The sequence below is a fragment of the Nonomuraea sp. NPDC003754 genome (assembly GCF_053605785.1).
Genome location: NZ_JBSGJX010000012.1, coordinates 111122 through 168072, shown reverse-complemented (window position 1 = coordinate 168072; position 56951 = coordinate 111122). Strand labels below are relative to the sequence as shown.

The following is a 56951-nucleotide window of genomic DNA, read 5'->3' as shown; positions in this document are numbered from 1 at the left end:
CGGGCGTCGACCCACGCCTTGGCAGCTTCCGCCCCGTCCAGGCCCACGTCGAACGCCTCGACGTGGGCGGGGCTGTTGAGCAGGGCGAGCGCGGCTGCGGGGTCATCGCTGCCGCGCCAGGCGACCGACACATAGGAGGCGCCGTCGGTGGCGTCCACGTAGAACAAGGGCGTGCCGAGGGTGGTGTTCACCTCGCTGCCCATGTCGACATACACGGCGCTGCTGAGCGCCGCATCGGTCACCTGGTGGCGGTCGTCGACGGTGGCGCGCAGGTGCCCGACCACGCGGGCGACCGGCGCGATGTAGATCGGGGTTGAGATGATCCCGCCTGGGCGTACCTGCTTGAGCCACGCGCCGGGAAGGTGCGTCGGCGTGCACCAGCCGATGATCACGTCGAAGGGCGCCAGGTCGGGCGCTGCCGCGTGTCCGTCGCCGCACAGCACCTGAACGGGGCAGCCGCGCTCGGCGTGCAGGAGGCGGGCGCGTTCGACGAGGGCCGAGTCGATGTCGATCGACACGACATGCCCGGCCGGGCCGACGAGGGCGGCCAGCAGCGCGCCGGTGTAGCCGGTGCCGGTGCCCACCTCGAGGATCCGTTTGCCTGCGAGGTCGGTGCCGATGCGGAGGATGTCACGCTCGATCGCGGCCTGTGCGGTGGTCTGCGGCGGCCGGCCGTGCACGGGGTGGTCGGTGTAGAAGTCGCGCGGAACCGTGGCGACGGCGGCGGATAGAACGTCAGCGTTCATCGGTCTCCCAGGTTTTCGCAGTTCAACAGGTGTCCGACGGCCACGGTAGTGTGCAGTGGCCTGTCAGGCTGGATGGGTTCGCCAAGCAGACCCAAGCAGGTCTGGGTCCATGCGTGGCAGGCGGCCGGCGCGAACCGGCAGCCGATCCGCCAGCTGGCGTGGTAGCCGAGCACAGCGGCGGCCAGGTAGCTGGCGAGGCTGTTTTCCAGGCAGGCGGCACGCCCCGGCCACCGGGCCGTGGCCCAGTCACGGCCGGCGGCCAGCTGGGCGGCCGCTCCGGCGGCCGGGTGGCGGCGCATCAGCCTGGCCGCCGCGCGGGCGCAGGCCAGCACGGCGCGCAGCGGCAGAAGGCGTAGCAGCATGACGGCAGCGACCAGGCAGGCGGCCGCCAGCGCGAGATGGGCCGCTGCGCGGAAGGTGCGGGCGGTCTGCCGGTCGCCGACCGGCTGGATCATGCGGACGGTCGTCACCGCCACCACCACCTCCACCCGTGGCGGCGAGGCCGGACCAGGAGCCGGGCCGCGTCCAGCTGGCGGACGAGGCCGCCTACGTCGGCGTAAGCCTGCTTGGCCGGGATGCCCCAGCGGTGCATCAGCTCCTGGGTTGCTGCGTCGATGTCGCCGCGGGCCAGGTGGGGCCAGCAGGCCACGGCGGCCGGGGTGAGCACGTGCCAGCGACCTCGACGGCGCACGTCGAGCAGCATGCCGCCCTCCTCGGTGATGGTGGCGTGAACGTGGCTGGAAACGTGGAGGAGGCGTGTCATCGGGCCCCCTGGAGTACGGCGCTGCCGGGCGGCTGCAGCTGGTGGCGGGCGAGCCACAGCTCTGCCGACAGGAGCAGTTCGAGCGCCGCCATCCGGCCGGGCACGCCGGCGGCCAGCAGCGCCACGTCGGCGGCGGCTCGCCGGTGGTCGATCAGGCCGGCGTCGACGAGCCGGGAGGAGGCGAGCACGTCGCGGATGTTGTCGTGGTTGGTGGCCACCCCCGCGTAGGCGTTCTGGGCGAGGCTGCCTTTCGTGGCCCGGCTGAGGATCTCGGCCGGCACCATGCCGGTGAGGGCGGCGGCCAGCAGCGGCTTCGGGCTGGTGCGCGATAGCCGCTCCCAGGCGGGCCGTGCCAGCGCGGCGCGCACGACCTGGTTGTCCAGCATGGGCGCGTGCAGGTGGACGCCCGCCTGCCGTACCGCTTGAGCGTACTGGGCGTGGTAGCCGCCGTATTCGACGACGTCGCAGCGCAGCCGGTAGGCGGCCTGCGCGGCGCCGGACAGGCGCGGCGCGGCGTCGGCGGCCTGCATCAGCGCCTGGCCGACGTCGAGGGCGGCATCACGGGTGAACCAGGCAGCGATGCCAGGTGACAGCAGCCAGCCCGAATGGTGGCCCCGACGGCCGGACATCGCGTAGGAGCATTGAGCCGCGGAGACGATCGAGTGGCTGAGACGGCGCAGCGCGCCCGGGTAGCCGCAGGACGCGTCGGCCAGACCCGCCCGCACGGCAGCGGCGACGGGCCGGTGGCGGAGGCGGGCGCGGGCAGTGGTCTCGGCCAGCCACCACCGCCACTGCCCGGCTCGGGCGAGGTCGGCCAGCGCGTAGGCCGGCGGGGCGAACAGAGTGTCGCCGCCGCCGCCCGTCAGATGCGCGTCGGAGCCGTCGGCGGCGATCACCTGTAGGTATTCGGCGTGCACCGCCCAGCGGGCCGCGTCCGCGTACGGCAGGTCGGTGGCCGGCACCCGGTCCAGGTGGTCGAACCAGCGTGCGCTGCCGGGCACGACCCGGTGGAGGACGCCGGGCAGCGCGTCGACGGCGCGCTGTGCGTACATCAGGTCGTCGTTGTCGGCCAGGTACGGGTGATGGGTGAACGCGGGCAGGCGGCGCGGGCTGGCGTGCGCGGCAGCCGCCGCCACGCAGGTCGAGTCGACGCCCCCGGACAGGTCGGCGGACAGCCGCGGATGTGCGGCCGCACGGGCTTCGACGCTGCTGGTCAAGGCGTGCCGCAGCTCATACCGGGCGTCGGCGGGGTCGTGGCTGGCGCAAGTGGCCGGCTCGTAGTCGACGACCGCCCCGGTGGGAAGTTCAAGCAGCCGGCCGGCCGGCACCCGCGCCACGCCTCGGTACACGGTGGTGTGGCCGGCCAGTTCCGGCACGGTCGGCGCGGCCATCCACGCGATCACGCTGGTGAGGTCGATGTCGGCGCCGGTGTGGGCGGCGAGCAGGCCCGCCTCGGCGGCCCACACGATATCGTCGCCGCGCCGCGCGTAGTAGACGGGCCGGACGCCCGCCACATCGCCGATGACGACCGTCTTGACCCCGTCGGTCGCGGCCACCCAGTAGGAGCCGGGCCAGCCGGTCAGCTCACGCCACCGGCCCGCCCGTACCGCCACGAGCGCGGCGTCCAGCTGGCGTTGGCTGGCGTAGCAGTCGCCCGCCACCGCCAGCCACGTACGGCCCGCCTGCGCCGTACGGCACGTGCCGGGCCCATCGACCCATACCGGGTGAGGCGCCTCCCACAGCGATCGTCCCGACCCGGGCTTGTCCTGGCTGCCGCTCGTCCCGGCCAGCCCCATGTCTCCTCCTACGTCCCTCAGATAAGGGCGGGGGCGAGCTGCCCAACGACAGCCCGCCCCCTTGGGCTCGCTACCTAGGAGAAGTAGCGGTTGTTGTCCTGGCTGTCCTCGGCGTACTGGCCGAGCGTGACGGCCTGCACGTCACCGAGCTCGACGACGGCGGGCGGCTGGTAGGCCTGGTCGGTGGTCTGCATTCTGGTTCTCCCTTCGGTGTGGATCTTCCGGTGTGGCGGGGCCGGGCGAGGCTCAGCCGGTCACTTTCCGGTGTGGTTGGGGCACGGGACCTTGATCGGCTTGCCGTTCTCGTCGGTCGTGGTGATGAACCCCGAACCGTCGCAGGTCCTGCATGAAGACATGACGATCTCCACTTCTGTCGGGACATGGCGGAACGGTGATGTCGACGTGATCCGGGTGCGATCACTGACCGGCCGGTTTACGCTCCGGCTATCCGCCCGTACGGATCGTCACCTGGCGGGAGCCGGGCCGCCCAGAGGTCTGGTGTTGCCGCAACACCGCAGCAACACGGCGAGGAGCTGGTCAGATGGACGAGCACCACAGCATGACGGCACACATGTGGGGTACGGCGTTGCGGCACCTGCGCAACCAAGCCGGCCTGTCACAGCGGGAGCTGGGCAAGCTGGCGCTCTACGACCACACGCGCATCTCCCGGGCGGAGAAGGGCGAGATCCTCCCGCCGGCTGACCAGGTGCGCGCCCTCGATGCCGCGCTGGAAGCGGGAGGGATGCTATTGGCCCTCAGTGACGCCGCCCGGGGATGGCAGTGCCTCCCATTCGCCGCGAGCGCCGCTGGCATACACGACGGCGAACCGGTCATGCTGGACATGCAGACACCGGACGGAAGGAGCGTGCGGGTGACCCTCTCGCGACGCCAGTTCACCCAACTGCTCGCCAGCGGAGCGCTCGCCTCCGTTGTGCCAGGCCTCGGCGACCCTGACCAGACCCAGCGCATCGCCCGCGCGATCGAGCAGCCCGCCCGCGTCGACGGCGAGGTCATCGACTACTTCCGCCGCGTCCTCGCCGAGCACTACACCGCCGACAAGATACTCGGCCCCCGCTCACTTCTTCGGCCCGTGCTGGCCCAGATCGACGTGCTCGACGAGCTGCGCCGCGGTGCCGGCGCCCGGCACGCCGAACCGCTGCTGCAGGTCCTGGCCCAGTACGCCGAGATGGCCGGCTGGCTGCACCAGGATCTCGGAGAGCTCAACACCGCCATGGACTGGACCCGGCGGGCGGCCGAGTGGGCGCAGTGCGCTGGCGACACCCAGATGAGCGCCTACATGCTGGTCCGCCAGTCCAACATCTCCGTCCTGACCGACGACTACGCCGCCGTCGTCCACCTGGCGGCTGCCGCCCGCCGCCGCCCGGCTGAACTGGAACCCAAGTTGAACGCACTGGCCGCCCAGCAGCAGGCCCGCGGCCTGGTGATGCTCGGCGAGCACGACGACTGCTTCGCCCTGCTGGACGAGGCCGGCGAGACTCTGCGCGACCATCCACAGGTCACCCACCCGCACGTGCCCGTCTACCTGCACCACTACGACTGGGACACGCTGCAGGAGCAGTCCGCGGTCTGCTACCGGGCCGCCGGCCGCGCCGACACCGCCGTCACCATCCTCGAAGACCAGATCGGCAGGCTGCCCGCGACCCTCGCCCGCGACCGCGGTCACCTGACTGCGAAGCTGGCCGTCGCGGTCGCCCAGTCGGAGCAGGATCCGGGCCGGGCCGCGCACCTCGGGCACGAGGCGCTCGGCGTCGCCCGCCAGACCGGATCGGCGCGCATCCAGCGGGAGCTGCGCACCCTGGACGCCGAACTGCTGGAGCGGTGGCCGAACGATAGCCAGGCTGCCACCTTCCATGAGGCGCTCGTCAGCGCCTAACACCTGCGCCCCGCCGATCAGGGCGGGCGTTCCCTTCAGCAGGGAAGCCCTGAAGGCGACGAACGCCCCACCGGTCAGGGCAAGGCATTCGTATCTCAGCGCTCCAGGCATGCCCGCCGCCTCTCAGCGCAGGCTGCCACCTTCCATGAGGCGCTGGTCGGGCGGGAAACGTGGAAGGTGGCTCCCCCGTGGTACGGGTGGCACGCGAGGCGCGCGTTCCCTCGGTAAAGAGGCTGACCTGACGGAGGGTGGTCGTGTAATAACGGATGGTCAGGTTCTCCACGAAAGGATCCGCGACCATGCGCCTCATCGCCCTCGCCGCGTCCACCCTGCTCACCGCCGGCCTGCTGTGCCTTCCCGGTCCGGCGGTCGCGGCCGTCCCGTCCGGCAACGCGCCGTCCTGCGTCACCGTCTGGGAGCACGTCGGGCGCATCACCAAGACCGGCTACGCGCGCAACGACTGCCGCTCCACGCTGAACCTGAAGATCGTCTGGGCTCGGGGCACGGACGGCCCGTGCCGCAGCGTGCGCCCGGGGCAGACCATCAGCACGCAGGTGCCCCGCGGCGTCCGCTCGTTCGACGGCGCGAACCTGTGCTGACCTGACCGGCGGCACGGCAGCGGACGCCCGGCCGGGATGCCCCGGCCGGGCGTCCGCCCGCGTTCAGGGCGTCAGCCGGTGACGCTGGCGCGGCCGTTCTCGACGTGGCCCATCAGGCGGCGAGCGTAGGAGGGGTCCTCCGCGCAGCTGATCTGCACGTCGTACCAGCCGTGGGACTCCTCGACGGGCCAGACGACCTGGCGGTACTGACCCGGTCGCAACGGCACCGCCTGCTCCTTGGTGCCGTAGGCGTTGGCCCGCACCGTGAGGGTCACGCGGTGGTCGCCGAGGTTGGTGATCTCGATGCGGACCTTGCGCGGATCGACATCGATCACCTGCTGCACCTGCACGCGCGCGGCCCGGCCGCCGAGCTCGCCGGCGAACTCCCGGCGGAAGCCGTTCGGCCCGGTCAGGACCAGGTCGTAGCGGTCCTTGACCGCGACGGTCCGGGTGGCGACGCCGAGCACGTCGAGGTGGAGCGGGCGCTCGAACTCGCCGGCGTAGGGGTAGAGCGTCAGGTGCGCGCTGTCGCTGCCGGCGTTGGCCAGGGTCAGCTCCAGGTCGCCGCCCAGCAGGCGGGCCCAGGCGTTGATCTGGTACGGCAGCGGCCGCGCGGGACGGACCCCGGGCTCCTGCACCGGCATGCGCTGCTCGGCCGGGGGAGCCGGGCGCCAGCGGCCGGTGAAGGCCGGGACCTGGGCGGGCGCGGTCGGGGTCGGCCGGGGACCGGCGGAGGCGAAGTCGAAGGCCGAGGTCAGGTCGCCGGAGACGGTGCGCCGCCAGGGGGAGACGTCGGGGAAGCGCACGCCCAGCCACGTCTCCAGGAACCGCACGGTCGAGGAGTGGTCGAAGATCTGCGAGCAGGTGTAGCCGCCGACGGTCCACGGCGAGACGACCGTCATGGGGACCCGGATGCCCAGCCCGATCGGGTTGCCGTTGTAGAACTCGTCGGTCAGCTCGGCGGGCGGCAGCGGCGGCGGCATGTGGTCGAAGAAGCCGTCGTTCTCGTCGTAGGTGATGAACAGCGCGGTCGACTGCCACACCTCGGGGGTGGAGGCGATCGCGTCGAGGATGTCGTAGGTGATCCGCGCGCTCTGGGCGGGGGACGAGGCCGAGGGGTGCTCGGAGTCGGCCGCCGACGGCACGATGTAGCTCACCTCCGGCAGCCTGCCCGCCTCGACGTCGGCGCGGAAGGTCTGGGCCAGCGTCTTGGACGGCACGCGGCGCAGCGCGCGGTCGAACAGCGAGCGCTCCTGCGGCGTCAGCTGCGCCACTCCCTCCTCCAGGCGGGCCAGCAGCTGCTCCCGCTTGGCCGGGGCCGCCGACTGGACCGCGTCGTAGAAGGAGTCCATGCTCTTGTAGTCGCCGAGCAGCGCCTTGCGGGCGATCTGCCGGAAGCGGGCGAAGAATTCCAGGTTGTTGTCCTGGTAGTTGTCCCACTCGTGGTAGACCTGCCAGGACCGGCCGGCGGCCTCCAGGATCTCCCCGGCGTTGGACCAGGTGTAGCCGGCGTGGGTGTTCTCGCTGTAGGCGGAGTTGTCGATGGCCCGCTTGGTCGTGCCCGGCTCGAAGCCGGTGTGCCCGCTGACGTGGTAGTTGCGGTTCGGGCTGGTGGAGGAGAGCACCGAGCAGAAGTAGTGGTCGCAGAGGGTGAAGGTGTCGGCCAGCTCGTACTGGAGCGGGATGTCCTGGCGCTCGTAGTAGGCCATCGTGGCCGGTGACTTGGCCGGGATCCAGCCGTTGTGCCAGCCCTTGGCCGCCGCGGCCTGGCCGTCGTTCCAGCCGTGGGCCAGATCCGAGATCCACTGCAGGTCCTTGCCGACCAGGCCGGCCGCCTCGCGTACCGAGAAGGGAAGCACCCGGCCGGACGCCGAGGGTTGCTCGAAGACCGGCTTGCCGTCCGGCAGCCTGACGGCGTTGCGGTCGCCGTATCCGCGCACCCCGCGCAGCGTCCCGAAGTAGTGGTCGAACGAGCGGTTCTCCTGCATCAGGAACACGACGTGCTTGATGGCGGACAGGCCGCCTGCGGGCACCGGCATCGCCATCGCGCGGTGTACCGAAGGCGGCAGCAGCGAGCTCGCCAGGACGCCGGCGCCGACCGTGAGGAACCGGCGGCGAGAGTGGCCGTGGGACATGGATCTTTCCTTCCAAGGGGGAACGGAGGAAGGAAATCAATGGATGGGAACCATACCTTTACCGCCGGGTGTCGAACAGATGACGGCGTCGGGGGTATTTGCCATGGGCTCCATCGACGGATGCCCGCCTGGCTCAGCCGCGCGGGCCGCGCAGCGCCCTGACGACGGTCGCGGACGGCGGGGCGCCACGGGCCGACAGCCAGGCCAGGTGGTGGCGGGTGGCGTACAACGACAGCTTGCGGGCGTCGAGCAGGCCGAGGTCGCCGGAGCCGGCCAGCACGGCGGTGAGCGCGATCCGCCCCCACGCCGTCGCCTCGTCGATCCTGAGCGCCTCGCGCACCTGGCCGTGCGCGGCCCGCACGGCGGCGGCCAGGCGCCGCATGCGGCCCTCCGGAGCGGTGAGCGGTTCGATCGGGGCCAGCAGGTTGACCGTGCCCAGCTCCGCCCCCGCGGCCCTGGTCTGGCGGAGCATCTCCACGTCGGACGGCGCGAGGCCGGCCGGGCCCAGCGGCAGGCTGTAGATGACCGCGAGGTCCTGGTCGCGTTGCAGGTCGGCCAGCGCGCGGGCCCTGCGCCGTACGGCCGGCAGGTCGCCGCCGTCGCGGACGTCGAACTCCACGAACGAGGCGCCGAAGGCGCCGATCATCCTGCGGTAGGCGGAGGTGAGCGCGTCCTGGGCGACGCAGGCGCCGGCCAGCTCCGTGCCCGCGGGCCCGCCGAAGGCGAGACCGGCCTGGCCGCCGGCCGCGCGCAGCGACGGGATCCGGTTGGCGACGAGATCGAGGCCGGGCTCGAGCGTGCCGCCCCATCGGGGCGCGCAGCCGCTCGGTCCCGCCGTCACCCGGCCCAGCAGGAACCACCGCACCCCGGTACGGCGGGCGGCCTCGGCCGGGTCGAAGCGCGGGTTCTCGGCGGTGTCGACGAAGGCGACATAGCCGGAAGGACTCGCGGCGGCGCTCGCCGAGGGCGTGGCCGTGGTCGAGGGGAAGGCCGCGGCCGGCGGGCCCGCGGCGGTGAGGGGTGAGGGCCACTCGGGCGTGGCCTGGGCGGGCAGGAACCAGACCGCCACGCCGGTCACCCCCACCAGGACGAGCCCGGCCAGCACCACGAGGGCGCGCGGCGGGGTGCCCGGCTCTCTGTGACGCGCCATGCTCACCTACCGTGTCATGCCGATGACCGATGGTGAACGCTAGCAGGGGCGGCGCCGGGGTGACCTGATAATGGCCGCATGAAGCTAAGGATCTTCACCGAACCCCAGCAGGGTGCCACCTATGACGATCTGCTGGCCGTGGCGAAGGCCACCGAGCGGCTCGGGTTCGACGCGTTCTTCCGCTCCGACCACTACCAGCGCATCGGGCCCGGCGACCCCGGCCCCGGCTCGACCGACGCGTGGATCACCCTGGCGGGGCTGGCGAGGGAGACTTCGGCGATCAGGCTGGGCACGCTGGTGACGCCCGCGACCTTCCGCCTGCCGGGCCCGCTGGCCATCAGCGTCGCCCAGGTCGACCAGATGAGCGGCGGCAGGGTGGAACTGGGCTTCGGCACCGGCTGGTTCGACGGCGAGCACACCGCCTACGGCATCCCCTTCCCGCCGCTCGGCGAGCGGTTCGCCAGGTGGGAGGAGCAGTTGGAGATCATCACGGGGCTGTGGACGGCCGAGGAGGGCTACTCCTTCGAGGGCGCCTACTACCGCGTGGCCGACTCGCCCGCGCTGCCCAAGCCCGCCCAGCGTCCCGGCCCGCCGATCATCATCGGCGGGATCGGGGCCAAGCGGACCCCGCGCATGGCGGCCAGGTTCGCCGACGAGTACAACGTGCCCTTCCACTCCGTGGAGGAGACGAGGGCGGCCTTCGAGCGGGTCCGGCTGCTGGCCGAACGTCCGATGACCTACTCGGCCGCGCAGACCGTCTGCGTCGGCGCCGACGAGGCCGAGGTGGAGCGGCGGGCGGCGGCCATCGGCAACACTCCGGCCCGGCTGCGCCAGGAGGGCCTGGCGGGCACTCCCGCCGAGGTGCTCGACAAGATCGGCCGTTTCGCCGAGGCCGGCGCCGAGCGGATCTACCTGCAGGTCCTGGACCTGTCCGACCTGGAGCACCTGGAGCTGATCGCGGCTGAGGTACTGCCCCACGTGTGACGCGGCCCGTCCCGGCGACATCCCGGGACGGGTCCCACCGGGATATGCGATGGCATGACAAACCGGGCTACGGCACACTTGAGCCGTGCTGCTGACGATCTCGACCACCGCCGCACCGGCCACCGACCTGGGCTTTCTCCTGCACAAGCATCCCGACAGGGTGCAGGAGTTCGCCCAGTCCTTCGGGACGGCCACGGTGTTCTACCCGGAGGCGGGCGAGGAGCGGTGCACCGCGGCGCTGCTGCTCGACGTCGACCCCGTCGCGCTGGTCCGCTCCAAGGGCCGCACGTCGCCCGACTTCAGCCTGTCGCAGTACGTCAACGACCGGCCGTACGCGGCCTCCTCCCTCATGGCGGTGGCGATCGGCGACGTCTTCCGCACCGCGCGGAGCGGGCGCTGCAACGCCAGGCCCGAGCTGGCGGCGGCGCCGCTGCCGCTGGAGATCACACTGCCGGCGCTGCCCTGCAGGGGCGGCCCCGACCTGGCGCGCAGGCTGTTCGAGCCGCTCGGCTGGGTGACCGAGGCGCAGGCCGTCCCGCTGGACGAGGCCTTTCCCGCGTGGGGCGAGTCCCGGTACGTGCGGCTGCGGCTGCGCGGGCGGCTACGGCTGGCCGACGCGCTCAACCACCTGTACGTGCTGCTGCCGGTGCTCGACGACGGCAAGCACTACTGGATCGCGCCCGACGAGGTCGACAAGCTGATCCGCGCGGGCGAGGGCTGGCTGGCGCCGCATCCCGAGCGGACCCTGATCACCCGCCGCTACCTCGGACGGCGCAGAGCCCTGGAGCGTACGGCCTTCGCCAGGCTCGCCGAGCTGGGCGACGAGACCGAGGAGGCGCTCGAGCCGCGCATCGAGGAGGACAAGGGCGGACCGCTGGAGGACAAGGCCGTCCCGCTGAACACGCGGCGGCGCGAGGAGGTCGTCAGGACGCTGGAGGAACTGGGCGCCGCCTCCGTCATCGACCTGGGCTGCGGCTCCGGCCAGCTGGTCGGCGCGCTGCTGGCGCTGCCGAGGTTCGCCAGGGTCACCGGCGTGGACGTCTCGACGCTCGCGCTGGCCATCGCCGCGCGCAAGCTCAAGCTCGACCGGATGCCCGACGCCAAGCGGGCCAGGCTCACCCTGTTCCAGGGCGCGCTCACCTACACCGACCCGCGCTTCGCCGGATACGACGCCGCCGTGCTCATGGAGGTGATCGAGCACGTCGACCCGCCCCGGCTGGCGGCGCTGGAGCGGGTGGTGTTCGGCCAGGCCGCGCCCCGGCACGTGATCGTCACCACGCCCAATTCCGAGTACAACGTCAACTACGAGTTCCTGACCGGGCTGCGCCACCCCGACCACCGCTTCGAGTGGACCCGCGCCGAGTTCCAGGACTGGGCCACCCGCGTGGCAAGGGAACACCGCTACACCGTCGGCTTCAAGCCCGTCGGCGACGAGGACCCCGTCAGGGGCGCGCCGACCCAGATGGGAGTCTTCACCCGTGAGCACTGAGATCCGCATCCCCGAGCTGTCCCTCGTGGTGCTCGTCGGCGTCTCGGGCAGCGGGAAGTCGACGTTCGCCGCCCGACACTTCAAGCCCACCCAGGTCATCTCCTCCGACTTCTGCCGGGGCCTGGTCTCCGACGACGAGAACGACCAGAGCGCCACCCACGCCGCCTTCGAGCTGCTCGACCACATCGTCGCGACCCGGCTCTCGCGCGGCCTGCTGACCGTGGTCGACGCCACCAGCGTGCAGTACGGCGCCCGCCAGAACCTCATCGCGCTGGCCAGGAAGCACGACGTGCTGTGCGACGCGATCGTGCTCGACGTGCCGGAGGAGGTGGCGATCGAGCGCAACGCGTCCCGTCCCGACCGCGACTTCGGCGCCGGTGTGGTGCTGAGGCAGCGCAAGGACCTGCGCCGCTCGCTCGGCGCGATCCACCGGGACGGCTTCCGCAAGGTCCACGTGCTGCGCGGCGTGGACGAGATCGACGCCGCCACGATCGCCTACGACAGGGCCTGGAGCGACAGGAAGGACCTCACGGGGCCCTTCGACCTCATCGGCGACGTCCACGGCTGCCGGGCCGAACTGGAGTCACTGCTCACCGAGCTGGGCTGGGAGCTGACCCGCGTCGACGGCAAGGCGGTGGGCGCCACGCACCCTGAGGGCCGCACCGCGGTGTTCGTCGGCGACCTCGTCGACCGCGGCCCCGACTCGCCCGGCGTGGTCCGCCTGGTCATGGGCATGGTCGCGGCCGGCACCGCCCTCTGCGTGCGGGGCAACCACGAGGACAAGCTGGTCAAGGCGCTCAAGGGCCGCAAGGTGCGGGTGGCCCACGGCCTGGAGCGCTCGCTCGAGCAGTTCGCCGCCGAGAGCGAGGAGTTCACCCGCGAGGCGAGCGCGTTCCTCGACGGGCTCATCAGCCACTACCAGCTCGACGAGGGCCGCCTGGTGGTCGCGCACGCCGGGTTGAAGGAGGCCTACCACGGCCGCGCCTCCGGCAGGGTCCGCTCCTTCGCGCTGTACGGCGAGACCACCGGCGAGACCGACGAGTACGGCCTGCCCGTGCGCTACCCGTGGGCGCAGCAGTACCGGGGCCGCGCCATGGTCGTCTACGGCCACACCCCCACGACCAGGCCCGAGTGGATCAACAACACGATCTGCCTCGACACCGGCTGCGTGTTCGGCGGCCGGCTGACCGCGCTGCGCTACCCCTCGCGCGAGATCGTCTCGGTGCCGGCGGAGACCGTCTGGTACGAGCCGGTCAAGCCGCTCGGCGCCCCCGGCCACCGCGACGCCGTCACCCTCGACATCGACGACGTGCGGGGCACCCGGTACGTCGAGACGCGCTTCGGCGCCAAGGTCAAGATCATGGAGGAGAACGCGGCGGCCGCCCTGGAGGTGATGAGCCGCTTCGCCGTCGACCCGCGCTGGCTGGTCTACCTGCCGCCGACGATGGCCCCGCCGGAGACCTCCCGCCTGGACGGCTACCTGGAGCACCCGCACGAGGCGTTCGAGGAGTTCGCCGCCCACGGGGTGCGCGAGGTCGTGTGCGAGGAGAAGCACATGGGCTCGCGGGCCGTGGCGGTCCTGGCCAGGACCGCCGAGGTCGCGGCCGAGCGGTTCGGCGTGAGCGACGGCACCACCGGCGTGGTCTACACCCGCACCGGCCGGCCGTTCTTCGACGACCTGGCGCCGCTGGTCGACAGGCTGCGGCGGGCGTGCGAGCCGCTGTGGAGCGCGCTCGGCTCCGACTGGGTGGTGCTCGACTGCGAGCTGCTGCCGTGGTCGGCCAAGGCCGGGGAGCTGATCCGCACGCAGTACGCCTCCGTGGGCGCGGCCGCGCGGGCCGCGCTGCCGGCAGCGGTCGGCGCCCTGAACGCGGCGGCCGAGCGCGGGCTGGATGTGGGCGAGTTGTTGGCCCGCACCCGGCGTCGCGAGGACAACGCTGCCCGTTTTCGCGACGCCTATGCGCGCTACTGCTGGCCGGTCGACGGACTCGAGGGGATACGGCTGGCGCCGTTCCAGATCCTGGCGGCCGAGGGGCGCAACACCGCGCTCGAGCCGCACGCCTGGCACCTGGAGCGGCTCGCCCTCCTCGACGACCCGATCATCACGCCCACCCGGCACCTGTTCGTCGACCTGACCTCCGCCGAGTCGCGGGAGCGGGCGGTGGAGTGGTGGCTTGCGCTGACGGCCGAGGGCGGCGAGGGCATGGTCGTCAAGCCCGCCGTCCACCCCGAGGGCCGCGTCCAGCCGGGTGTGAAGGTGCGCGGGCGCGAGTACCTGCGGATCATCTACGGGCCCGACTACACCGAGTCGCTCGACACGCTGCGCCGCCGCTTCCTCGGCAAGAAGCGCTCCATGGCGCTGCGCGAGCACGCCCTCGGATTGGAGGCGCTGGCCCGGCTGGCCGACGGCGACTCACTGTGGCGGGTGCACGAGCCTGTCTTCGCCGTGCTGGCGATGGAGTCGGAGCCGGTCGACCCACGGTTGTGATCGCCGGATCTCGACCCAGGGCGGAGCCGTAGCCAGGCCTGTCGTGGGTAGTGGGCGCGACCGTGGGTAGTGGGCGCGACATGGTGCGCTCTGAGCATGTACGACAGGAAAACATCGGTCATGTCGTCTTCATCACGGCGGCCGCCGCCATCGGCGGCTTCCTGTTCGGCTACGACAGCTCGGTGATCAACGGCGCGGTCACCGGAATCCGGCACCACTTCCAGGTGGGCGCGGTCGAGACGGGCTTCGTCGTGGCCATCGCCCTGCTGGGGTCGGCGGCGGGCGCGTGGCTGGCCGGCGGGGTGGCCGACCGGTGGGGGCGCGTCAGGACCATGCAGCTGGCCGCGGGACTGTTCGCGGTCAGCTCGATCGGCCAGATGCTGCCCTTCGCCCTCTGGGACCTGGCCTTCTGGCGGGTGCTCGCCGGCGTGGCCATCGGCATGGCCTCCGTGATCGGCCCCGCCTACATCGCCGAGGTGGCCCCGCCCGCCTACCGCGGCCGGCTGGGCTCCTTCCAGCAGCTGGCCATCGTGCTCGGCATCGCGGTCTCCCAGCTGGTCAACTACATGATCGCGCGCCTGGCCGGCGGCAACGTCAACAACGAGCTGTGGGGTCTGCAGGCCTGGCAGTGGATGCTCGGCGCGTGCGTCGTGCCGGCCCTGCTGTACCTGCTGTTCGCCTCGGTGATCCCCGAGTCGCCGCGCTTCCTGGTCGCCGTCGGCCGTACCGAGGCGGCCAAGCGGGTGCTGGCCGAGGTCGAGGGAGAGAGCGCCGACCTGGACACCCGGCTGGAGGAGATCCGCAGCGTGCTGCGGACGGAGGAACGCACGCACCTGCGCGACCTGCGCGGCCCCGCGCTGGGGCTGCTGCCGATCGTGTGGATCGGCATCGTGCTGTCGGTCTTCCAGCAGTTCGTCGGCATCAACGTGATCTTCTACTACTCCTCCGTGCTGTGGCAGTCGGTCGGCGTCACCCAGAGCAACTCGCTGCTGATCAGCTTCTCCAGCTCGGTGATCAACATCATCGGCACGTTCATCGCCATCGCCCTGGTCGACAAGCTCGGCCGCAAGCCGTTGCTGCTGATCGGCTCGGCCGGCATGGCGATCTCGCTGGGCACCGCCGCGTGGGCGTTCAGCGCCGCCAAGTACGTCGGCCAGACGGTCACGATGCCCGACCCACAGGGCGCCGTCGCGCTGATCGCGGCCCACACGTTCGTGCTGTTCTTCGCCCTGTCATGGGGTGTGGTGGTGTGGGTCCTGCTGGGCGAGATGTTCCCCAACCGCATCCGCGCCGTCGCCCTGTCGGTCGCCGCGGCCGCCCAGTGGCTGGCCAACTGGGCGATCACCGTGACGTTCCCCAGCCTGGCGGAGTGGAACCTGCCGCTCACCTACGTCATGTACGCGTGCTTCGCGGCGCTGTCGTTCGTCTTCGTCACCAGGTGGATCAAGGAGACGCGGGGCCGCAAGCTGGAGGAGATGGGCTAGCACTCCAGCCGCGCGGCGATCCCGCTGGCGTGCCGGGTTACGGCCGCGGTGGTGATGCGGTGGTGATGCGGTGGTTGGCGGCCACCGCATGATTGTCGTTTGCTGGATGATCGCGGTGGTCGCGGGTGTTCTGCCTGCCCACCACACCGCCCTTGTGAAGGAGGACGCCCCATGCGTTGGCTGGACGTGCGCCGGCACAGCCTGACCAAGAAGGGCGCGATGCGTGGCCGGGGGTCCCATCTGTCGGCTGAAGGCATCGCCCTGGCCCGTTTCATCGGTTCCGGAGCCGGCCCGTACGAGCGCGTCGTCACCAGTTCGGTCCCTCGGGCGGTCGAGACCGCCGTCGCGATGGGGTTCGCCGTCGACGACACCATGGAGATGCCGTCGGGCTACGTATCCGGAGAGATCCCCCGGCATGCCCAGTGGAACTGGGCGCAGCCGTACAGGCGACTCGCGGACGTCATCCGGAAGGGTCATGCCGCGGCGGCGGTGGCCCAGACCCATCGCGCGATCTGGGCGGACACGGTGGCTGGTGTCCCCGAGGGCGGGTCGGCGCTGCTGATCGGGCACGGAGGGGCGATCGAGCTGGCGTTGGTGGCGTGTTTGCCGGATGCCTCGCACGACACATGGGGGACGCCGTTCGCCCACTGCGATGGCGTGCGCCTCGGCTTCACCGAAGGTCACTTCGTCGGCGTCGAGTTCCACCGGGCCCCGCAGAGCCTCTCCAGCCGAACTGAAGATCGCTGAAGTACGAGACTAGAGATCAACGAGGAGTCCAGACTCTCCCGGCGCCGCCCAGGCCGAGCGACCGGCGCTCCCTCGCCCGGCGGGCGGCGGCCTCACGCAGGTCCGTGCGCAGGTCCGGCAGGTGCCGGGCGACCTCGGCGCGCCCGGCGTCGGGCAGGATGATCACGAGGTCGGCCAGACCGCGGGTGTCGCGGGCGGTGATGTGGTCGCGGACCCGCGCCCAGGCGGTCACGAGGCGGCCTTTGCGGAAGTAGATCTGGTCGCCTCCCGCCCTGGGGGCTCGTCAATCGGTGCCCGCAGGGGCTGTGCTTTCGAATGTGGGCGCGTCGGTGCCGGGTTCAATACAAAGCACGCGGGTTCGTCGCGGCCCGACGAATCACTGGGACAATTCATCGGTCGTACCGCGACGAACCCGCGCCGCACTTCACGGGAATCGGATCGACCCGCCGTCATCGGAAAGCGTTGAATAATCGATCCGCGAAAAAACTCTGTCGTTCTGACGGTTCAATTTATTGAGCGGTGATAAACCCCTTGCGGTTCGCGTTCGGCTCGCGTGAGCGCGGGCCGGCGAAGCCGGCCCGCGCCATCAGGTCAGGACTCAGGTGTTCGCACCGTCCCAGTGCCTGTCGCGCTCGACCTCGGCCTCGTTGTTGTTGTTGTTGGTGTTCGTGTTGTTGGTGTTGACGTGGTTGTTGATGTTGATCCTGAGACGGCCGTGGCCGCCCCGGTTGTGGCAGCGACGGCCCCAGCCGCCGCCCCAGCCGCCCCAGCCCCTGAAGCCGCAGCGACGGAAGCCACCGCAGCCCCAGCCGCCCCAGCCCGTCGTGACGGCCGAAGCAGTGGTGGCGGCGGATGCCGCGGTGGTGGTGGCGCCGACGGCGACGAAGCCGCCGCTCACGGCGGTGGTGAGTGCGAGGCCTGCGATGACTCGCTTGAAGCTGGTCATTGGGTTTCCTCCTGAAAGGATTGACTGCCCGTGAATGACGAATTCAGGGTGGTTGAAATGTTCTCTATGGTCACGAGCGACCATCCCTGCATTCTCTTGATTGCCGGGCCGCATGCCAGACAAACGGGACATCACCCCATTTTGCTGTACATTAACGTTGCTATTGCTCTACTTAAAGATCTATCAGTCGATATAGCCCGATTTGGGCCGTTATAACGGGGGTGAATGGCCATTTTTCCCAAACCCCCGCTAATCGGTATAAATTCGGACATATCGCCCAGGCTGGCTGTGCGTGCACCCGCCGTTCGCCGCCCGGCACGGGCCCCGACCGTGCACGGCGACCCGTGTCCTGCGAGAAGCAGGCCCTCGAAGGGGCGGGTCCTGCCCTTCCGTACGGCACGCCCCCTGGACGCCGACCGGCCGTACGTCATCAGCGAGCACGCCGACCCGCAGGACGCGGTGCGCGAGAAGGCGTCCTGGCCGGGGCCGGATCGCCCGCCACTCCGACACCCAGGACACGGTGCTGTTCGCCACGGCCTTCAAGGGCCGTGACCCGGTGGCCGGGCAGCGGCACGAGCTCCGCCCGGCCGCCTTCGTCGGCCCAGGTGGCGGCGGGATGTTCAGGACCGCCGGCAGGGGCGGGTACGGGCACCTGACCACTCGCGGGCGGGCGTGGCAGGATATGCAATCTTCCTGTCATTGACGCCATCGTGTGACGCTGACCAGCATGAAAAGCATGCAGCGGCGCGTCGTGATCGTGGTCTTCGAGGGGTTCCAACTGCTCGACATGGCCGGTCCCGCCGACGTGTTCGCCCTGGCGGGCATGCTGGCCGGCGAAGGCGGTTACCAGGTGGAGGTGACCGCCGTCCGCGCCGGCGACGTGGCCGCCCTCAACGGGGTCGCGACGGTCGTGCGAGCCCCGCTGGCGGACGTCGGCGGGCCGGTCGACACGCTGGTGGTCGCCGGCGGGCTGACCACCTTGGACCTCCTGCCGGACCGGGAGCTGATCGACGGCATCACGCGCCTGGCCGGGATGTCGCGCAGGGTCACCTCGGTGTGCGGCGGCGCGCTGCTCCTGGCCGAGGCGGGCCTGCTGGACGGCAGGCGGGCGACCACCCACTGGCTGGCCGCCGACGCGCTGCGCGCCAGGTACCCGCTGGTCGAGGTGGACGCCGATCCGATCTACATCAAGGACGGCACCGTCTGGACCTCGGCGGGCGTGACGGCGGGCATCGACCTCGCGCTCGCGCTGGTGGCCGAGGATCACGGGCACGCCCTGGCCAGGGACGTGGCCTGCGGGCTGGTGGTCTACCTGCAACGGCCCGGCGGGCAGAGCCAGTTCAGCACGCCGATGAGCGCGCTGACTCCGCGCAGCGAGCCGTTGCGCGAGCTCCAGACGTACATCGACGCCAATCCCGCAGGCGACCTGAGCGTGCCCGCCCTGGCCCGCCACGCGGGGATGAGCGAGCGGCACTTCTCCCGCGTCTTCACCGCGCAGGCCGGCCTGACACCCGGCCGGTACGTCGAGCGCAGCAGGGCCGACGCCGCGCGGCGGCTGCTGGAGCTCACCGACCACCCGCTCGAGCGGGTGGCCAGGGAGGCGGGGCTGGGCACACCGGAGACCCTCCATCGCGTCTTCCACCGCCACTGGCGGATCTCACCCGGCGACTACCGTCGCCGCTTCCAGAAGAAGGAGCACTGACCATGCAGGTCGCCATCCCGCTCTACCGGCGCTTCACCGCGCTCGACGCCGTCGGCCCCTACACCGTGATGGCCTTCGCGCCCGGTTGCACCGTCACGTTCGTCGCCGCCGAGCCGGGCCCCGTCACCGACGACCGCGGCAGCCTCACTTTGCAGGCCACGGCGGGCTACGCCGACCTTCCCCGTCCCGACGTGGTCATCGTGCCCGGCGGCGCGGGGACCTTCGACGCGCTGCACGACCAGGCCCTCGTCGACTGGATCGCCGAAGCGCACGCCCACACCCGGTGGACGACGTCGGTCTGCAGCGGATCGCTCCTGCTGGGCGCCGCGGGGCTGCTGCGGGGCACGAAGGCCACCACGCACTGGGCCATCCTCGACATGCTGGCCCAGTACGGCGCCGAGCCGGTGAGCGAGCGGGTGGTCACGCAGGGCAAGATCGTGACGGCGGCGGGCGTGTCGGCCGGGATCGACATGGCGCTCACCCTGCTGGCCGGTGCCAGCGACGTGGAGACCGCGCAGGCCGTACAGCTGGCCATCGAGTACGACCCGCAGCCGCCTTTCAACGCGGGCTCGCCGAAGACCGCGCCCGAGGGACTGGTGCAGCGGACGCTGGCGCTGCTCACCTAGCGGCATCCTGTCCGCGGTCGGCCTTTTCTCGCAGGTCGGCCCGGCTCCCGGGCACTACCGGCCGCTGCTCGACCACCTGGCGCGCGCTCGACGCCCGCCCGGGGGAGCGGGTGCTCGAGTTCTCCACCGTCTCCGCACCTGGTTGGCGGTATCTCCGGGGTACGGCAGGCGGAGGACCCCGGGGGGGTACGGCGCGGCTGACGGCGTCCGCGGAGAGGGGATCGCCGCAGGCCCGCCGCGCCTGCCCCGTCAGGTCCCGCCGGTCTTGCGGACGGGCAGCCGCACGGGGCGGTGGACCAGGTTCCCCGTGGTCCACGGCAGGGTGTCGGCGGGTTCGGTGAGCGTCAGCCCCGGCAGCCGGTCGACCAGCACGCCCAGGATCTCCTGCAGCTCCATCCTGGCCAGGTTCGCGCCGAGGCAGAAGTGCGCGCCGCGGCCGAACGTGATGTGCTGCGGCCCCTTCCTGTCCAGGACCATGGTGCGCGGCTCGGGGAAGACGGACGGGTCGTTGTTCGCGCCGACGAAGGCGGCGATGATCCCTTCCCCCTTGCCGACCGTGCCCGAGGGCAGCTCGATGTCCTCGGTGGCCACTCTGATCATCGTGCCCTCGCCCGGCGTCTCCAGCCGCAGCAGCTCCTCGACGGCCGTGGGGATCAGCTCGGGCGCGGCGACGAGCCGCTCGTAGCTCTCCCGCGGATCGAGCAGCCTGAGCATCGACCTGGCCAGCACGGAGCCCGTCGTCTCGTGCCCGGCCAGGAAGAGCCCCACGGTCATCCGGACGAGCTCGTCCTGGCTCAGCCGGTCGCCTTCGTCCCTCGCCTCGATCATCGCCGCGAGCAGGCCGTCACCCGGGTCCTCGCGGTGGGCGGCGATGAGGTCGGCGGCGTAGGTGTAGAACTCGGTGGCCGCCGCGAGCTTCTCCTCCGAGGTGAGGCTCGACGTCGACAGCATCGCGTCCGACCAGCCGCGCACGCGCTCGGTGTCGATGCCCGCCACGCCCATCACGTCGCAGATCATCTGGACCGGCAGCGGGAAGGCCAGGTCGGCGACGAGGTCGAAGCCGGCGGGCAGCCGGTCGATCAGCTCGTGCGTGAGCGCGCGCAGCCGCGGCCGCCAGGTGGAGACCTGGCGCGGGGTGAAGGTGCCCGACAGCAGCCTGCGCAGCCTGGTGTGCTCGGGCGGGTCGGTGTTCATCAGGCTGCCGGGGGAGTCGGCGATGTTGTAGCCCTCGAACATCCGCGGCGCGCCGGGGTAGTGCAGGTTCCGGCTGAACCGGGGGTCGCTCAGCACCGCGACGACGTCGTCGTACCTGGTGGCCAGCGTGACCACGTCGCCGCTGGGCAGCCTGACCCGGCCGAGCGGATCGCTGTCGCGCCGTTGGGCGTAGCGCTCGTGCGGGCATCCACGGGGGCCGGTCAGGAAGGGAAAACTCTCGAGTTCGGCCATGGTTCGGACGGTACCCAGCGATCCGCGGGCTGCCTAGCCCTCAGTGCGGCCCCGCATCCCTCACCCCGGAGCCCGGGTCTGTGGCCGTGCCTCGTTCCGGTGTCATGGTCCTGCGGGGCTGCTGCGGCCGTCCCCCGGTCCGGTGTCGCGGGTCAGCGACTGGCCCTCGGCCGCGTGTCACCGGCCTGCGGGTCAGCGGCTGGCCCTGGGCCGCGTGTCACCGGCCTGCGGGTCAGCGGCCGAGGCGGGCCAGGTGCGACCGGCGGTGCGCGAACCCGAACACCATCGCGGCCACCCACACGAAGAACAGCACCTTCAGCACCGAGAACCCGCTCACCGCCAGGCCGATGACCAGCGCCACGAGCAGGACGGGGGCGAGCGGGCCCGGGCCCCGGTGGCGGCGCCCCAGGTGGGCGTGGCGCATCCGGTGCGCGTGCATGCGCCGCAGGTGCCGGGCCCTTCTCGACCCGCCCTGCCCGTACTCCTCGGCCCACCGGGCCGCTCCCGCCCAGGCGCCCTCCGGCCAGCCGCCCGGCCACGCGTCCTGCCCGCGCCGGGCTTCCGGCCACGGGGCCCGCTCCCGCCAGGCGTCCGGCCAGGCGCCCGGCCCGTGCCAGACGGCGGCGTCCCGCGTGGGAGAGTGGCGGCCGGGGCCCGGCAGGTCGGCGTGGACGCGGGCCAGGTCGCCGGCCGTACGGGCCGACAGCGCGAGGTCGAGCCGCTCGTCGAGCTCCTCGCGGGTCAGCCGGCCCTGCGCGAAGTGCTCGCGCAGCGCCGCCATCGTCTCGTCGCGCTCGGCGTCGCCGATGCGCAGTTGGTCGTCGGTGCTCATCGCGTGGCTCCTCTCGGGAGCCCCGTCCAGGGCTCCCGGCCTGCGCTCTGTCGTGATCGGGTCAGGGGCCGCGGCGCGCCGTGCGGCGACCGCGTGAGGGTCGGGTGCGCCATCGGGCGCCCACGGGGAAAGCGGGTGGGGTACGCCATCCGGGCACCCATGGGGAAGCGGGTCGGGTACACGATCCGGGCACCCATGGGGAAGCGGGTCGGGTACGTCATCCGGGCACTCTCGGGGAGGGCGGATGGCGTGCCGCGGGGGGTGCCGGGCATGCCGGGGGTCACTCCTCCTCGGGGTCGCCGTCGGCCAGGATCTGGTAGAGCTTGCGGCGCGTCTCGATGAGCGCCTTGCGGGCCTCGCGGACCTGCGCCTCGGTGCCGCTGTGCAGGATCTGCATCATCGCGAACGCCGACTGCTTGGCGATGTCCATCAGCTCGGCCGAGTTGTCGTCGATGTCGGGACGCATCTCGTCCCAGGGCGCCCGCACCTCGTCGGCGTGCTCGGTGATGTAGGCGCGGCCGGCCTCGGTGAGGCGGAAGGTCTTGCGGCCCTCGCTCTCCTCCGAGATGACCAGGCCCTCGTCGGTGAGCTGCTGCAACGCCGGGTAGACGGCGCCGGGGCTGGGCTTCCAGCCGCCCTCGCTGCGCTCGGCGATCTCCTGGATGATCTGGTAGCCGTTGCGCGGCTCCTCGGCGAGCAGCGCGAGGATCGCGGCGCGGACGTCGCCCCGCTTGGCCTTGCGTCCCCTGCCGCCGAACCCGTGGCGGCCGAAGGGCCCCCCGGGGCCGCCCCACGGGCCCCTGCCGAAGTCGAAGGGGAACGGCCCCGGCCGGCCCCTGCCGCGCTGCCTGTGATCGTGCGGGCCGCCCTCGGGCTGGGGGCCGCGCCTGTGGTGGTGATGCCCGCCGTGCTGCTGCCACGCCTCGGCCATCGTCCGGAACGCCTCGCGCGCGGCTCGCTTCATCTCCCTGGCGTCGGCCCACTGGCCGCCGCTCGCCGCCTGTGCGGAAGTCATGGTGTCTTCTCCTTGTTCACGATCGACCTTCGATCGTTCTCGATGCTTCGACGATATATCGGTAATGTGTCGATAGCAACCGATCTTTCGCGATCAACGTTGAGATGAGCGACAGAGTGAGCTAGATCACGAAAAAGTCGCGGAAATCGGGAACATGCATGGGGATGGAGGCCGTTAACTAGAGCAGACGAGGTCGTTCCGCGTCGGCAGGGCTGGGGGGTGCTGTCGCCGCGGTAACGGCCTCGTCTTCGTTTGCGGGCCCCTGTCGTCCGGGCCGCGGGCCCCGCGTTCCCTGAAACCGGGCGCCGCCCGCGTGCGGATGTCCGGCGGGCGTGGCGGAACGCCCATACGAGGGCTTGGCGCGCGCTTTGCCGTACGATGACGTAGCGTGATCTTGACATGATGGGGCACACGCACGCGATGTCGGGAGCCGCCGCCTGGCTGGGCCTCGCGCCCCCGCTGGCCATGCTCCCGCTGCTGAACGAGTCGAGCAGGTTCATCGAGACCGGCATCATGGCGGGCGCGCTGACCCCCGCCGAGATCATCGCGGGAGCGCTGGTGTGCGCGGGCGCGGCGATGCTGCCCGACCTCGACCACCCGAGCGCCACGATCGCGCAGACCTTCGGGCCCGTCACCTGGCTGCTCAGCAAGGGGGTCTCGTGGCTGGCGGGCGGGCACAGGGGGGCGACGCACTCCCTGGCCTTCGCGGTGGCGGCCGGGTTCGGGACGCACTGGCTGGCCGGCAGTTACCCGATCGGCAGGGACGTCGTGGTGGTGCTGCTCATCGGGCTGGCGTTACGCGCGATAGGCATCGGCATCCCCGGCAACAAGCTGGGTTCGGCGATGGTCAACATCGGCCTGACCGCCGGCCTGTACGTGGTCTTCAGGTCGCTGGAGGTGGGCTACGCCTGGCTGGGCCTGGCGGTCGCGCTCGGCTGTCTCATCCACGTGGTGGGCGACTGCATGACTGAACGCGGCTGCCCGGTGCTGTGGCCGATGGCCTACAAGTTCATGCTGCCTTGGAAGATCGGCATCAAGACCGGCAAGAAGTTCGAGCAGAAGATTCTCGCGCCGGTACTTTCTGTCGCGATTAGCGGCCTGCTGTACTGGAGACTTGCCTACTAGCCGGTAACTTGATGTCGAGATACTTACCGAGATATCTTGACGTCGAGAGACCTGCCGCCACCTGCGAGTTAGGGTGACCTAACGTCGTGACAGGTGCTGAAGTGCGGCAGGATCTGTGACGGAGAACTTGTCTAACGAGGAGGCGAATCACCGTGTCCGCGAACAGCTTCGGCAGCCGTGACACGCTACGCGTCGGCGACGCGTCTTACGAGATCTTCCGGCTGGATGCAGTCGAGGGCGCTGCCCGCCTCCCGTACAGCCTGAAGATCCTGCTGGAGAACCTCCTGCGCACCGAGGACGGCGCCAACATCACCGCCGACCACATCCGCGCGCTGGGCCAGTGGGACCCGAACGCCGCCCCTAGCGTCGAGATCCAGTTCACCCCCGCCCGCGTCATCATGCAGGACTTCACCGGTGTGCCGTGCGTGGTCGACCTGGCCACCATGCGCGAGGCCGTACGCGACCTCGGCGGCGACCCCGCCCGCATCAACCCGCTGGCGCCCGCCGAGATGGTCATCGACCACTCGGTCATCGTCGACTACTTCGGCCACCCCGACGCCTTCCAGCGCAACGTGGAGCGGGAGTACGAGCGCAACCGCGAGCGCTACCAGTTCCTGCGCTGGGGCCAGACGGCCTTCGACGAGTTCAAGGTGGTGCCGCCCGGCACCGGCATCGTCCACCAGGTCAACATCGAGCACCTGGCCCGCGTCGTCATGATCCGCGACGGCAAGGCCTACCCCGACACCTGCGTCGGCACCGACTCCCACACCACGATGGAGAACGGCATCGGCGTGCTCGGCTGGGGCGTCGGCGGCATCGAGGCCGAGGCCGCGATGCTCGGCCAGCCCATCTCGATGCTGATCCCGCGCGTGGTCGGCTTCAAGCTGACGGGCAAGCTCCCGGCCGGCGCGACCGCCACCGACCTGGTGCTGACCATCACCGAGATGCTGCGCAAGCACGGCGTGGTCGGCAAGTTCGTCGAGTTCTACGGCGAGGGCGTCTCCTCGGTGCCGCTGGCCAACCGGGCCACGATCGGCAACATGAGCCCCGAGTTCGGCTCCACCTGCGCGATCTTCCCGATCGACGGCCAGACCGTCGACTACCTGCGCCTGACCGGCCGCTCCGAGGAGCAGGTCGCGCTCGTCGAGGCGTACGCCAAGGAGCAGGGCCTCTGGCTCGACCCGTCGGCGCCCGAGCCGGTCTTCTCCGAGTACATCGAGCTCGACCTGGCCACCGTCGTCCCGTCGATCGCCGGCCCCAAGCGCCCGCAGGACCGCATCGCGCTCAACGACGCCAAGCGGGCCTGGCGCGCCGCCGTCAAGGACTACGCCGCCGAGGAGGACTTCGGGCCGGTCGACGAGGCCGGGGCCGAGTCCTTCCCCGCCTCCGACGCGCCCGCCGTCGGCCACGACGGCGACGGCGACCAGCCGCACACGCCCGCGCTCAACGGCGAGCGGCCGCACAAGAAGGTGCCCGTCACCCTGGCCGACGGCACCAGCTTCGAGATCGACCACGGCGTGGTCACCATCGCCGCGATCACCTCGTGCACCAACACCTCCAACCCCTACGTCATGCTGGGCGCCGCCCTGCTGGCGCGCAACGCGGTGGAGAAGGGCCTGACCCGCAAGCCATGGGTCAAGACGTCGCTGGCGCCCGGCTCCCAGGTCGTCACCGGCTACTTCGAGCGCTCGGGGCTCCAGCCGTACCTGGACAAGATCGGGTTCAACCTGGTCGGCTACGGCTGCACCACCTGCATCGGCAACTCGGGCCCGCTGCCCGAGGAGATCTCGGCCGCCATCCAGGAGAACGACCTGGCCGTCACCGCGGTCCTGTCCGGCAACCGCAACTTCGAGGGCCGCATCAACCCCGACGTGAAGATGAACTACCTGGCCTCGCCGCCGCTGGTGGTCGCCTACGCGCTGGCCGGCACGATGGACATCGACCTCGACACCGAGCCGCTCGGCGAGGGCGCCGACGGGCAGCCGGTGTTCCTCAAGGACATCTGGCCCTCGCCCGACGAGGTCGCCGAGGTCGTCAGCTCCTCCATCGGCCGCGAGATGTTCGAGCGCGACTACGCCGACGTCTTCAAGGGCGACGAGACCTGGCAGTCGCTGCCGATCCCGACCGGCGACACCTTCGAGTGGGACCCCGCCTCCACCTACGTGCGCAAGGCCCCCTACTTCGACGGCATGCCGGAGAAGCCGGAGCCCGTCACCGACATCGCCGGCGCCCGCGTCCTGGTCAAGGTCGGCGACTCCGTCACCACCGACCACATCTCGCCCGCCAGCTCCATCAAGGTCGGCACGCCCGCCGCGCAGTACCTCCAGGCCAACGGCGTCGAGGTCAAGGACTTCAACTCCTACGGCTCGCGGCGCGGCAACCACGAGGTGATGATCCGCGGCACGTTCGCCAACATCCGCCTGCGCAACCAGATCGCGCCGGGCACCGAAGGCGGCTACACCCGCGACTTCACCCAGCCCGACGGGCCCGTGTCGTTCATCTACGACGCCTCGGTCAACTACGCCGCGGCCGGCACGCCGCTGGTCGTCCTGGCGGGCAAGGAGTACGGCTCCGGCTCCTCGCGCGACTGGGCGGCCAAGGGCACGGCGCTGCTGGGCGTCAAGGCCGTCATCGCCGAGTCCTACGAGCGCATCCACCGCTCCAACCTGATCGGCATGGGTGTCCTGCCGCTGCAGTTCCCCGAGGGGCAGAGCGCCGCCTCGCTGGGGCTGACCGGTGAGGAGACCTTCGACATCACCGGCGTCGAGGAGCTCAACCAGGGCACCATCCCCGGCACCGTCCACGTGAAGGCGGGCGACGTCGAGTTCGACGCGGTCGTCCGCATCGACACGCCGGGCGAGGCCGACTACTACCGGCACGGCGGCATCATGCAGTACGTGCTGCGGTCGCTGCTGGCCAAGTAGTCCGCCTGCCAAGCAGGTACGAACGTCCCGCACCCGCGACCCGGCCATCCGCCGGGCCGCGGGCGGCGGGAGCCCGGCCACCGGCCGGGCGGGCGCGACCCTGAACGCGCCCATCTCGGGGGAACCACCCGACCTGACCGCCGCCCGCCGCACCACCCCGCGCCGGGCGGCGGCGCCGTTCCAGGGCCCCTTCGCCCGCGTCACGCCTGCTGTGGGGTGGTGTCGGTCCTTCCCGTACGGCAAGCCGTCCCCAGGCCACCGTGGTCACCGGCGCCCGCCCGTCCATCACGCATACTCCAGCGGGACTCCGGTCCCCGCCGCTACGCCGTACCCCAGCCCGCACACCGGATTCCACCTGCGGCCACCCCGGACGGATCCAGGCGGACGGGCGGCCTGGGGAACGCCCCTGAGCAGGCCGTCAGGTGGTGTTGAGGGGCGGGTGCCTCACGACACCTTCGACGCCGGTGCCGACCACGTGTCGCACGCCGACGGCGACACCGCCGCGTAGCCCCGCTTGAGCCACGACACACGGCTGGCCCCCGACCCGTGGCTGCGCCGCCCGTCCGGCTCGTCCCCACTGGCTTTGACCGCGTCGAGCAGCGCCGTCCAGTGCTCCGCCGAGCGGCCGAGCGAGCGCCAGACGCTGCCCGCGAAGACCCCGGCCAGGCAGTCGGCCTGCAACTCGTAGCGGCGGCCCAGCTCCGCCTGGTCGCCCGTACGGGCGCGCACCAGCTTCTCGTAGGCGGCCCTGATGCCCGCCTGCTGCTGCACGTGGTGACCGTACTCGTGCGCGGCGACCTTCAGCGGGTACAGGTCGGTGCGTCCCTCGATCCACTGTCCTTCGAGGGGGAAGACGAGGGTGGCCTGGCCGGTGCAGTAGAACGCCGCGGCCCCGCCCGGCCACCGCACACCGCAGATCCGCTCGGTGGGCGCGCCGACGTAGCGGACCTTCGGCTGCCGGAAGGGCAGCTTCGCCTTGGCGAAATGCGCTGACCATCCCCGGTTAAGGCAGGTCATGATCGCGCCCAGGTACTCCTTCGAGCGCGGAATCCCACCCGAGACGAGCGGCGGCTCCGGACAGGAGGCGACGGGCAGCCTGCCCGTCTTGTAGAGCGCCCCCGGCGTTCCCCGCACACCGGCTGCCCAGCCCGGCAGCATGCCAGAGGGCACTGACCCGGCGAAGGCCGGCCCAGGGGAGGCCAAGGCCGGGGAGGGCGGTCCGGGTGTGGATGTGGTGGGGGAGCGCATGTCAGAGGGCGTCAACCAGGCCAAGGACGGTCCAGGAGAGGGGTCAGCGGGAGAGGTCCGCCCAGGGGATGGCGAGGTGGCAGAGGGCCGTCCAGGAGAGAGCGAGGCGGGGGAGGGGCGGCTGGAGGAAGGGGAGGCAGGAGAGGGCAGCCCGGGGGCGGGCGACGCCGACGAGTGTGACGCGAAGGAGAGCGGCCCGCGGAAGAGCGGGTCAGTGGGGGACGCCTGGGCTGCGGGCGTGGTGGCCGGGAGAAGGACGAGCGCGGCGCACGTGGGGATGGAGAGAAGGGGGAGTCGCACGGTCCTGCAGCATAGAGCCCATGACTTCCGAGGCCTTGATCGTGTTATTGGCAGGTTCGGCGGTGCTGGTCGGCGCGATCGTCCAAGGCGGTGTCGGCTTCGGGCTCGGCCTGGTCGCCGCCCCGGTCGTGACGATGCTCGACCCCACTCTCATGCCCGGCGCCATCCAGGTGGTCAACGCCACCCTGCCGCTGTTCACGCTGGCCGCCGAGTGGCGCAGGATCGACTGGCGTGGTCTCGGGTTCGCCGTGGTCGGCCGGTTGCCGGGCAGCGCGGTCGGGGCTCTCGTCGTCGTCCATGTCTCCACTCAGACGCTCGGCGTTTTCGTCGGCGTCATGGTCCTGGTCGCCGTCGCGCTGACCGCCCGGGCCGTCGCCGTCCCCAGGAACGGGTGGACGACCACGACGGCGGGTTTCGCCTCCGGCATCACCGGTACCGCCACCGGCATCGGCGGTCCGCCGGTCGCGCTGGTCTACCAGAGCGCCAAGGGGCCGCAGATCCGTGCCACGCTGGCGGCCTTCTTCTTCCTCAGCGCCTCCCAGTCGCTGCTCATCCTCTGGTTCGTCGACCGCCTGCCCGCCAGGGCGCTGGCGACGGGAGGGCTGCTCGTGCCGTTCCTGATCGGGGGCTTCCTCGTTTCCGGGCCGCTGCGGCGCCATCTCGACGGCAAGGGGGTGAGGGGCGCGGTCCTCACGGTGGCCGTGTTCTCGGCGCTGGCGCTGATCACGCAGAGCGTGATCGGTTGAGCGGGGTGTTTCTGGATTGTTACCCGCCACAACAAACTCGGCCGGATGAGGGTCTTCCAAAGCAGGCCGCGGCGGAATACGTTGCCGCAGACAACATTCACCGCGTACGGCAAGGCGCCGCCGTACGACCGGTGGAACCCCCACCCCCCGTCCATCCCCCAGAAAGGACCTTGCACCATGCGCAAGGGGATCCTCAGCCTGACCGCCGTGGCAGCGGCGACGACCCTCGGTCTCACCGCGTGCGGGGGCGACAGCGGTGGCACCACCCAGGCCGGTACTGCCCAGCCCAGCGCGGCGCCCGCCTCCAGCGGGGCCGCCACGGGCAAGATCGGCGTCATCCTTCCCGACAGCAAGTCCTCGGCCAGGTGGGAGACCGCGGACCGCAAGTACCTCGAGGAGGCGTTCAAGGCCGCGGGCGTCGCCTACGACATCCAGAACGCCCAGGGCGACAAGAACGCCTTCCAGACCATCGCCGACCAGATGATCACCAACGGCGCGACCGTGCTGATGATCGTGAACCTGGACTCCGGCACCGGCAAGGCCGTGCTGAGCAAGGCCAAGTCGCAGGGCGTGGCCACGATCGACTACGACCGGCTCACGCTGGGCGGCGGCGCGGCCTACTACGTCAGCTTCGACAACACCAAGGTCGGCACCCTGCAGGGCGAGGGACTGGCCAGGTGCCTGGCCGACAAGAAGGCCGCCAAGCCCATCGTCGCCTATCTCAACGGCTCGCCGACCGACAACAACGCCACGCTGTTCAAGCAGGGCTACGACGGCGTGCTCAAGCCGAAGTTCGACTCCGGCGAGTTCGTGAAGGGCCCGGACGAGTCGGTTCCCGAGTGGGACAACGCCAAGGCCGGCACGATCTTCGAGCAGATGCTCACCGGCGAGTCGAAGATCGCCGGCGTGCTCGCGGCCAACGACGGCCTCGGCAACGCCGCCATCACCGTGCTGAAGAAGAACAACCTCAACGGCAAGGTGCCGGTCACCGGCCAGGACGCGACCGTCCAGGGCCTGCAGAACATCCTCGCCGGCGACCAGTGCATGACCGTCTACAAGGCGATCAAGAAGGAGGCCGACGCGGCCTCCGCGCTGGCGGTCGCGCTGGCCAAGGGCGAGAAGCCCGCGGCCACCGGCAGCGTCAAGGACACCGAGAGCGGCCAGGACGTGCCCGCCGTCCTGCTCGACCCCCAGGCGATCTTCTTCGACAGCGTCAAGGACGTCGTGGCCGACGGCTTCGTCGCCAAGGAAGAGCTGTGCACGGGCGAGTTCGCCGCCAAGTGCACCGAAGCCGGAATCCAGTAGGCCGGGAATCCCGTGATCGCGGCCGGGGGTACGGCTGGCGGCAGCCGTACCCCCGGTGGAGGACGCAGCATATGAACCCCGTTCTTGAAGTCCGAGGGATCGACAAGAGTTTCGGTCCCGTGCAGGTCCTGCACGACGTCGCCTTCTCCGCCTACGCGGGCGAGGTGACCGCGCTGGTCGGCGACAACGGCGCAGGAAAGTCCACCCTGGTCAAGTGCATCGGCGGCATCCACCCGATCGACGCCGGCGACTACTTCTTCGACGGCAGGCAGGTCCAGGTCAACGGGCCCCGCGACGCGGGCGAGCTGGGCATCGAGATCGTCTACCAGGACCTCGCGCTCTGCGACAACCTCGACATCGTCCAGAACATGTTCCTGGGCAGGGAACGCAGGAGCGGCCTGGTGCTCGACGAGGCCACGATGGAGGAGATGGCCCAGCAGACGCTCTCCGGCCTGTCGGTCAGGACCGTCAAGTCCATCAGGCAGAAGGTCTCCAGCCTGTCCGGCGGCCAGCGGCAGACCGTCGCCATCGCCAAGGCCGTGCTGTGGAACAGCAAGGTCGTCATCCTCGACGAGCCCACCGCCGCGCTCGGCGTCGCGCAGACCGGTCAGGTGCTCGAACTGGTCCGCAGGCTCGCCGACAAGGGCCTCGCGGTCGTGCTGATCTCGCACAACATGAACGACGTCTTCGCCGTCTCCGACCGGATCGCGGCCCTCTACCTCGGGCGGATGGCCGCCCAGGTCAAGACCTCCGACGTGACCCACGCGCAGGTCGTCGAACTGATCACCGCGGGGCGCAGCGGAGACCTGGGTCTCAGGAACGGGGTCTCGGCATGAGCGGCAGGATTCTCACCAGCGACCCCGCAGAGGACGGGGCGATCGTCACCGCGGCCCGCCGGCCCTCGGTCGGCAACAGCGCCCGCGCCTACCTGGAGCGGGTCCGCGGCGGCGACATGGGCGCGCTGCCCGCCGTGCTCGGCCTGGTCGTCCTGTGCACGGTGTTCGCCGTGCTCAAGCCGGTGTTCCTGACCCCGGTCAACTTCGCCAACCTCTTCCAGCAGGGCGGGCAGGTCACCGTCATCGCGATGGGGCTGGTCTTCGTCCTGCTGATCGGCGAGATCGACCTGTCGGCGGGTTTCGCCAGCGGCCTGTGCGCGGCCGTGCTGGCGGTCACGCTGACCGGCATGGGCCTGCCCTGGTACGTGTGCGTCCTGGCGGCCATCCTCACCGGCGTCGTCATCGGCCTCGTGCTCGGCGTGCTGGTGGCCAAGCTCGGCATCCCCTCCTTCATCGTCACGCTCGCTGGCTTCCTCGCCTTCCAGGGCGTCCTGCTGGCGATCCTCGAGGAGGGCACCAACATCTCCATCCGCGACGAGACCATCCTCGCCATCGCCAACAAGAACCTGCCCGCCGCGCTGGGCTGGGCGCTGTGGCTGGTCGGCGTCGGCGGCTACGCGGCCGTCCAGATCACCAGGTCGGTCAAGCGGAGCGGGCGCGGCCTGGTCGCCGATCCGTTCTCGCTGATCGCCGCGAGGGTCGGCACGCTGGCCGTGCTCACGGGTGTGGCCGTCTTCGTGCTCAACCTGGAGCGCAGCCGCAACCCCGCGGTGGCGTCGCTGAGCGGCGTGCCCGTCGTCGTCCCGATCGTGCTGGCCCTGCTGGTCGTCTGGACGTTCGTGCTCGGCAGGACCCGCTTCGGCCGCCACCTCTACGCGGTCGGCGGCAACGCCGAGGCTTCGCGCCGGGCGGGCATCAACGTCGACCGGATCAAGGTGAGCGCCTTCGTCATCTGCTCGGCGATCGCCGCCGTCGGCGGGATCATCGCCGCCTCGCGCGGCGCGTCCGTCGACCCGAACACCGGCGGCAGCCAGGTCCTGCTCTACGCCGTGGGCGCGGCCGTCATCGGCGGGACGAGCCTGTTCGGCGGCAAGGGCAGGGTGCTGGACGCCGTCCTCGGCGGAGCCGTCATCGCGGTCATCGACAACGGCATGGGCCTGCTGGGCTTCGCCTCCAGCGAGAAGTTCATGGTGACCGGATCGGTGCTGCTGCTGGCGGCGGGCGTGGACGCCCTCGCCCGTCGTAGGGCAGCGGCCGCTGGTCTAAGGTGATCAGCGAATTCGGCACTTCAAAGGATCCACGAACGATGCGAGCGGGCCCGTCCCAGGAGGAGATCAGGCGCCACAACCTGGGCGCGCTGCTTCGTCACGTCCATCTCGGCGGGCCCACCTCGCGGGCCGAGCTGACCTCCAGGATGGGCCTGAACCGCAGCACGATCATGGCCCTGACCTCCGACCTGACCGCGGCGGGCCTGGTGCGCGAGGAACTTCCGCGCGAGACCGGCCGCGCGGGGCGGCCCTCCCTGGTGGTGCGGCCGGAGTCGTCGCGGGTCTACGTCTTCGCCTTCGACCTGGGCCCCGACCGGCTGGTCGTGGCCCGCGTCGGCCTCGGCGGGGTGATCCTCGACCGGCGCGAGACGGTACGGCGGCGCGGCGCCTTCGACCTGGACGAGGTCGTCGGCGCGCTGTCCGGCTTCGCCAGGCAGATGCACCGCAGGACCCGCGCCGACACCGTCTGCGTGGGCGCGGCGGCCGCGGTCGCCGGCGGGGTGCGCCGGAGCGACGGCGTCCTCAAGTACGCGCCCAACCTGCTGGCCGAGGACGTGCCGTTCGGCGAGGCGCTGAGCCGGAAGCTGGCCCTCGGCCTGCCGGTCAGCGTGGGCAACGACGCCAACCTGGGGGCGCTGGCCGAGCACACCCGTGGCGTGGGCGCCGCCGTGCGGGACCTCATCTACCTGCACGGCGACGTCGGTGTGGGCGGCGGCGTCATCGCCGGCGGCCACCTGCTCGGCGGGCACGACGGCTTCGGCGGCGAGCTCGGCCACATGGTCGTCCACCCGGGTGGCCGCCTGTGCGGGTGCGGCTCCCACGGCTGCCTCGAGGCGGAGGTGGGGGAGCGGGCGCTGCTGGAGGCGGCGGGCCGGGCGCCGGCAGGGCGCGTCGAGGGGCCGCTGGGCCGCGACGCGGTCAGGGCCGTCGTCGACGCCGCCGACCGGGGCGACATCGTCGCGCAGGACGCGCTCAGCCGCGTGGGCGACTGGCTCGGCCTGGGCGTGGCCAACCTGGTCAACATCTTCAACCCGGAGATGGTCGTGTTCGGCGGGATGCTGCGCGAGATCTACCTCGGTGCGGCCGCCCAGGTGCGCAGCCGCCTGGCCGTCGACGCGCTGCCCGCCCACCGGGAGAAGCTGCGGCTGCGCACCTCGGCGCTGGGCGACGACGCCACGCTGGTCGGCGCGGCCGAGCTGGCCTTCGCGAACGTGCTGGCCGATCCGCTGGAGGCACTGGCCCGAGCGGGCGGCTGAGGCGAACCCGTGCCCGGCAGGCCGTCCTCGGCAAGGGCCCGCAAGACGACGGTGTCCGCGATCGGAGCGATCGCGGACACCGTGGGGTAGGTGGGGTAGTGGGGTAGCGGGATAGGACGTCAGGAGACGCGCGCCTTGGGGGCGCCGAAGGTGTTGCAGGCGTTCGGCGACTCGGCGTCGAAGCCGCGCTTGAGCCAGTAGGCGATGTTGGCGGGCTTGCCGTGGATGCCGTCGTCGAAGCCGGCCTGGGCGACCTTCAGGATGTACTTGAAGTCGAAGTCACGCCGGCCGAGCGAGTGCCACACGCTGCCGATGAAGGCGCCGGAGAAGCACTCGGCCTGCAGCTCGATCCTGCGGGCCTCGTCGTAGATGCGCTTCTTGCTCTTGCCCTTGACCCGGTCGACGACGTCGATCATTCCGGTCAGCTCCTGGATGTGGTGACCGTACTCGTGGGCCACGACCTCCATCAGGAACAGCTCGGTCGGCTCGGACAGGATGGCGGGGTCCAGCAGGACCGTCATCTTGCGCTCGGGCGGGCAGTAGAGCGCCTGCGCGCCCAGGGGGAACTTGCCGCACTTGCCCACCGGCTGGCCGGGCTTGCTCACGACGCCGAACTTCGGCTTGACGAAGGGGATCTTCGCCTTGGCCAGCTGGCGGCTCCACGAGTCGTTGAGACAGTCGAGCACGAACTCCAGGTAGACCTTGGCCCCGTCGAGCGAGTCACGCTGGACCGGCTGCTCCTCACACTCCTTGAGCTCCATCGCCCCGGTCTTGTAGACCCTGTTGTCGGTCAGGACCCGCGGGAAGCCGGTGGTTCCTGCGGCGGCCGTACCGGCGAACAACAGGCTCGCCAGAACGCCGGAAAGCACGGCGAATAAGGGGGAACGCATAGTCACAGGACTTTAGACCACACAACGGCCGCGCCGGAAGGCGCGGCCGTCGTGTCCGGAGATCATGAACTACGAGACGTACCTGGCGGGAGAGGTCCAGGTGTTGCACGCGGCGGGGGCCCCGTAGTCCCACCCGCGCTGCATCCAGCGGGCCTGGTTGGCGCTGGAGCCGTGGTCGTTCTGCGGCCAGATGGAGGCGCCCTTCTCACCGAACCAGTCGATGATCTGCTGGTAGTAGGCCTCGTCGACCGGCAGGGTGTCCTTCACCGACTTCATGAAGACCGCCGACATGCACTCGGCCTGCAGCTCGAGGCGGCGGGAGTAAGCGAGCTTGGCGGACTTGCTCGCGCGCCAGCTGGCCTGGGCGTACCAGGGCATGATGCCGGCGATCTGCTGCACGTGGTGGCCGTACTCGTGGGCCATCAGCCGGCCGATGCCGACCGGCGACGGGTTACGCAGCTCCGTCTTGGTGATCAGCATGTACATGGTCCTGTCGGCGGAGCAGTAGACGCCGGAGGCGCCCGTCAGCCACCTGCCACAGGCGGTGTTGCGCTTGGAGGTGATGATCCGCAACCTGGGCTTGGCGAACGGCAGCCTGGCCTGCTTGAACTCCGATGCCCACGCGCGGTTGAGACAATTGGTGAACGCCTGGAGGAAGTGCTTGTAGGCCGCCGTGCTGCCACGCTGGATCTCTCCCGGCGCGCAGTTGGAGCGGGCGAGCGTCCCGGTCTTGTAGAGCGGGCTGCTCGTCGCCGCGGCCTTCCCTCTCGGAGGCGCCGCCTGGGCGGCCGCGGCCTCCTGGGTGGTCGCGGTCGACGCCTCCGCGACGCCTGCCGTACCCACGCCCATCAGGGCAAGAACCAGCCCAGCCGACACAAGTGACGAGAGTTTCCTAAGGGGGACAGTGTTCATAGTGGGTCAACCCTAGGCCAAGATCGGACAAATCAGGGTGCATTTGACTCCATGGAGTCATCTTCTGCTTCACGAACTAGACTTCGATCCGTTGGCGAGTGGATGAGGGGATGATTCCGTGAGCGGGCTGCTGGCCTCGATCAAGGGACCGCACGACGTCAAACGGCTTGCGGTGGAGGAGTTGCCGCGGCTCGCCCAGGAGGTTCGCGACCTCCTCGTCGAGTCCTGCGCGAGGAACGGCGGGCACCTCGGCCCCAACCTGGGCGTCGTCGAGTTGACCATCGCGCTCCACCGGGTGTTCGACTCGCCGAGTGATCCGATCATCTGGGACACCGGCCACCAGTCCTACGTGCACAAGATGCTCACCGGCCGGGCGGGCGGCTTCGACGCGCTCAAGCAGGAGGGCGGGCTGTCCGGCTACCCGAGCCAGGCCGAGTCCCCGCACGACTTCGTGGAGAACTCCCACGCCTCGACCGCGCTGTCCTACGCCGACGGCCTGGCCAAGGCGTTCAAGCTGCGCGGCGAGCGCGAGCGGGTGGCGGTCGCGGTCATCGGCGACGGCGCGCTGACCGGCGGCATGGCATGGGAGGCGCTCAACAACATCGCGGCCGTCAAGGACCTGCCGTGCGTGATCGTGGTCAACGACAACGGGCGCTCCTACTCGCCGACCATCGGCGGCCTGGCCACGCACCTGGCCAAGCTCAGGGTCGACCGCCGCTACGAGGACCTGCTCGAGTTCGTCAAGAACAAGATCGGCAACGTGCCCGTCGTCTACGACGCCCTCCACGGCATCAAGAAGGGCGTCAAGGACGTCCTGGCGCCGCAGGTGATGTTCGAGGACCTCGGCCTGAAGTACGTCGGGCCCATCGACGGCCATGACGAGCAGGCCGTGGAGGAGGCCCTGCGCAAGGCGCGCGGCTTCGGCGGCCCCGTCATCGTCCACGTCCTCACCCAGAAGGGCCGCGGCTACGCGCCCGCCGAGAACCACGACGAGGACCAGTTCCACTCGCCCGGCGCCTTCGACAGGGACACCGGCGTGGAGAAGCCCAAGGGCCGCATCTGGACCAACGTGTTCAGCGAGGAGCTGGTCGAGCTCGGCAAGGAGCGCGACGACCTGGTCGCCATCACCGCGGCCATGCTGCACCCGACCGGGCTCAACGCCTTCGCCGACGCCTTCCCCGACCGCACCTACGACGTCGGCATCGCCGAGCAGCACGCGCTGACCAGCGCGGCCGGGCTCGCGCTCGGCGGGCTGCACCCCGTCGTCGCCGTCTACGCCACCTTCCTCAACCGGGCCTTCGACCAGCTGCTGATGGACGTCGCCCTGCACAAGCTGCCCGTCACCGTCGTCCTCGACCGGGCGGGCGTCACCGGTGACGACGGCGCCAGCCACAACGGCATGTGGGACCTGTCGATCCTGCAGGTCGTGCCCGAACTGCGGATCGCGGTGCCGCGCGACGGCGAGCGGCTGACCGAGCTGCTGCGCGAGGCCGTCGCCGTCGACGACGCGCCGACCGTGCTGCGCTTCCCCAAGGGGCCCGTCGCCGAGACCGTCGAGGCGATCGGCAAGCTCGGCGAGATGGACGTGCTGCGCGCGGGCGAGCCCGACGTGCTCCTGGTCGCCGTCGGCCCCATGGCCCACGCCGCGCTGGAGGCCGCCGTGCTCCTCGACGCGCAGGGCATCTCCGCCACCGTCGTCGACCCGCGCTGGGTCAAGCCGCTCGACGAGGCGCTGGTGCTGGCCGCCGCCGCGCACAAGCTCGTGGCGGTCGTCGAGGACAACGGCAGGGTCGGCGGCGTCGGCGACGCGGTCGCCCGGCTGCTGCGCGACAACGACGTCGACGTGCCGGTGCGCACGTTCGGCATCCCGCAGCGCTTCCTCGACCACGCCAAGCGGCCCAAGATCCTCGGCTACGCGGGCCTGACCGGCCAGGACCTCGCCCGCGACATCACCGAGGCGGTCGCGAAGCGCGGCTCGGCTCTGGAGCGGCAGCCCGCCCAGCAGTGACCGCCCGGCGCACCACGGCGGACAGCGTCACGATGACGAGCGCCGCCACGGCCGCCACCGGCAGCAGCAGTTCGGCGTGCTCGCGGACGACCCCGCCCGCGAGCGCGCCGACCGTCACGTAGGCGCTCACCCACGCGGTGCCGCCGATCAGCGCCCACGGCATGAACCTCCGGTACGGCACGCCGAGCGCCCCGGCCACCGCAGGGGTGAGCGCGTGCACCACCGGCAGGAAGTAGGCCAGGGCCAGCGCCCACCCGCTGCGCTCGAACAGCTCCTCGGCGCGCTGCCAGCGTTCCTCGCCCACCCGGCGGCCCAGGCGACCGTGGCGCAGGCGGTGACCGAACGTCCTGCCCGTCCAGTGGCCGCCGGAGGCGCCCGTCACGCAGGCCAGCACGCCGGCCGCGACGAGTGCGGCGGCCTCGGCCGGTGTGTCGGCGGTCGTGCCCGCGACGATGAGCAGCGCGTCGCCGGGGACGACGAGGCCGACGCCGACGGAGGCGTCCAGGGTGAGGAAGGTCAGCATGAGGGGCCACACCAGGAGCAGATCCTGGGCGGCGAGCGCGTCGAGCAGGTCCCCGAACATGCCCCCAGCCTGGCGGCGGGCCGGCCGGCACCCATCGGGGCCCGACCCCGGGCCGACCCGGAGGTCGTCCGGCCACTCGGAGGAGGGGCCGCCGCCCTTCCGGCCGGGCCCCGTCGGGCCCCGCTCATCGGGGAAAACGACCGTGGCGCGGGACCGGGGTCGCTGACCTGCGAATGGTCACCGGTCGTGTGGGAAAACTCACAAAATGGAGATCTTCCGCACCAAGAGTGTCGAACAGTCGATCAGAGACACCGAGGAACCCGAGCACCAGCTCAAGAAGCGTTTGTCGGCCGTCGATCTGACCGTCTTCGGCATCGGAGTGATCGTCGGCACCGGCATCTTCGTGCTGACCGGACAGGTGGCGAGGGACACGGCAGGCCCGGCCGTCGCACTGTCGTTCGTGGTCGCGGGCGTCGTGTGCGCCTTGGCCGCACTGTGCTACGCCGAGTTCGCCTCGACGATCCCCGTCGCGGGCTCGGCCTACACCTTCTCCTTCGCCACGCTGGGCGAGTTCCCCGCCTGGATCATCGGCTGGGACCTGATGCTCGAGATGGCGCTGGCCGGGGCGGTGGTGGCGGTCGGCTGGTCAGGCTACTTCACCTCGCTGCTGAACACCGTCGGCGTGCATCTCCCCACGCTCACGGTGTTCGGCCTCGAGGTCAACTATCCGGCCATGGCGATCGTCGCGCTCCTGACCGTGATCCTGGTGCTGGGCATCAAGCTGTCGTCCCGGGTGAACCTCGTGATCGTGATCATCAAGGTGGCGGTCATCCTGCTGGTGATCGTCGCCGGCCTGTTCTACGTCACCGCCCAGAACTACACGCCGTTCATCCCGGCCCCCAAGTCCAGCCCGGCCGTCCAGGGGCTCGGCGCGCCGCTGATCCAGGTGCTGTTCGGCATCACGCCCGTCGCCTACGGCGTGATCGGCATCTTCTCCGCCGCCGCGATCGTCTTCTTCGCCTTCATCGGCTTCGACATCGTGGCCACGGCCGCGGAGGAGACCGTCAACCCGCAGCGCGACCTGCCGCGCGGCATCATCGGCTCGCTGGCCATCTGCACCTTCCTCTACGTCGCCGTCTCCCTCGTCGTGGTCGGCATGCAGCCCTACAGCCGGCTCAGCGTGGACGCCCCGCTGGCCGACGCCTTCCGCGCGGTCGGCCAGCCGTGGATCGCCGGCCTGATCAGCATCGGCGCCATCGCGGGCCTCACCACCGTGGTCATGATCCTCATGCTCGGCCAGACCCGGGTGCTGTTCGCCATGTGCCGCGACGGGCTGCTGCCGCGCGTGCTGTCGAAGGTCCACCCGAAGTACGGCACGCCCGCGCGCATCACCGTCATCGTCGGCTTCGTCACCATGGTGCTGGCGGGACTGATCTCGCTGAGCGCGCTGGCCGAACTGGTCAACATCGGCACCCTGTTCGCCTTCGTCGTGGTGTCGGTGGGAGTGATCATCCTGCGGCGGACCCGGCCGGACCTGCACCGTGCCTTCCGCGCGCCGATGGTGCCGCTGCTGCCGATCCTGTCGGTGCTGGCCTGCTTCTACCTGATGCTGAACCTGCCGGTGGAGACGTGGCTGCGGTTCTTCGCCTGGCTGATCATCGGTGCGGTGATCTACTTCCTGTACAGCTACCGCCACAGCATGGCCGCCCGCTCCCGCAGCGGCGCACCCCGGTAACCCCCGGGACGGCCGGGCGCGCGTCCCCGCCGGGCGCGCGCGGGTCCACACGCATGAGCATCTTGTAGAAAGCTGCATAAGGAGCTTACGGTGTGCGCAGAATTGCGCAAACCCCCCGGAGGCTCATGCCCATGCGCAGCATCACGTGCTGGTTAGCGACCGCCGCGCTCGTCACCCTCGGCGTGGTGGCGACACCCGCCACGGCGCACGCCGACACCCTCGAACCGATCACCTCGCTCGCCGCCGACAACGGCGTCTACACCGCGCAGGCGGGCGCCGCCAGGCTCCGCGTCACCTTCCAGCGGGACGACGTCTTCCGCCTCGAACTCGCCCCTGATGGCACCTTCACCGACCCCGCCAACACCGGGCAGGGCGCGAAGATCGTCGTCAAGACCGACTACCCGGCGGTGCCCTCCACGTGGAAGGAGCTCCCCGACCGCTACGAGATCAGCACGGGCGCGCTGACCGTCAAGATCGGCAAGAGCCCGGCGCTGGTCAGCGTCTTCCGCGCCGACGGCAGCCAGGTGCTCGCCGAGAGCGCCCCGCTGTCCTGGGACGCCGCCGGCACCCGGCAGACCCTCGCCCCCGTCGCCAAGGAGCAGTTCTTCGGCGGCGGCATGCAGAACGGCCGCCTCAACCACACCGGCCAGATCGTCAACGTCGCCGCCAACCACGACTGGGACGACGAGGGCTACCCGAACGCGGTGCCGTACTACGTCAGCACCGCCGGGTACGGCGTGCTGCGCGACACCTTCGCGCCCGGCAGCTACGCCTTCAAGCAGCCGCTGGTCGCCACCCACAAGGAGCAGCGCTTCGACGCCTACTACTTCGTCGGCCGGCCGTACGACCTGAAGACGCCGCTCGACCGCTACACTGAGCTGACCGGACGGCCGCTGATGCCGCCGATCTACGGCCTGGAGATGGGCGACGCCGACTGCTACAACCACTCCAGCCCGACCTACACCGGCGGCAAGAACCCGAAGAAGTGGACGACACCCAGCGCCGCCACGGTCGCGCAGGGCTACGTCGACAACGACATGCCGCGCGGCTGGATGCTGGTCAACGACGGCTACGGCTGCGAGTACACCGACCTGCCGGAGGCGGGCTGGCTGCTGCGCCAGCGCGGCGTCGAACTGGGCCTGTGGACCGAGCGCGCGCTGACCGACCAGGAGTCCGAGGTCAGGGACGCGGGCGTGCGGGTCCGCAAGCTGGACGTCGCCTGGGTCGGCGCGGGCTACCGGCACGCGCTGACCGGATGCGAGGAAGCCGCCGGCGGCATCGAGAGGTACTCCGACGCCCGCCGCTTCGTCTGGATGGTCGAGGGCTGGGCGGGTTCGCAGCGCTGCGCCGTGCAGTGGACCGGCGACCACTACGGCACGCTCGACGCCATCCGCTGGCAGGTCCCGGCCATCACCGGCGCCGGCCTGTCCGGCATGCCGTTCACGGCGGGCGACATCGACGGCATCTTCGGCGGCAGCGGCGAGTCGTACGTGCGTGACCTGCAGTGGAAGGCGTTCACGCCGGTGCTGATGTCGATGTCGGGCTGGGCCTCCCATGACAAGCAGCCGTGGACGCGCGGCGAGCCGTACACCTCCATCAACCGCAAGTACCTCAAGCTGCGCGAACGGCTGCTGCCCTACCTGTACACCCACGCCGCCGAGGCGCACCGCACCGGCGTCCCCGTCAACCGGGCGCTGGTGATGGAGTATCCGCGCGACGAGACCGCCTGGCAGGTCAAGGACGAGTTCCTGGCGGGCAGGGACTTCCTGGTCGCGCCCGTCCACACCGCGGGGGACGTCCGCACCGGCATCTACCTGCCCGAGGGCCGCTGGGTCGACTACTGGAGCGGCGAGGTGCACAACGGCCCCAAGACGCTCGGCGGCTACAGCGCGCCGCTGGACCGGCTGCCGCTGTTCGTCCGGGCCGGCGCGATCGTGCCCATGTACCGCGAGGGCGTCAACAACCACGCCGAGCACCGGCCGGCCGACCCGCTGACGCTGGACCTCTACCCGAGCGGCGAGTCGACCTTCGCCATGTACGCCGACGACGGCAGGACCCGCGCGTTCGCCACCGGCCAGTCGGCCACCCAGACCTTCACCGTCAAGGCGCCGCGGGACGGCTCGGGCGTGATCACCGTGGGGATCGGCGCGCTCGAGGGCGAGTACGCCGGCAAGCCCGCCGCCCGGCCGTACGAGCTGGTCGTGCACCTCGGCGGCGCACCCCACCAGGTGCGCTACGGCAAGCAGAAGCTGCCCGAGATCACCGCCGAGCGGTACGCGGCCGGCGAGAGCGGCTGGTACGCCGACGGCGCCACCGTCAGGGCGCGCGTCCCGGCCCTGTCCACCGCCGGGAGCGCGGAGCTCAGGCTGACCGGCGCCACCGTGCTCGGCGGCAGGCACCCCGGCGACACCGACGTCGCCGTCGCCGCCGAGCTGCCCGCCATGCTGACCCCTGGCGCGACGGTCGAGGTGCCCGTCTCCGTCACCAACACCACCGGCGGCACGATCCGCGACGTCGAGCTCGGCGTCCGCGTGCCCGAGGGCTGGAGCGCGCCGGCTCCCGTCCCGGCGGGAAGCGTCGCCGACGGCCGGCGCGTGGACAAGACCGTCGCCGTCGCCGTCCCCGCCGACGCCAAGGCCGGTACGGTCACCCTCACCGTCACCGCCGCCTACGGGGCGCATCAGGAGCGCTACACCGCCACGGCGGCGACCGCGGCCAAGGTGCCGCACGCCTCGCTCGCGGCCGCCTTCGCCAACATCGGCGTCACCGACGACGCCGACCCGGGCAAGGGCAACATCGACGGGGGCGGCGGCAGCTTCTCCTACCAGCGCCTGGCCGCGGCGGGCGTCACCCCCGGCGCGTCGCTGACCGTGCAGGGCGTGCCGTTCACCTGGCCCTCCATCCGGCCGGGGCAGCCCGACAACGTGGCGGCGGCCGCCCAGACGATCGCGCTGCAGGGGCAGGGCAACACCCTGGCCTTCCTCGGCACCGGCACCAGCACGCAGGCCAGGGGCCCGCTGACCGTCCACTACGACGACGGCACCAGCGACACCGGCACGCTCGGCTTCGCCAACTGGTGCTGCGTCGACCCGGGCTCGCACGGCTCCAAGCCCGCCTTCTCGCACAAGGGCAAGAACCTGCCAGCGGGCGCGAACCAGTTCCCGACCGTCGACTACCGCGTCTTCTACAACCAGGTCAGGGTGAACCCGGCCAAGAAGATCGTCGCGGTCACACTGCCCGACAACGCCGCCGTCCACGTCTTCGCCGCCACGGTGGCGACCACGAAGCTGCCCGACCCGCCCAAGGGCCAGGCGTGGGCGTCGGAGGTGACCTGGCTGTCGGCCGACAACGGCTGGGGGCCGGTGGAGAAGGACCGCAGCAACGGCGAGAGCGGCGCCGGCGACGGCCGGCCGATCACGCTCGGCGGGACCGTCCACGCCAAGGGGCTCGGGGCGCACGCCCCCTCCAGGGTCTCCTACCACACGGGCGGCGCGTGCTCGGCGTTCACCGCCACGGTGGGCGTGGACGACGAGGTGCAGGCCGGGTCGGTCACCTTCGCGGTGCTGGCCGACGGGAAGGAGGTCTACCGGTCGCCCACCCTGACGGGGGCGGCGCAACCGCTGGAGATCGCGGCCGACATCAAGGGTGCCACCTACGTCGACCTGGTCGTGGGCGACGCGGGTGACGGCAACGGGGCCGACCACGCCGACTGGGCCTCGGCCGCGTTCACCTGCGCCCCCTGACAGCCTGGCCCGCGCCTGGCCGGACCCGCCACCGGAGCACACCGGTGGGGCCGGCCGGGCGCGGGCGGGAACCCCGAGGGGCGGGGCGGTGTATCGGGAGCATGAGACGCATCGTGCTGGTCCTGGCCCTCCTGCTGCCCGCCCTGGCCACCGCGGCCCCCGCGCGGGCGGGCGGCTGGGCCGCCACCTACCTCGACCCTGTCCCCGCGACCTTCGCCCCGGACGCCACCTACACCGTCGGCTTCTGGATGCTGCAGCACGGCACCCACCCCTACGAGGTGGCCAGGAAGCTCGGCACGGTGGGCCTGAAGTTCACCAGCGGTGCCAGGAGCCTGGAGTTCACCGGCGTGCCGCTGAAGGAGAAGGGCCACTACGCCGCCGCGATCGCCCTGCCCGCGGGCCACTGGCGGGTCGAGGCGATCCAGGGCTGGTTCGCGCCCTACGACGTCGGCACGCTCACGGTGCCCGGCCCCCTGGCGGTCAGGCCGATCGACCCCGAGCTCAAGCGCATGATCGCCGGCTACCTGTCCATGAACGGCGGCAAGGACCCGTGGGGCGCGGTGCGCCCTCCGGGCTTCGTCAGGCAGGGCGCGCCGGCCACACCCGCCGCGGCGGCGCTGCCCGCCGCTTCAGCTCCCGCCGCCGCTGCCACTCCCGGTCCGGCCACCGGCCAGGGCGGCCGTCCGGGCGCTGAACCCGGCCCGGTCCCGGCCGGCGGGCCGTGGCCGTACTGGCTCGGGCTGGGCGTGGCCGCCGCGGCGGGCCTGACCCTCGTCGTGGTCAGGCGGCGGCGCGTCAGAGCGTGAAGACGGCCGCGCCCGCCGCCTTCATCAGGCCGGAACCGAGGCCACCCCAGGCTCGAGGAAGCGCGGGGCCGACACGCCCGCCCTGTCCAGGTACGGCGTGACGCCGCCGAGGTGGAAGGGCCAGCCCGCGCCGAGGATCATGCACAGGTCGATGTCCTGCGCGGCGGCCACCACGCCCTCGTCGAGCATGATGCGGATCTCCTCGGCCAGCGCCCGCAGCACCCGCTCGCGGACCTGCTCGGCCGTCGAGGGCGACGTGCCGCCCGCGAACATGGCCACGACCTCCGGGTCGAGCGAGAAGTCGGCGGCGTAGACGCCCGGCTTGCCCGAGGCGACCAGCTTGGCCATGTTGTCGGACACGCCGAAGCGCGACGGGAAGGCCGCGTGCAGGGTCTCCGACACGTGGTGGCCGACGGCCGGGCCGACGAGCTGCAGCAGCGCGAACGGCGTCATCGGCAGGCCCAGGTCGTCGAGCGCGTGCTCGGCCACCTCGAGCGGCGTGCCCTCGTCGACGGCGGCGAAGACCTCGCCCATGAACCTCGTGAGCAGCCGGTTGACCACGAACGCGGGCGCGTCCTTGACCAGCACCGCCGACTTCTTCAGCGACCTGGCCACCGTGAACGCCGTCGCCAGCGTCGCGTCGTCGGTCGAGGCGCCCTTGATGATCTCCAGCAGCGGCATCACGGCGACCGGGTTGAAGAAGTGGAAGCCGACCAGCCGCTCCGGGTGCCTCAGCTCGGCGCCCATCTCGCTGAGCGACAGCGAGGAGGTGTTGGTGGCCAGCACGCACTCGGCCGAGACGTGCTCCTCGACCTCGGCGAAGACCTTCTTCTTGACGCCCATGTCCTCGAAGACGGCCTCGATGACGAAGTCGGCGTCGGCGAAGGCGTCCTTGGTCAGCGAGCCGGTGACCAGGGCCTTGAGCCGGTTGGCCTGGTCCTGGCTGACCCGGCCCTTGGACAGGAGCTTGTCCACCTCGGCGTGCACGTAGCCGACGCCCTTGTCCAGGCGCGCCTGGTCCAGGTCGGTCAGCACGACCGGCACCTCGAGCCGGCGGGCGAACAGCAGCGCCATCTGCGAGGCCATCAGGCCCGCGCCGACCACGCCGACCTTGGTGACCTTGCGGGCCAGCGCCTTGTCGGGCGCGCCCGCCGGCCGCTTGGCCCGGCGCTGCACCAGGTCGAAGGCGTAGAGCCCGGCGCGCAGCTCGTCGCCCATGAGCAGGTCGGCCAGCGCCTCGTCCTCGGCGGCGAAGCCGGCGTCGCGGGTGGCGTCCTTGGCCGCGGCGATGAGATCGAGCGCCCGGTAGGGGGCCGGCGCCGCGCCGCGCAGCTTCATGTCGACCAGGAAGCGGGCATCGGCCACGGCCTTGTCCCAGTCCTCCTCGATCGCGGGCCGCTCGACCGTGACCGCGCCGGTCAGCACCTGGGCGGCCCAGCGCAGCGACTCCTCCAGGAAGTCGGCCGGCTCGAACATGGCGTCGGCGACCCCGAGCGCGAACGCGTCGCCGCCCTTGATCATGCGGTTCTGCGACAGCGGGTTCTCGATGATCAGCTTGATCGCCTTGGCCGGGCCGACGAGGCGGGGCAGCAGCTGGGTGCCGCCCCACCCCGGCACCAGGCCGAGGAAGCACTCCGGCAGCGCCACGGCGGGCACGCCCGAGGAGATCGTCCGGTAGGTGCAGTGCAGCGCGATCTCCAGGCCGCCGCCCATGGCCGCGCCGTTGACGAACGCGAAGGAGGGGACGTCCAGCTCGCCGAGGCGGCGGAAGACGTCGTGGCCGAGCCTGCCGATCTCCAGCGCCTCCTCGCGGGTGCGCACCAGGGCCGCGCCCTTGAGGTCGGCGCCGACGGCGAAGATGAACGGCTTGCCCGTGACGCCGACGGCCGCCAGGTCGCTCCGGGCCGCGATGGCGTCGACGGCCTCGTTCAGCAGGGTCAGCCCGCCGGGGCCGAAGGTGTTCGGCTTGGTGTGGTCGAACCCGTTGTCCAGGGTGATCAGCGCCATCGTGCCCGCGCCGTGCGGCAGCTCGACGTCGCGCACCAGCGCCTTGGTGACTACCTCGTCCTTGAACAGGTCGCTCATGCCAGGTTCTCCCAAATGACCGTGCCGCCCATGCCCATGCCGACGCACATGGTGGTGATGCCGTACCGAACGTCGGGCCGCTCGCCGAACTGGCGGGCCAGCTGCGTCATCAGCCGGACGCCCGAGGAGGCCAGCGGGTGGCCGAAGGCGATCGCCCCGCCGTACGGGTTGACCCTGGGGTCGTCGTCGGCGATGCCGAAGTGCTCCAGGAAGGCCAGCACCTGGACGGCGAACGCCTCGTTGATCTCGAACAGGCCGATGTCCTCGATGGACAGGCCGGCCAGGCGCAGCGCCCGCTCGGTCGACGGGATCGGGCCCACGCCCATGACCTCGGGGTCGACGCCGGCGAAGGCGTAGGAGACCAGGCGCATCTTCGGCGCGAGACCGAGCTCGGCGGCCACGTCGGCGGCGGCCACGATGCAGCCGGTCGCGCCGTCGTTGATGCCGGAGGAGTTGCCCGCGGTGACGCGGCCGTGCGCGCGGAAGGGGGTCTTCAGCCCCGCCAGGCCCTCGACGGTCGTGCCCGGTCGCGGCGCCTCATCGGTTACCGCCAGCCCCCAGCCCTTCTCGGCGGTCCTGACGGCCGTGGGCACCAGGTCGGGCTGGATCTTGCCGTCGGCGTAGGCCTTGGCGACCTTCTCCTGCGAGAGCGCGGCGTAGGAGTCGGCCCGCTCCTTGGTGATGGTGGGGTAGCGGTCGTGCAGGTTCTCGGCGGTCATGCCCATGACCAGCGCGCTGCCGTCGACCAGCTTCTCCGACAGGAACCTGGGGTTGGGGTCGACGCCCTCGCCCATCGGGTGGCGGCCCATGTGCTCGACGCCGCCGGCGATGGCCACGTCGTAGGCGCCGAAGGCGATGCCGCCCGCGACGGTGGTCACCGCGGTCATCGCGCCCGCGCACATGCGGTCGATGGCGTAGCCGGGCACGGTCTTGGGCAGCCCCGCCAGCACCGCGGCCGAACGCCCGATGGTCAGGCCCTGGTCGCCGATCTGGGTGGTGGCCGCGACCGCGACCTCGTCCACCCGCTCGGGCGGCAGCGCCGGATTGCGCCTCATCAGCTCGCGGATGACGCGGACGACCAGGTCGTCGGCTCGGGTCTCCGCGTACAGGCCCTTCGGCCCCGACTTGCCGAACGGCGTGCGAACGCCGTCGACGAAAACGACGTCACGAGAGGAAGGCACGGATTCGCTCCTCGTTGCAGGACTGGTTCGGCCCACCATGCTACTCGCGAGTAACTACAACTGAGACGAGGGCCGCCGCCATCAGCACGCACACCAGCCAGCCGGTCGGTTCCCATAGGTGGGCCCGCGCCGCGACCAGCGCCGCCGTCGTCACCGTGGCGCCCGCCCACGCGGCCGGTCTGCCCGCCCTCGCCTGACCGGGATCCCACGGGTCGTGCGGAGACCCGGTACGGCCGGCCAGCGCCTCACGCGTCCACCACAGCGCGAAGCAGACGCCCGCCGCCAGGCAGGCCGGCGCCGCGACCTCCAGCGCCCCGGCCAGCGAGTCGGCCAGGCCGTACAGCGCCGACTCCTGGAACAGCCGCGGCACCGTGAAGCCGAGCAGCAGCGTCAGCGCCCAGCCGCCGGCCATGGCGAGCCGGCCGGCCGACTGGCGCGGACCGGCCGAAGGGCGTCCGTAGAGGGCGTGCTCGCGCCGCCGCACCCGCCGGGCCCGTGCCGCCCAGACCGCCTGCGTCGCCGCGAGCACGGGGACGGCCAGCGCGAAGGCCGCCAGCGCCAGCCAGGCCAGCGGCCTGGTGCCCTCCCTCGTCGGCGCCCGCTCGGCCAGCAGCTGCGTGGTGGCCAGCGCGGAGATCGCCACGGTGAGCGCGACCAGGGCGGAGCGGCGCGCCGACCTGGCGCGGCCGCGCAGGCCGGCGAGCGCGGTGGCGCCGGGAAGAGGCCCCGCGGCGGGGTCGGGAAGGGAGGTGGCCATGGGGCCATCTTCGTCGGCGATGGCTCCCGGTTCGCTCACATCGCGCCGGATTCCTGGGCCACCAGGTCGAGAAGGCCGGGGAAGCGGGCGTCCAGGTCGGCGCGGCGCAGCGTGATGAACAGCTTGCGGCCCTCCGGCCGCTGGCAGATCACTCCCGCCTCGCGCAGCACCCGCCAGTGGTGGGTGAGCGTGGACTTGGGCACGTCGGACAGGACGGACCCGCAGAACATCTCCTCGTCCGCCCCCCGCTCCCAGAGTCTGCGGACGATCTGGGCCCGCACGGGGTGACCGAGCGCGGCCATGACCTCGATGAGCTGGATCTGCTCCCGCGTGGGATGAAGCGCCGCCATCGGACCAGTGTACGAAACTGTCGAACTTGACGTGGTCGGGACTACTGTACGAACATCTCGTACTGTTCGTTGATCCCGGACATATGAATGGACTGCCAGGCGCAACCTCCGCGCCCTCGCCGGTGTTCACCGTCCAGTCCCTACCGAAAGGTCGCCACATGTTCGATGTCGCTGTCGTCGGGGGCGGACCCGTCGGCATGCTGCTCGCCGCCGAGCTCGCCCTCCAGGAGGTCGACGTCGTGGTGGTCGAGCGGCGTGCCGTACCGCTCACCGAGTCCAAGGCGGGCACCCTGCACGCCCGCACCGCGCAGAGCCTCGACCGGCGGGGGCTGCTGACCGCGGTCGGCCACCCGACCTGGGGGAGCGTCAGGTTCCACTTCTCCGGGATGTTCGGCCTCGACCTGGGCGCGGTCACCGATGGCGGCCCGTCCATCGTCGGCAGCCCGCAGGCCTGGGCCGAGCACGTCTTCGCCGAGCGGGCGCAGGCGCTCGGCGCGACGATCATGCGCGGGCAGGAGGTCGCCGGGCTGGATCAGCGCGACGACCACGTGCTGCTGTCCAACGGCGTGACGGCCCGCTACGTGGTCGGCGCCGACGGCGCCCGCAGCGCCGTCCGCAAGGCCGCGGGCATCCCGTTCGACGGCACGGGGGCGCGCGTGGCCGCCCTCATGGGCGAGGTACGGCTCCCGCCCGGCCTGCCGGGCGGCTACCACAGGACCCCTCGCGGCTGGCTCATCGTCTGGCCCGGCGGCCGGATCACCACCTACGACTTCCGGGGACCGCACGCCGACAGGGAGGCGCCCGTCACCCTGGAGGAGCTTCAGGAGGTGGCCGAGTACATCGCGGGCTTCCCGATCCCGATGTCCGACCCGCGCAGCCTGACCAGGTACGGCGACGCGGCGCTGCAGGCGCGGGCCTACCGCAGCGGCCGGGTGCTGCTGGCGGGCGACGCCGCCCACGTGCACTTCCCGTGGGGCGGGCAGGGGCTCAACACCGGCCTGGAGGACGCCGTCAACCTGGGCTGGAAGCTGGCCGCGCAGGTGAAGGGCAGGGCGCCGGACGGTCTGCTCGACACCTACCACTCCGAGCGGCACCCCGTGGCGGCCAGGGTGCTGTGGAACGTCAGGGCGCAGAACGCGCTGGCCGATCCCGATCCGCGGATGGACCCGCTGCGGGAGCTGTTCGCCGAGCTGATGCGCTTCGACGAGGTCAACGCCTACCTCAGCGGCATGATCAGCGGCGTGGACACCGTCTACGACGTCGGCGTGCCCGGCGCCGGCTGGATGGCCCCCGACCTGACCATCACCACTGACCGCGGCCAGGTCACCCTTGTCGAGCTGCTGCGGGCGGCCCGCCCGCTGTTCCTCGACCTCGACGGCCGAAGCGACCTCGTTCGTGCCGTCGGGACCCGCGCGCGGGTGGTCAGCGGGAAGGCCGACAGCCCCTTCCAGGCCCTGCTTGTGCGCCCGGACGGGTACGTCGCGTGGACCTCGGAGGCGGGGGACGAGACACTGCGTGGAGCACTGGATCGCTGGTTCTTGTGAAATATCCAGACAAACTGTGGCGGCTTCTGTTAGGAAGGTGCGCGATCACGTAAGCACTAGAGAGGTTCCACCGTGGCGCGCGACGAGAACGACAGCCCTGACTTGACCGGTGACGTGCTGTCGGACCGCTGGACCCCCGAGTCGGCTGACACCGACGAGCAGCCCGCCGTCGTCGCGGAGGACAAGCCCCCCGCTCCCGCGCCTGCCGCTGCGCCGGCCCCCGCCCCCGCTCCCGCTCCCGCTCCCGCCGCGGAGGCGGATGAGGTGCCCCTGGTGACCGTCCTGGACGCGCCCCCCGTGGTCGCGATGGAGGTGCCCGAGACCGAGGCCCAGTACCTCCCCCTCGACCAGGGCTTCGACTCCGCGGGCGAGTCGTCCCCCCGCGGCTTCCTCGGCTCCGGCTGGACCGAGGACGGGGAGGCGCCCGAGCGGGAGGTGCGCAGGCGTACCAGGCTCCTGCTGGCGGGGGCCGCGGCCGTCGTGGTGGTCGGCGCGGCCGGCGGCTGGATGCTGATCGGCTCCGGCGGCGAGGCGTGCGCGGGCGGGTCCTGCGCCTCCAGCCGCTCGGTGGCCCCCGCCGTCACCGTGTCGCCGGTCGAGGAGCCGGCGTCGAGCGAGCCCGCCGTCGAGCCGGTCACCGACCCCTCGCAGACGCCCGAGTCGTCCGCGACGGTCAGCGCCACCCCCGAGCCGCCCACGCGCGTACGGCAGAGCAAGGCGCCGCAGACGCCCAGGCCCACGGCCACCCGTCTCGGCACCCCCACCACCAAGCCCAGCTCCAGGCCGGTCCGCACGCTCAACGACGAGACCGTCAAGGAGCGGACGAACAAGAACGAGCCGGCCACCGAGCCGACCGCCGAGCCGACCACCCAGGCCCCGCCGGCGACCGGCACCGAGGCGCCCGCTCCCGCCACGGAGGCGCCCGCGCCCGTCCAGCAGCCGCCCTCGGACGACAGGCGTTCCGGCGGGCTCCTGGACTGGCTGTTCGGCTAGGACCCCTCGACCGCGGCCGCCTTCCCCTGGGAGGGCGGCCGCGGCGTCGTTGCCGTACCATCGCGCGAAGGCCGCCGGTCTGACAGACTGGAAATCGCTTTCCGGGAGGGGTCATGGTCACGCTCGAGGACGTCGCCAAGCAGGCGGGCGTCTCCCTCGCCACCGCCTCGCGCGTGCTGAACGGCAGCACCCGCCAGGTCGGCGCCTCCCTGCGCGCGAAGGTCGAGCGGGCCGCGGTCGAGCTGGGCTACCGCCCCAACCTGGCGGCCCAGACACTGGCGCGCGGCGCGAGCAACGTCATCGGCATCGTCGTGCACGACCTCACCGACCCCTACTTCGCCGCGCTGGCCGACGGCGCCATGCGGGTGGCCGCCGACCAGGGACTGCTGGTCATGGTCGGTGCCACGCACCGCGACCCGGAACAGGAGATCGCCTACGTCGCCTCGCTGAACGCCCAGCGGGTGCGGGCGGTGCTGCTGGCCGGCTCGCGGGTCGACGACCCCCATGTCACCCGGCGGCTGCGCGAGGAGGTCGCCCGCTACCGCGCCGGCGGCGGCAGGGTGGCCTGCGTCGGCCAGGACCTGCTCGAGGTCGACACCGTCGCGCCCGCCAACCGGGAGGGCGCCGCCGACCTGGCCCGTTCGCTGGCGGCGCTCGGCCACAGCCGCTTCGCCGTCCTGGCCGGGCCCGCCGGGCTGCTGACGGCCGCCGACAGGTGCGCGGGCTTCACCGACGCACTGGCCGCCCTCGGTCTGCCCGCGCCCCTGGTGATCCACGGCGCCTTCGACCGCGACGGCGGCCACGCGGCCGCGCGCGAGACCGGCGACGCCACGTGCGTGTTCGCCGTCAACGACGTGATGGCGGTCGGCGCGCTCGCCTCCTACCGCGAGCGCGGGATCCGGGTGCCCGACGACGTGTCGGTGGCCGGGTTCGACGACATCACGACCCTTCGCGACCACGTCCCCGCCCTGACCACGGTACGGCTGCCGCTGGCCGACATGGGGGCGAAGGCGCTGACCCTGGCGCTGGAGGCCGGCGAGCGGACCCGCGTGGAGCGGGTCGCCGGCGAGGTGGTTCTCAGACAGAGCGTACGGAGGCACGAGTGAAGCTGGCGGTCAGCACGCTGGGAATGCCGGGAGAGGGCCTGGAGTCGGCGATCGCGGTCGCCGCCGCGGGCGGCTGTCAAGGGCTGGAGCTGCGGCTGCACCCCGACACGGGCGTGCACGCGGGGCTCCCCCCCGCCGATCGTGCCGCGGCGCGCGAGAAGATCGCCGACGCGGGCCTGTCCATCGCCGCCCTGGCGGGATATGTCGGCATCTGTGATCCCGCACCCGCCGACGACATCGTCGTCGGCGACCTGCTGGCCGACCTCCGGCTCGCCGCCGACCTGGGCGCGCCGGGCGTGCGGGTCTTCCCGCGCGGCGACGACCCCGCCGTCGGCGCCCGCCGCCTGCGGGCCGTCGCCGACACCGCCGCCGCGCTCGGCGTGCGCGTGTTCGTCGAGACTCACGACAAGATGCCGACCGGCGCCGCCGTCGCCGCGCTGCTGTCGGCCACGGGACGGCCCGACGCCGCGGTCGCGCTGTGGGACCTGCTGCATCCCTGGCGCCACGGCGAACCCCTTGAGGAGACGCTCGGGGCGCTGGCGCCGTACCTGGCCTACGTCCAGGTGAAGGACGCCGTGTCCGCGACCGACACCACCCCCGTCCCGCTGTGGTCGGGCGCGGTGCCGCTCGACGCGGCCGGTGAGCTGCTGCGCGCGCACGGCTACGACGGGTGGGTCTCGCTGGAGTGGGAGCGCACCTGGTACCCGCAGGTCGCCCCGGTGCAGGACGTCCTGCCCGGCGCGGCCGACTGGGTGCGCCGCTTCTCCGCCCCGGCCGCGGCGTGACGCCGACGGCCAAGGTGCTCGTCGTCGGGATGGACGGGCTCAGGTTCGACCGCGTGCCGGCCGCCAGGCCGCCGGTGCTGCTCGGGCTGATGGCCGCGGGAACCCACGGCACCGCCCTGCTCCCGTACGGCGAGGCCGTCGCGCCGCGCACCGGGTCGCCGGGCGAGGTGGTGCCCGGCAGCCGGGCGGGCGTCACGGCCAGGACGGACTCCGGGCCCGGCTGGTCGTCGATCGCGACGGGCGTGTGGCCCGACAAGCACGGCGTGGTGGACAACAGCTTCGCCGCCGCCAACTTCACGAAATATCCGGACTTCCTCACGCGGGCGAAGGCAGCCCGCCCCGACCTGTCCACCTACGCGATCTTCTCGTGGGCCGCGCTCGCCGAGCACGGCGCGTTCGGCGAGGCCATCGACGTGCGGATCGCGCTCGACGGCTACGCCGACACCTTCGCCGCCTGCGACGCCCGCGTCGCCGACGCGGCCGCCCGGCACCTGGCGGCGCAGGACCCCGACCTGGCCTTCGTCTACTTCGGCGACACCGACGAGGTCGCCCACGACCTCGGGCCGCTGTGCCAGGAGTACACCGACGCCCTGCTGCTGCAGGACGCCTTCCTCGGCCGGCTGCTCGCCGCGGTCAGGAGCCGCGCGAGCTACCCGGGCGAACGGTGGACCGTGATCGTCACCACCGACCACGGGCACGTCGACTCCGGCGGGCACGGCGGCGTCTCCGACGAGGAGCGCACCACCTTCGTGGTCCTGTCCGAGCTCGACCGCCCGACGCGGCCGGTGCGCGCCCCCCGCCTGGTCGACATCGCCCCGACGGTCCTGTCGCGCCTCGGCATCCCCGTCGACCCCGTCTGGAACCTCGACGGCCACCCCCTCCCCTGACCCCGTCCGTCCTCGCTCCCAGGCATCTCCCACCGGGGGGCCACCACGTCGTGTCTCCCACCCACAGGGCCACCCCGGCGCGTCTCCCACCGGCGGGGGCCGCCCTGTCGCGTCTCCACCCACAGGGCCACCTCGTCGCGTTCTCCCACCAGCGGGGGCCGCCCTGTCGTATCTCCCACCGGGGCTGCCCTGACGTGTCTCCCGCCCGCGACTCCCGTCGTCTCCATCGCCCCGGTCGGCCCTCGCCCATCCTGTCCACTCCTTTCCGCGGGCCCGGCCGTCTCCTTCGGCCCCTGCTTTCCCTGGCCCGGCCGCTTTCCCTGGCCCGGCCGCGCCTGCGGTCCCGTTCTCCATGCATAGCCGTCCGCGACTCGCGGCCCCTCGACCCTCGGGCCGTTCCTCGCCTCCTCCCGCGCTCCCTCACGCCTGTGGTCCCCGTCGGCTCGACCGCTCTGGCGCCGGACCGCGTCGAACGCCTCAGGGCGGCCGCGCCAGGGGTCCGGTGCGCGGCGCAAGACCGACCCCGACGCCCACCGCCACCGGATCCGGCACCCGCCGACCGCCCACCGCCGGCCGCCCCTCTCCGGCCACTCGCCCGCCAGCCCGCTTGCCGTTGGCCGCGCCCTGGTTGGCCGTGTCCCGGTTGGCCGTGTCCCGGTTGGCCGCGCCCCGGTTAGCCGCCCCGGTCGGCCGCGCCTGGGCCGGCTGCTCCGGTCGGCTGCTCTCCGCCGATCGCTCGTCGTCGCCCGCCCAGTCATCGCCATCCGCAGGCCGGTCGCGTGCTGGCGTCGTCCGACGCTGCCGGGATCCCAGTGCCCAGCGGCCGGTCCCGCCTGCCGTACGCCCTGGAACGCCTCGGGCCGGCCTGCCGTACCTCCCGGAAGACCTCGGGCTCGCCTGACGTACGCGCCACAACGCCTCGGGCTCGCCTGCCGTACACCCTGGGTGACCTCGGGCTCGCCTGACGTCCGGAACGTTCTGGCTCGCCGTCCCAGGTAGCCGGCCGAGAGAGAAGTTCATCACTTGATGAATTTTTTCACAGAAAGGCATTCCCTCGCCGCTCTCCGCGATGCACACTGCTGGCAAACAGGGATGAGAAGTACAGCCGACCGCAAGGGGAACACCGGATGAAGACCGCACGCGAACCACTCGCCCTCCCGTTCGCGGACATCGACGCGGGCATGCTGGCCCAGGTCGGCGGTAAGGCCGCCAACCTGGGCGAGATGACCGCCGCTGGTCTCCCCGTGCCGCCCGGCTGCTGCCTGACCACCGAGGCCTACCACCGGGTCGCGGAGGGCACCGCGCTGAAGGACGTCATCGCCGAGCTGGCCACCACCGAGCCCGCCGACGCCGCCCGGCTCGCCGAGCTGGCGGGCAGGGCCAGGGCGCTGCTCCTCGAGGCGCCGGTTCCCGAGGAGGTGCGCGAGGCGGTCGACGACTCCTACGCGCGCCTCGGCGACCGGGTGCCCGTGGCCGTGCGGTCGTCGGCGACGGCCGAGGACCTGCCGTACGCCAGCTTCGCCGGCCAGCAGGACACCTACCTCAACGTCGTGGGCCCCGAGGCGGTGCGCGACGCGGTCCGCCGCTGCTGGGCCTCGCTGTGGACGGACCGGGCGGTGGCCTACCGGGCGGCCAACGGGATCGACCACGCGGCCGTCCGGCTCGCGGTGGTGCTGCAGCGGATGGTCGCCGCCGAGGTGGCCGGCGTGATGTTCACGGCCAACCCGGTGACGGGCCGCCGCCACGAGGCGGTCATCGACGCGGCCCCCGGCCTGGGCGAGGCGGTGGTGTCGGGCGCGGTCAACCCCGACAGGTTCGTCGTCGACATGGCAGGCGGCCGGATCACCGAGCGCGGGATCGGCGACAAGCGGGTGTCGATCCGCCCGCTGCCCGGCGGCGGCACCGAGCGCGCCGACCTGGACGGCACGCGGGAGGCGTGTCTCACCGACCGGCAGGTGCGCGACCTGGCCGCGCTCGGGCGCAGGGTGGAGGACCACTACGGGGCGCCGCAGGACACCGAGTGGGCGATCGACGCCACCGGCGCCCTCTGGCTCACCCAGGCCAGGCCCATCACCACGCTGTACCCGCTGCCCGCCACCACCAGGCAGGGCCTGCGGGTCTACTTCTCCGTCAACGTCGCGCAGGGCGTGATGCGCCCCTTCACGCCGATGGGCATGGCCGCGTTCAGGCTGATCAGCGGGGGAGCCACCGCCATGGCGGGCTTCCCGCCCGCCGACCCGCTGGCCGGGGCGCCGATCGCGGCCGAAGCGGGACAGCGGATGTTCCTCGACATCACCGCCGCCGTGCGCAGCAGGATGGGGCGGGCCGTCCTGCCCAGGGCGCTGGCGTTCGGCGAGGCCCGCGCGGGGGTGGTCTTCGCCCAGGTCGCCGAGGATCCGCGGCTGTCGGTGACCACCACCTCCCCGCTCCCGTTCGTCCGTGCGGCGCTGCGGGTGGCCAGGCGCGTCGGCGCGCACCGGCGGGTGGCGCTGGCGCTGGCCAGGCCCGAGGCGGCGCTCGCCTACACCAGGCGGCTCGGCAAGGCGCTGGAGGCGCGCCTGCGCGTCGACCCCGGCGCCACCGCCGAGCAGCGGCTCGACCACGCCGAGCGCTGCCTGCGCGGCACGTTCCCGATGATCTTCTCGATCATGCCGGTGGCGCTCCTGGGTTACGCGGGGTTCGGCCTGGCGGGCAGGCTCTCCGGCGCGAAGGGCGACCAGCTGCAGGCCGTCCTGCGCAGCCTGCCGCACAACCCGACCACCGAGATGGACCTGGAGCTGTGGCGGCTGGCCACGG

General features: G+C 71.9%; 46 protein-coding genes (2 of these 46 running past the window's edge). 26 read left to right on the top strand and 20 right to left on the bottom strand.

The genetic code is table 11. The features are described from left to right. From ACWEVS_RS17650 to ACWEVS_RS17630, 5 genes are all read right to left on the bottom strand, one after another. Positions 1–746, bottom strand: partial view of a protein-L-isoaspartate O-methyltransferase family protein gene (locus ACWEVS_RS17650; RefSeq protein WP_449924434.1) — the 5' portion only. It extends 301 nt beyond the left edge of the window; the window shows 746 of its 1047 coding nt (coding positions 1–746); it begins with the start codon at positions 744–746; its stop codon lies beyond the left edge, outside the window. Beyond that, positions 743–1222: a lasso peptide biosynthesis B2 protein gene (locus ACWEVS_RS17645; RefSeq protein ID WP_449924431.1), complete on the bottom strand. Its 480-nt coding sequence runs from the start codon at positions 1220–1222 to the stop codon at positions 743–745. The genes ACWEVS_RS17650 and ACWEVS_RS17645 overlap by 4 nt, the downstream gene beginning before the upstream one ends. Next, a complete protein-coding gene (locus tag ACWEVS_RS17640; RefSeq protein ID WP_449924429.1) occupies positions 1213–1509 on the bottom strand; it encodes a PqqD family peptide modification chaperone in 297 nt (98 codons plus the stop codon). The genes ACWEVS_RS17645 and ACWEVS_RS17640 overlap by 10 nt, the downstream gene beginning before the upstream one ends. Then, positions 1506–3305 carry an albusnodin/ikarugamycin family macrolactam cyclase gene (locus ACWEVS_RS17635; RefSeq protein ID WP_449924426.1) on the bottom strand — a complete coding sequence of 600 codons (1800 nt, stop codon included), beginning with the start codon at positions 3303–3305 and terminating at the stop codon, positions 1506–1508. Before ACWEVS_RS17635 ends, ACWEVS_RS17640 begins: the two co-directional genes overlap by 4 nt. 74 nt (positions 3306–3379) lie before the next feature. After that, positions 3380–3499 (bottom strand): lasso RiPP family leader peptide-containing protein, encoded by a 120-nt coding sequence (locus ACWEVS_RS17630; protein ID WP_449924424.1) that lies wholly within the window; start codon positions 3497–3499, stop codon positions 3380–3382. 347 nt (positions 3500–3846) lie between these two features. On the opposite strand from ACWEVS_RS17630, the gene ACWEVS_RS17625 reads away from it, so the two are divergent. Both ACWEVS_RS17625 and ACWEVS_RS17620 read left to right on the top strand, forming a co-directional pair. Then, positions 3847–5199: a helix-turn-helix domain-containing protein gene (locus ACWEVS_RS17625; RefSeq protein ID WP_449924422.1), complete on the top strand. Its 1353-nt coding sequence runs from the start codon at positions 3847–3849 to the stop codon at positions 5197–5199. A 299-nt stretch (positions 5200–5498) separates the two neighbouring features. Further along, positions 5499–5798, top strand: a complete 300-nt coding sequence (locus tag ACWEVS_RS17620; RefSeq protein WP_452552332.1) for a hypothetical protein — start codon at positions 5499–5501, stop codon at positions 5796–5798. Between the two features lie 71 nt (positions 5799–5869). Here ACWEVS_RS17620 and ACWEVS_RS17615 read toward each other — a convergent pair whose 3' ends face one another. Together ACWEVS_RS17615 and ACWEVS_RS17610 are read right to left on the bottom strand one after the other, a co-directional pair. Next, positions 5870–7933, bottom strand: a complete 2064-nt coding sequence (locus ACWEVS_RS17615) for a phosphocholine-specific phospholipase C (RefSeq protein ID WP_452552330.1) — start codon at positions 7931–7933, stop codon at positions 5870–5872. A 133-nt stretch (positions 7934–8066) separates the two neighbouring features. Beyond that, positions 8067–9083, bottom strand: a complete 1017-nt coding sequence (locus tag ACWEVS_RS17610) for a hypothetical protein (RefSeq protein WP_452552328.1) — start codon at positions 9081–9083, stop codon at positions 8067–8069. A gap of 78 nt (positions 9084–9161) precedes the next feature. On the opposite strand from ACWEVS_RS17610, the gene ACWEVS_RS17605 reads away from it, so the two are divergent. The 5 genes from ACWEVS_RS17605 (at position 9162) to ACWEVS_RS17585 (ending at position 16275) form a co-directional block, all read left to right on the top strand. After that, the gene (locus tag ACWEVS_RS17605) at positions 9162–10067 is read left to right on the top strand and encodes an LLM class F420-dependent oxidoreductase (RefSeq protein ID WP_449924411.1); all 906 of its coding nucleotides are present in this window, start codon (positions 9162–9164) and stop codon (positions 10065–10067) included. Between the two features lie 85 nt (positions 10068–10152). Further along, complete coding sequence (locus tag ACWEVS_RS17600; protein WP_452414210.1) at positions 10153–11556, top strand: 3' terminal RNA ribose 2'-O-methyltransferase Hen1; 1404 nt, start codon at positions 10153–10155, stop codon at positions 11554–11556. Next, positions 11546–14044 carry a polynucleotide kinase-phosphatase gene (locus ACWEVS_RS17595; protein ID WP_452552326.1) on the top strand — a complete coding sequence of 833 codons (2499 nt, stop codon included), beginning with the start codon at positions 11546–11548 and terminating at the stop codon, positions 14042–14044. The genes ACWEVS_RS17600 and ACWEVS_RS17595 overlap by 11 nt, the downstream gene beginning before the upstream one ends. 80 nt (positions 14045–14124) lie before the next feature. Then, positions 14125–15528: a sugar porter family MFS transporter gene (locus tag ACWEVS_RS17590; protein ID WP_449924402.1), complete on the top strand. Its 1404-nt coding sequence runs from the start codon at positions 14125–14127 to the stop codon at positions 15526–15528. A 171-nt stretch (positions 15529–15699) separates the two neighbouring features. Then, on the top strand, positions 15700–16275 hold the full coding sequence (locus ACWEVS_RS17585) for a histidine phosphatase family protein (RefSeq protein WP_449924399.1): 576 nt from the start codon (positions 15700–15702) through the stop codon (positions 16273–16275). A gap of 16 nt (positions 16276–16291) precedes the next feature. On the opposite strand, the gene ACWEVS_RS17580 is transcribed toward ACWEVS_RS17585, so the two are convergent. Together ACWEVS_RS17580 and ACWEVS_RS17575 are read right to left on the bottom strand one after the other, a co-directional pair. Then, the gene (locus tag ACWEVS_RS17580) at positions 16292–16507 is read right to left on the bottom strand and encodes a hypothetical protein (protein ID WP_449924396.1); all 216 of its coding nucleotides are present in this window, start codon (positions 16505–16507) and stop codon (positions 16292–16294) included. A gap of 366 nt (positions 16508–16873) precedes the next feature. Then, positions 16874–17221 (bottom strand): hypothetical protein, encoded by a 348-nt coding sequence (locus ACWEVS_RS17575; RefSeq protein WP_449924394.1) that lies wholly within the window; start codon positions 17219–17221, stop codon positions 16874–16876. 727 nt (positions 17222–17948) lie between these two features. Between ACWEVS_RS17575 and ACWEVS_RS17570 the strand changes: the two genes are divergently transcribed. Both ACWEVS_RS17570 and ACWEVS_RS17565 read left to right on the top strand, forming a co-directional pair. Then, entirely contained in the window at positions 17949–18923 is a 975-nt protein-coding gene (locus tag ACWEVS_RS17570) for a GlxA family transcriptional regulator (protein WP_452552324.1), read from the top strand. Between the two features lie 2 nt (positions 18924–18925). Beyond that, a complete protein-coding gene (locus ACWEVS_RS17565; protein ID WP_452552322.1) occupies positions 18926–19549 on the top strand; it encodes a DJ-1/PfpI family protein in 624 nt (207 codons plus the stop codon). 249 nt (positions 19550–19798) lie between these two features. Here ACWEVS_RS17565 and ACWEVS_RS17560 read toward each other — a convergent pair whose 3' ends face one another. From ACWEVS_RS17560 to ACWEVS_RS17550, 3 genes are all read right to left on the bottom strand, one after another. Beyond that, positions 19799–20995 carry a cytochrome P450 gene (locus ACWEVS_RS17560; protein ID WP_452552320.1) on the bottom strand — a complete coding sequence of 399 codons (1197 nt, stop codon included), beginning with the start codon at positions 20993–20995 and terminating at the stop codon, positions 19799–19801. Positions 20996–21227: 232 nt separating this feature from the next. Next, positions 21228–21827, bottom strand: coding sequence for a DUF1707 domain-containing protein (locus ACWEVS_RS17555; RefSeq protein ID WP_452552318.1), 600 nt, complete (start codon positions 21825–21827; stop codon positions 21228–21230). Positions 21828–22107: 280 nt separating this feature from the next. Beyond that, a complete protein-coding gene (locus ACWEVS_RS17550) occupies positions 22108–22842 on the bottom strand; it encodes a PadR family transcriptional regulator (RefSeq protein WP_452552316.1) in 735 nt (244 codons plus the stop codon). 399 nt (positions 22843–23241) lie between these two features. Here ACWEVS_RS17550 and ACWEVS_RS17545 point away from each other — a divergent pair, with 399 nt between their 5' ends. Next, complete coding sequence (locus ACWEVS_RS17545) at positions 23242–23967, top strand: metal-dependent hydrolase (RefSeq protein ID WP_452552314.1); 726 nt, start codon at positions 23242–23244, stop codon at positions 23965–23967. 146 nt (positions 23968–24113) lie between these two features. Continuing rightward, positions 24114–26891: an aconitate hydratase AcnA gene (gene acnA, locus ACWEVS_RS17540; protein ID WP_452552369.1), complete on the top strand. Its 2778-nt coding sequence runs from the start codon at positions 24114–24116 to the stop codon at positions 26889–26891. 444 nt (positions 26892–27335) lie between these two features. Here the strand turns inward: acnA and ACWEVS_RS17535 are convergent, their stop codons facing one another. Further along, the gene (locus ACWEVS_RS17535; protein ID WP_452552312.1) at positions 27336–28025 is read right to left on the bottom strand and encodes a neutral zinc metallopeptidase; all 690 of its coding nucleotides are present in this window, start codon (positions 28023–28025) and stop codon (positions 27336–27338) included. A 434-nt stretch (positions 28026–28459) separates the two neighbouring features. Here ACWEVS_RS17535 and ACWEVS_RS17530 point away from each other — a divergent pair, with 434 nt between their 5' ends. The 5 genes from ACWEVS_RS17530 (at position 28460) to ACWEVS_RS17510 (ending at position 33850) form a co-directional block, all read left to right on the top strand. After that, positions 28460–29185: a TSUP family transporter gene (locus ACWEVS_RS17530; RefSeq protein ID WP_452552310.1), complete on the top strand. Its 726-nt coding sequence runs from the start codon at positions 28460–28462 to the stop codon at positions 29183–29185. A 177-nt stretch (positions 29186–29362) separates the two neighbouring features. Then, a complete protein-coding gene (locus ACWEVS_RS17525) occupies positions 29363–30490 on the top strand; it encodes a sugar ABC transporter substrate-binding protein (RefSeq protein ID WP_452552308.1) in 1128 nt (375 codons plus the stop codon). A gap of 71 nt (positions 30491–30561) precedes the next feature. Then, positions 30562–31326 carry an ATP-binding cassette domain-containing protein gene (locus ACWEVS_RS17520; RefSeq protein ID WP_354904420.1) on the top strand — a complete coding sequence of 255 codons (765 nt, stop codon included), beginning with the start codon at positions 30562–30564 and terminating at the stop codon, positions 31324–31326. Next, positions 31323–32597, top strand: coding sequence for a sugar ABC transporter permease (locus ACWEVS_RS17515; protein ID WP_452414199.1), 1275 nt, complete (start codon positions 31323–31325; stop codon positions 32595–32597). Before ACWEVS_RS17520 ends, ACWEVS_RS17515 begins: the two co-directional genes overlap by 4 nt. A gap of 35 nt (positions 32598–32632) precedes the next feature. Beyond that, the gene (locus tag ACWEVS_RS17510) at positions 32633–33850 is read left to right on the top strand and encodes an ROK family transcriptional regulator (protein ID WP_452552306.1); all 1218 of its coding nucleotides are present in this window, start codon (positions 32633–32635) and stop codon (positions 33848–33850) included. A gap of 119 nt (positions 33851–33969) precedes the next feature. Here ACWEVS_RS17510 and ACWEVS_RS17505 read toward each other — a convergent pair whose 3' ends face one another. Next, complete coding sequence (locus ACWEVS_RS17505; RefSeq protein ID WP_354904413.1) at positions 33970–34740, bottom strand: neutral zinc metallopeptidase; 771 nt, start codon at positions 34738–34740, stop codon at positions 33970–33972. Positions 34741–34809: 69 nt separating this feature from the next. Next, complete coding sequence (locus ACWEVS_RS17500; protein WP_452552367.1) at positions 34810–35589, bottom strand: neutral zinc metallopeptidase; 780 nt, start codon at positions 35587–35589, stop codon at positions 34810–34812. Between the two features lie 181 nt (positions 35590–35770). Between ACWEVS_RS17500 and dxs the strand changes: the two genes are divergently transcribed. Further along, entirely contained in the window at positions 35771–37660 is a 1890-nt protein-coding gene (dxs, locus tag ACWEVS_RS17495) for a 1-deoxy-D-xylulose-5-phosphate synthase (protein ID WP_449924354.1), read from the top strand. Here the strand turns inward: dxs and ACWEVS_RS17490 are convergent. Further along, the gene (locus ACWEVS_RS17490) at positions 37602–38243 is read right to left on the bottom strand and encodes a DedA family protein (protein ID WP_452552303.1); all 642 of its coding nucleotides are present in this window, start codon (positions 38241–38243) and stop codon (positions 37602–37604) included. The genes dxs and ACWEVS_RS17490 overlap by 59 nt on opposite strands. 205 nt (positions 38244–38448) lie before the next feature. On the opposite strand from ACWEVS_RS17490, the gene ACWEVS_RS17485 reads away from it, so the two are divergent. From ACWEVS_RS17485 to ACWEVS_RS17475, 3 genes are all read left to right on the top strand, one after another. After that, the gene (locus ACWEVS_RS17485; RefSeq protein WP_452552301.1) at positions 38449–39918 is read left to right on the top strand and encodes an amino acid permease; all 1470 of its coding nucleotides are present in this window, start codon (positions 38449–38451) and stop codon (positions 39916–39918) included. Positions 39919–40049: 131 nt separating this feature from the next. Next, positions 40050–43661: an NPCBM/NEW2 domain-containing protein gene (locus ACWEVS_RS17480; RefSeq protein ID WP_452552300.1), complete on the top strand. Its 3612-nt coding sequence runs from the start codon at positions 40050–40052 to the stop codon at positions 43659–43661. Between the two features lie 101 nt (positions 43662–43762). After that, the gene (locus ACWEVS_RS17475; protein ID WP_452552298.1) at positions 43763–44467 is read left to right on the top strand and encodes a hypothetical protein; all 705 of its coding nucleotides are present in this window, start codon (positions 43763–43765) and stop codon (positions 44465–44467) included. Between the two features lie 24 nt (positions 44468–44491). Here ACWEVS_RS17475 and ACWEVS_RS17470 read toward each other — a convergent pair whose 3' ends face one another. From ACWEVS_RS17470 to ACWEVS_RS17455, 4 genes are read right to left on the bottom strand one after another with little or no spacing between them, the layout of a single operon-like run. Continuing rightward, positions 44492–46552, bottom strand: a complete 2061-nt coding sequence (locus tag ACWEVS_RS17470; protein ID WP_449924340.1) for a 3-hydroxyacyl-CoA dehydrogenase NAD-binding domain-containing protein — start codon at positions 46550–46552, stop codon at positions 44492–44494. Next, entirely contained in the window at positions 46549–47772 is a 1224-nt protein-coding gene (locus ACWEVS_RS17465; protein WP_449924338.1) for a thiolase family protein, read from the bottom strand. The genes ACWEVS_RS17470 and ACWEVS_RS17465 overlap by 4 nt, the downstream gene beginning before the upstream one ends. Before the next feature lies 1 nt (position 47773). Then, positions 47774–48490, bottom strand: a complete 717-nt coding sequence (locus ACWEVS_RS17460) for a hypothetical protein (RefSeq protein ID WP_452552296.1) — start codon at positions 48488–48490, stop codon at positions 47774–47776. 35 nt (positions 48491–48525) lie between these two features. Then, positions 48526–48840, bottom strand: a complete 315-nt coding sequence (locus ACWEVS_RS17455; protein ID WP_452552294.1) for an ArsR/SmtB family transcription factor — start codon at positions 48838–48840, stop codon at positions 48526–48528. A gap of 158 nt (positions 48841–48998) precedes the next feature. On the opposite strand from ACWEVS_RS17455, the gene ACWEVS_RS17450 reads away from it, so the two are divergent. From ACWEVS_RS17450 to ACWEVS_RS17425, 6 genes are all read left to right on the top strand, one after another. Beyond that, positions 48999–50384: an FAD-dependent monooxygenase gene (locus tag ACWEVS_RS17450; RefSeq protein ID WP_452552293.1), complete on the top strand. Its 1386-nt coding sequence runs from the start codon at positions 48999–49001 to the stop codon at positions 50382–50384. Between the two features lie 72 nt (positions 50385–50456). Beyond that, a complete protein-coding gene (locus ACWEVS_RS17445) occupies positions 50457–51377 on the top strand; it encodes a hypothetical protein (protein WP_452552291.1) in 921 nt (306 codons plus the stop codon). 113 nt (positions 51378–51490) lie between these two features. Next, positions 51491–52483 carry a LacI family DNA-binding transcriptional regulator gene (locus ACWEVS_RS17440; protein WP_452414181.1) on the top strand — a complete coding sequence of 331 codons (993 nt, stop codon included), beginning with the start codon at positions 51491–51493 and terminating at the stop codon, positions 52481–52483. Next, a complete protein-coding gene (locus ACWEVS_RS17435) occupies positions 52480–53268 on the top strand; it encodes a sugar phosphate isomerase/epimerase family protein (RefSeq protein WP_452552289.1) in 789 nt (262 codons plus the stop codon). Before ACWEVS_RS17440 ends, ACWEVS_RS17435 begins: the two co-directional genes overlap by 4 nt. Further along, positions 53265–54155, top strand: coding sequence for an alkaline phosphatase family protein (locus ACWEVS_RS17430; RefSeq protein ID WP_452552287.1), 891 nt, complete (start codon positions 53265–53267; stop codon positions 54153–54155). Before ACWEVS_RS17435 ends, ACWEVS_RS17430 begins: the two co-directional genes overlap by 4 nt. Positions 54156–55282: 1127 nt before the next feature. Further along, a protein-coding gene (locus tag ACWEVS_RS17425; RefSeq protein ID WP_452552285.1) for a PEP/pyruvate-binding domain-containing protein crosses the window boundary here: on the top strand, positions 55283–56951 show its 5' portion. The gene runs 986 nt beyond the window's last position; the window shows 1669 of its 2655 coding nt (coding positions 1–1669); it begins with the start codon at positions 55283–55285; its stop codon lies off the right edge, out of view.

Excerpts from the sequence above, each read along its gene's own strand:
- ACWEVS_RS17640 (WP_449924429.1), bottom strand. The coding sequence starts at position 1,509 with ATGACACGCCTCCTCCACGTTTCCAGCCACGTTCACGCCACCATCACC.
- ACWEVS_RS17635 (WP_449924426.1), bottom strand. The coding sequence starts at position 3,305 with ATGGGGCTGGCCGGGACGAGCGGCAGCCAGGACAAGCCCGGGTCGGGA.
- ACWEVS_RS17630 (WP_449924424.1), bottom strand. The coding sequence starts at position 3,499 with ATGCAGACCACCGACCAGGCCTACCAGCCGCCCGCCGTCGTCGAGCTC.
- ACWEVS_RS17625 (WP_449924422.1), top strand. The coding sequence starts at position 3,847 with ATGGACGAGCACCACAGCATGACGGCACACATGTGGGGTACGGCGTTG.
- ACWEVS_RS17620 (WP_452552332.1), top strand. The coding sequence starts at position 5,499 with ATGCGCCTCATCGCCCTCGCCGCGTCCACCCTGCTCACCGCCGGCCTG.
- ACWEVS_RS17615 (WP_452552330.1), bottom strand. The coding sequence starts at position 7,933 with ATGTCCCACGGCCACTCTCGCCGCCGGTTCCTCACGGTCGGCGCCGGC.
- ACWEVS_RS17610 (WP_452552328.1), bottom strand. The coding sequence starts at position 9,083 with ATGGCGCGTCACAGAGAGCCGGGCACCCCGCCGCGCGCCCTCGTGGTG.
- ACWEVS_RS17605 (WP_449924411.1), top strand. The coding sequence starts at position 9,162 with ATGAAGCTAAGGATCTTCACCGAACCCCAGCAGGGTGCCACCTATGAC.
- ACWEVS_RS17590 (WP_449924402.1), top strand. The coding sequence starts at position 14,125 with ATGGTGCGCTCTGAGCATGTACGACAGGAAAACATCGGTCATGTCGTC.
- ACWEVS_RS17585 (WP_449924399.1), top strand. The coding sequence starts at position 15,700 with ATGCGTTGGCTGGACGTGCGCCGGCACAGCCTGACCAAGAAGGGCGCG.
- ACWEVS_RS17575 (WP_449924394.1), bottom strand. The coding sequence starts at position 17,221 with ATGACCAGCTTCAAGCGAGTCATCGCAGGCCTCGCACTCACCACCGCC.
- ACWEVS_RS17570 (WP_452552324.1), top strand. The coding sequence starts at position 17,949 with ATGAAAAGCATGCAGCGGCGCGTCGTGATCGTGGTCTTCGAGGGGTTC.
- ACWEVS_RS17565 (WP_452552322.1), top strand. The coding sequence starts at position 18,926 with ATGCAGGTCGCCATCCCGCTCTACCGGCGCTTCACCGCGCTCGACGCC.
- ACWEVS_RS17560 (WP_452552320.1), bottom strand. The coding sequence starts at position 20,995 with ATGGCCGAACTCGAGAGTTTTCCCTTCCTGACCGGCCCCCGTGGATGC.
- ACWEVS_RS17555 (WP_452552318.1), bottom strand. The coding sequence starts at position 21,827 with ATGAGCACCGACGACCAACTGCGCATCGGCGACGCCGAGCGCGACGAG.
- ACWEVS_RS17550 (WP_452552316.1), bottom strand. The coding sequence starts at position 22,842 with ATGACTTCCGCACAGGCGGCGAGCGGCGGCCAGTGGGCCGACGCCAGG.
- ACWEVS_RS17545 (WP_452552314.1), top strand. The coding sequence starts at position 23,242 with ATGATGGGGCACACGCACGCGATGTCGGGAGCCGCCGCCTGGCTGGGC.
- ACWEVS_RS17530 (WP_452552310.1), top strand. The coding sequence starts at position 28,460 with ATGACTTCCGAGGCCTTGATCGTGTTATTGGCAGGTTCGGCGGTGCTG.
- ACWEVS_RS17525 (WP_452552308.1), top strand. The coding sequence starts at position 29,363 with ATGCGCAAGGGGATCCTCAGCCTGACCGCCGTGGCAGCGGCGACGACC.
- ACWEVS_RS17520 (WP_354904420.1), top strand. The coding sequence starts at position 30,562 with ATGAACCCCGTTCTTGAAGTCCGAGGGATCGACAAGAGTTTCGGTCCC.
- ACWEVS_RS17515 (WP_452414199.1), top strand. The coding sequence starts at position 31,323 with ATGAGCGGCAGGATTCTCACCAGCGACCCCGCAGAGGACGGGGCGATC.
- ACWEVS_RS17510 (WP_452552306.1), top strand. The coding sequence starts at position 32,633 with ATGCGAGCGGGCCCGTCCCAGGAGGAGATCAGGCGCCACAACCTGGGC.
- ACWEVS_RS17505 (WP_354904413.1), bottom strand. The coding sequence starts at position 34,740 with ATGCGTTCCCCCTTATTCGCCGTGCTTTCCGGCGTTCTGGCGAGCCTG.
- ACWEVS_RS17500 (WP_452552367.1), bottom strand. The coding sequence starts at position 35,589 with ATGGGCGTGGGTACGGCAGGCGTCGCGGAGGCGTCGACCGCGACCACC.
- ACWEVS_RS17490 (WP_452552303.1), bottom strand. The coding sequence starts at position 38,243 with ATGTTCGGGGACCTGCTCGACGCGCTCGCCGCCCAGGATCTGCTCCTG.
- ACWEVS_RS17485 (WP_452552301.1), top strand. The coding sequence starts at position 38,449 with ATGGAGATCTTCCGCACCAAGAGTGTCGAACAGTCGATCAGAGACACC.
- ACWEVS_RS17480 (WP_452552300.1), top strand. The coding sequence starts at position 40,050 with ATGCGCAGCATCACGTGCTGGTTAGCGACCGCCGCGCTCGTCACCCTC.
- ACWEVS_RS17475 (WP_452552298.1), top strand. The coding sequence starts at position 43,763 with ATGAGACGCATCGTGCTGGTCCTGGCCCTCCTGCTGCCCGCCCTGGCC.
- ACWEVS_RS17470 (WP_449924340.1), bottom strand. The coding sequence starts at position 46,552 with ATGAGCGACCTGTTCAAGGACGAGGTAGTCACCAAGGCGCTGGTGCGC.
- ACWEVS_RS17465 (WP_449924338.1), bottom strand. The coding sequence starts at position 47,772 with ATGGTGGGCCGAACCAGTCCTGCAACGAGGAGCGAATCCGTGCCTTCC.
- ACWEVS_RS17460 (WP_452552296.1), bottom strand. The coding sequence starts at position 48,490 with ATGGCCACCTCCCTTCCCGACCCCGCCGCGGGGCCTCTTCCCGGCGCC.
- ACWEVS_RS17455 (WP_452552294.1), bottom strand. The coding sequence starts at position 48,840 with ATGGCGGCGCTTCATCCCACGCGGGAGCAGATCCAGCTCATCGAGGTC.
- ACWEVS_RS17450 (WP_452552293.1), top strand. The coding sequence starts at position 48,999 with ATGTTCGATGTCGCTGTCGTCGGGGGCGGACCCGTCGGCATGCTGCTC.
- ACWEVS_RS17440 (WP_452414181.1), top strand. The coding sequence starts at position 51,491 with ATGGTCACGCTCGAGGACGTCGCCAAGCAGGCGGGCGTCTCCCTCGCC.